This is a genomic window from Comamonas sp. (assembly GCF_036666375.1).
Classification (GTDB): Bacteria; Pseudomonadota; Gammaproteobacteria; order Burkholderiales; family Burkholderiaceae_C; genus Comamonas.
The window spans coordinates 1-40,481 of sequence record NZ_JAVWWA010000026.1; the positions used below are offsets into that span (position 1 = coordinate 1).

34 protein-coding genes and 2 pseudogenes are annotated in these 40,481 nt (G+C 64.8%); 16 read left to right on the forward strand and 20 right to left on the reverse strand.

From position 1 onward, the window contains the following. Positions 1–158: 158 nt before the first annotated feature. A complete protein-coding gene (locus RR928_RS08815; RefSeq protein WP_332538088.1) occupies positions 159–800 on the reverse strand; it encodes a TetR/AcrR family transcriptional regulator in 642 nt (213 codons plus the stop codon). A gap of 92 nt (positions 801–892) precedes the next feature. Between RR928_RS08815 and RR928_RS08820 the strand changes: the two genes are divergently transcribed. The 3 genes from RR928_RS08820 to RR928_RS08830 all read left to right on the forward strand — a co-directional run bounded on the left by RR928_RS08820 (position 893) and on the right by RR928_RS08830 (position 2,646). Next, entirely contained in the window at positions 893–1,051 is a 159-nt protein-coding gene (locus tag RR928_RS08820; protein ID WP_332538087.1) for a hypothetical protein, read from the forward strand. Then, positions 1,048–1,560 (forward strand): methyltransferase family protein, encoded by a 513-nt coding sequence (locus RR928_RS08825; RefSeq protein WP_332538086.1) that lies wholly within the window; start codon positions 1,048–1,050, stop codon positions 1,558–1,560. The genes RR928_RS08820 and RR928_RS08825 overlap by 4 nt, the downstream gene beginning before the upstream one ends. A gap of 192 nt (positions 1,561–1,752) precedes the next feature. Then, complete coding sequence (locus RR928_RS08830) at positions 1,753–2,646, forward strand: NAD(P)/FAD-dependent oxidoreductase (protein ID WP_332538085.1); 894 nt, start codon at positions 1,753–1,755, stop codon at positions 2,644–2,646. A gap of 148 nt (positions 2,647–2,794) precedes the next feature. Here RR928_RS08830 and RR928_RS08835 read toward each other — a convergent pair whose 3' ends face one another. Continuing rightward, positions 2,795–3,754 carry a LysR substrate-binding domain-containing protein gene (locus tag RR928_RS08835; protein WP_332682215.1) on the reverse strand — a complete coding sequence of 320 codons (960 nt, stop codon included), beginning with the start codon at positions 3,752–3,754 and terminating at the stop codon, positions 2,795–2,797. Between the two features lie 104 nt (positions 3,755–3,858). Between RR928_RS08835 and RR928_RS08840 the strand changes: the two genes are divergently transcribed. The 4 genes from RR928_RS08840 to RR928_RS08855 are packed head-to-tail and all read left to right on the forward strand — an operon-like array spanning position 3,859 to position 8,045. Then, positions 3,859–4,638 (forward strand): enoyl-CoA hydratase/isomerase family protein, encoded by a 780-nt coding sequence (locus RR928_RS08840; protein ID WP_332538082.1) that lies wholly within the window; start codon positions 3,859–3,861, stop codon positions 4,636–4,638. Next, entirely contained in the window at positions 4,638–5,912 is a 1,275-nt protein-coding gene (locus RR928_RS08845) for a CaiB/BaiF CoA transferase family protein (RefSeq protein ID WP_332538081.1), read from the forward strand. The genes RR928_RS08840 and RR928_RS08845 overlap by 1 nt, the downstream gene beginning before the upstream one ends. Then, the gene (locus tag RR928_RS08850; RefSeq protein ID WP_332538080.1) at positions 5,909–6,892 is read left to right on the forward strand and encodes a Bug family tripartite tricarboxylate transporter substrate binding protein; all 984 of its coding nucleotides are present in this window, start codon (positions 5,909–5,911) and stop codon (positions 6,890–6,892) included. The genes RR928_RS08845 and RR928_RS08850 overlap by 4 nt, the downstream gene beginning before the upstream one ends. 1 nt (position 6,893) lies before the next feature. Then, on the forward strand, positions 6,894–8,045 hold the full coding sequence (locus RR928_RS08855; RefSeq protein ID WP_332538079.1) for an alpha-hydroxy acid oxidase: 1,152 nt from the start codon (positions 6,894–6,896) through the stop codon (positions 8,043–8,045). A 62-nt stretch (positions 8,046–8,107) separates the two neighbouring features. On the opposite strand, the gene tnpB is transcribed toward RR928_RS08855, so the two are convergent. The 3 genes and pseudogenes from tnpB to RR928_RS08870 all read right to left on the reverse strand — a co-directional run. Next, on the reverse strand, positions 8,108–8,395 hold the full coding sequence (gene tnpB, locus RR928_RS08860; RefSeq protein ID WP_332538078.1) for an IS66 family insertion sequence element accessory protein TnpB: 288 nt from the start codon (positions 8,393–8,395) through the stop codon (positions 8,108–8,110). After that, positions 8,392–8,784 (reverse strand): transposase, encoded by a 393-nt coding sequence (locus RR928_RS08865; RefSeq protein ID WP_332538077.1) that lies wholly within the window; start codon positions 8,782–8,784, stop codon positions 8,392–8,394. Before RR928_RS08865 ends, tnpB begins: the two co-directional genes overlap by 4 nt. A gap of 78 nt (positions 8,785–8,862) precedes the next feature. After that, positions 8,863–9,478, reverse strand: a pseudogene (locus RR928_RS08870) (IS5 family transposase); the annotation flags it as partial. Between the two features lie 446 nt (positions 9,479–9,924). Between RR928_RS08870 and RR928_RS08875 the strand changes: the two are divergent. Continuing rightward, positions 9,925–14,799: an Ig-like domain-containing protein gene (locus tag RR928_RS08875; RefSeq protein ID WP_332538076.1), complete on the forward strand. Its 4,875-nt coding sequence runs from the start codon at positions 9,925–9,927 to the stop codon at positions 14,797–14,799. A 296-nt stretch (positions 14,800–15,095) separates the two neighbouring features. Here RR928_RS08875 and RR928_RS08880 read toward each other — a convergent pair whose 3' ends face one another. Both RR928_RS08880 and RR928_RS08885 read right to left on the reverse strand, forming a co-directional pair. Continuing rightward, complete coding sequence (locus tag RR928_RS08880) at positions 15,096–16,736, reverse strand: TIGR03032 family protein (RefSeq protein ID WP_332538075.1); 1,641 nt, start codon at positions 16,734–16,736, stop codon at positions 15,096–15,098. 361 nt (positions 16,737–17,097) lie between these two features. Beyond that, a pseudogene (locus RR928_RS08885) lies at positions 17,098–17,919 on the reverse strand (putative oxygenase MesX); the annotation flags it as partial. Positions 17,920–18,168: 249 nt separating this feature from the next. On the opposite strand from RR928_RS08885, the gene RR928_RS08890 reads away from it, so the two are divergent. From RR928_RS08890 to RR928_RS08910, 5 genes are all read left to right on the forward strand, one after another. Then, entirely contained in the window at positions 18,169–19,038 is an 870-nt protein-coding gene (locus RR928_RS08890) for a LysR family transcriptional regulator (protein WP_332682242.1), read from the forward strand. Positions 19,039–19,649: 611 nt separating this feature from the next. Continuing rightward, entirely contained in the window at positions 19,650–20,672 is a 1,023-nt protein-coding gene (locus RR928_RS08895) for an AraC family transcriptional regulator (RefSeq protein ID WP_332540302.1), read from the forward strand. 140 nt (positions 20,673–20,812) lie between these two features. Continuing rightward, positions 20,813–22,153 carry an MFS transporter gene (locus RR928_RS08900; protein ID WP_332540301.1) on the forward strand — a complete coding sequence of 447 codons (1,341 nt, stop codon included), beginning with the start codon at positions 20,813–20,815 and terminating at the stop codon, positions 22,151–22,153. 189 nt (positions 22,154–22,342) lie between these two features. Beyond that, on the forward strand, positions 22,343–23,116 hold the full coding sequence (locus RR928_RS08905) for a nitroreductase (protein ID WP_332538427.1): 774 nt from the start codon (positions 22,343–22,345) through the stop codon (positions 23,114–23,116). A gap of 2 nt (positions 23,117–23,118) precedes the next feature. Next, on the forward strand, positions 23,119–24,768 hold the full coding sequence (locus tag RR928_RS08910) for an AMP-binding protein (protein ID WP_332682219.1): 1,650 nt from the start codon (positions 23,119–23,121) through the stop codon (positions 24,766–24,768). A gap of 269 nt (positions 24,769–25,037) precedes the next feature. On the opposite strand, the gene RR928_RS08915 is transcribed toward RR928_RS08910, so the two are convergent. Then, complete coding sequence (locus RR928_RS08915; RefSeq protein WP_332538430.1) at positions 25,038–25,718, reverse strand: helix-turn-helix transcriptional regulator; 681 nt, start codon at positions 25,716–25,718, stop codon at positions 25,038–25,040. A 115-nt stretch (positions 25,719–25,833) separates the two neighbouring features. Here RR928_RS08915 and RR928_RS08920 point away from each other — a divergent pair, with 115 nt between their 5' ends. Continuing rightward, the gene (locus tag RR928_RS08920) at positions 25,834–26,259 is read left to right on the forward strand and encodes a VOC family protein (RefSeq protein WP_332682221.1); all 426 of its coding nucleotides are present in this window, start codon (positions 25,834–25,836) and stop codon (positions 26,257–26,259) included. 208 nt (positions 26,260–26,467) lie between these two features. On the opposite strand, the gene RR928_RS08925 is transcribed toward RR928_RS08920, so the two are convergent. From RR928_RS08925 to RR928_RS08970, 10 genes are all read right to left on the reverse strand, one after another. Continuing rightward, positions 26,468–28,090 carry a tannase/feruloyl esterase family alpha/beta hydrolase gene (locus RR928_RS08925; protein WP_332538433.1) on the reverse strand — a complete coding sequence of 541 codons (1,623 nt, stop codon included), beginning with the start codon at positions 28,088–28,090 and terminating at the stop codon, positions 26,468–26,470. Between the two features lie 358 nt (positions 28,091–28,448). Then, positions 28,449–29,096: a bifunctional 4-hydroxy-2-oxoglutarate aldolase/2-dehydro-3-deoxy-phosphogluconate aldolase gene (gene eda / locus RR928_RS08930; RefSeq protein ID WP_332682223.1), complete on the reverse strand. Its 648-nt coding sequence runs from the start codon at positions 29,094–29,096 to the stop codon at positions 28,449–28,451. Positions 29,097–29,099: 3 nt separating this feature from the next. Continuing rightward, positions 29,100–30,059 (reverse strand): sugar kinase, encoded by a 960-nt coding sequence (locus RR928_RS08935; RefSeq protein ID WP_332549292.1) that lies wholly within the window; start codon positions 30,057–30,059, stop codon positions 29,100–29,102. Next, positions 30,059–31,597, reverse strand: coding sequence for a UxaA family hydrolase (locus RR928_RS08940; RefSeq protein WP_332538438.1), 1,539 nt, complete (start codon positions 31,595–31,597; stop codon positions 30,059–30,061). The genes RR928_RS08935 and RR928_RS08940 overlap by 1 nt, the downstream gene beginning before the upstream one ends. Before the next feature lie 47 nt (positions 31,598–31,644). Then, positions 31,645–32,790, reverse strand: a complete 1,146-nt coding sequence (locus tag RR928_RS08945; protein WP_332682226.1) for a mannitol dehydrogenase family protein — start codon at positions 32,788–32,790, stop codon at positions 31,645–31,647. 5 nt (positions 32,791–32,795) lie between these two features. Next, positions 32,796–33,806 (reverse strand): zinc-binding alcohol dehydrogenase family protein, encoded by a 1,011-nt coding sequence (locus tag RR928_RS08950; protein WP_332538440.1) that lies wholly within the window; start codon positions 33,804–33,806, stop codon positions 32,796–32,798. Between the two features lie 60 nt (positions 33,807–33,866). Next, complete coding sequence (locus tag RR928_RS08955; protein ID WP_332538441.1) at positions 33,867–34,634, reverse strand: transporter substrate-binding domain-containing protein; 768 nt, start codon at positions 34,632–34,634, stop codon at positions 33,867–33,869. 35 nt (positions 34,635–34,669) lie between these two features. Then, entirely contained in the window at positions 34,670–35,398 is a 729-nt protein-coding gene (locus tag RR928_RS08960) for an amino acid ABC transporter ATP-binding protein (protein ID WP_332549296.1), read from the reverse strand. After that, positions 35,382–36,032, reverse strand: a complete 651-nt coding sequence (locus tag RR928_RS08965; protein WP_332538444.1) for an amino acid ABC transporter permease — start codon at positions 36,030–36,032, stop codon at positions 35,382–35,384. The genes RR928_RS08960 and RR928_RS08965 overlap by 17 nt, the downstream gene beginning before the upstream one ends. A gap of 13 nt (positions 36,033–36,045) precedes the next feature. Beyond that, positions 36,046–36,729, reverse strand: a complete 684-nt coding sequence (locus tag RR928_RS08970) for an amino acid ABC transporter permease (protein ID WP_332549297.1) — start codon at positions 36,727–36,729, stop codon at positions 36,046–36,048. Between the two features lie 184 nt (positions 36,730–36,913). Here RR928_RS08970 and RR928_RS08975 point away from each other — a divergent pair, with 184 nt between their 5' ends. Further along, entirely contained in the window at positions 36,914–37,609 is a 696-nt protein-coding gene (locus tag RR928_RS08975; RefSeq protein WP_332538446.1) for a FadR/GntR family transcriptional regulator, read from the forward strand. Positions 37,610–37,707: 98 nt separating this feature from the next. On the opposite strand, the gene RR928_RS08980 is transcribed toward RR928_RS08975, so the two are convergent. Beyond that, positions 37,708–38,586, reverse strand: coding sequence for a universal stress protein (locus RR928_RS08980; RefSeq protein ID WP_332682230.1), 879 nt, complete (start codon positions 38,584–38,586; stop codon positions 37,708–37,710). A 4-nt stretch (positions 38,587–38,590) separates the two neighbouring features. Beyond that, the gene (locus RR928_RS08985) at positions 38,591–39,574 is read right to left on the reverse strand and encodes a bile acid:sodium symporter family protein (protein WP_332682244.1); all 984 of its coding nucleotides are present in this window, start codon (positions 39,572–39,574) and stop codon (positions 38,591–38,593) included. 73 nt (positions 39,575–39,647) lie between these two features. Here RR928_RS08985 and RR928_RS08990 point away from each other — a divergent pair, with 73 nt between their 5' ends. Then, positions 39,648–40,472, forward strand: coding sequence for an AraC family transcriptional regulator (locus tag RR928_RS08990; protein ID WP_332538448.1), 825 nt, complete (start codon positions 39,648–39,650; stop codon positions 40,470–40,472). Positions 40,473–40,481: the final 9 nt, after the last annotated feature.

Here is a 40,481-nt window from a genome sequence, read left to right on the forward strand (position 1 = left end):
CCTGACGGTGGAAATTCCCAAGTACACGGTCAATCACGCCAAGGAAAACCACTGAGCGGGAGTGAGCCAGCGGGCGCTGGGCGTGCGGGTTGCCGCTTTGCCATGCGGGCGCGCCATGAAAAACCCGCGGCGGTTGCCGCGGGTTTTAGCGTGGGGAGCTAGGCGCCGTACGCCGCCATGAAGACCCTCACGGCCTCGCGCAGCAGAGCCTTGTTTTCCCGGGCATCCGGCAGTTCGAGCTTGAGCAGCCCGCGGATATGGCCGGACCCCATGAACATCGACAGGAACAGGTCGGCCGCCTGCAGCGGATTGCCCACCTTCAGCGTGCCCGCCGCGTGTGCCAGGCGCAGGTACGCCGCGAGTTCGCGGTTCACGCGCTCCGGGCCTTCCTGGTAGAGGCCCAGGCAGACTTCCGGCTGTGCACCCGCGACGCCGTACACAGAGCGCAAGGCGCCCAGGGCGTCCTCCCCGCGCGAGAGGGCAAGAAACCGGGCGCCGATCGCCGCCAGCGCCTGCTCAGGCTGGTGCGGGTCCAGCGCTCCTGCGTCCGCGACTCCAGCCATCACCATCGCCGTCCTGTCGCGCACCACGGCATGGAACAGCCCTTCCTTGGAGCCGAAGTTGCTGTACACGGTCATCTTGGAAACACCCGCGTCCGCAGCGATGGCGTCCACGCTGGCGCGCTCCAGACCGTGCGCGTTGAAGTGCTTTTGTGCCGCCTCCAGGATTCGCCTGCCGCGCGCGGGATCGCGTGGTCGTCCGCGTTGCGGCTTGGGATCGGGAACGGAGGGGCGGGCCATTGATTTATTTAATGTACTTGACAGTTCACTATATCGCACGCACATTAATGTACTCGTGAGTATAGTAAATGACGCCAACTCCAGGAGTCGCCATGACGCAACCGACGAAGGACTGCATTTCTCCGCAGGTGACTGCGCGAGACGCAAGGAGCGCGACCGGCTCCGGCGCGCCGACGGCCCAGCCCAAGCAACGCGATGGCATGGTGGGCGGCGCCATTTCTTTGGCCCTGCGCTTTGGGCGGCTGTCATGAGCACGCTTGAACTCAAGGTTCCGCCCCCCGTTGTGGCGCTCGTGCTGGCGCTGTTCATGTGGCTGACGCCAGCCGTCGCGGGCCTGGTGCAGATGCCCCAGCCGGCCCGGGTGATGCTCGCCGTTGTTTTGCTGCTCGTCGGCCAAGGCATCAGCATCGCCGGTATCGTCGCGCTCAGGCGCGCCAAGACCACCATGCACCCGATGAAGGCCAGCCTGGTGTCCTCACTGGTCGTGGATGGCGTGTACCGGTTGACGCGCAACCCCATGTATGTGGGGCTGCTGCTGACCCTGATGGCGTGGGCCGTGTCGCTGGCGAATCCGTTCGCGGCACCGTGGCTTGTGGTGTACGTGCTCTACATCACCCGCTTCCAGATCATTCCAGAAGAACGTCTGCTGGCCTCTTTATTTGGGGCCGAGTACGCGGCTTACCAAGCCCGCGTCAGTCGATGGTGGGCCAGCCCCTTGCCTGTGCGCTTGCGGCCTCAACGGTCCAACGGGCAGCGCTGAGAGGCCCGAGCATGACAAGGAAACCGCATGGCACAGCACAACATTCTTCAGATCGCCGGTGGGAGCGGCTCCAGCGGCGAGCGCCGGGATGCCCTCCAGTCCTGCCATTTCAACGGTCAGTGATGACCGGCCGCGCGGCGTATATCACCACGGCGCGCAATCCCTCACATCCACCACAAGGAGTCCATCATCATGGATGACGTCATCATCATCGGCGGCAGCTTTGCCGGCCTGGCCGCGGCGCTGCAACTCGGCCGCGCGCGCCGAAAGGTCAGCGTTCTCGATACCGGCCTGCCGCGCAATCGCTTTGCCGGCCACTCGCATGGCCTGCTGGGACACGACCACAAGCCGCCGCTGGACATCCTGGCCGAGGCGCGGCGGCAGCTCACGCGCTATCCTTCGGTCAGGCTTATCACTTCGCGCGCCGAGAGCGTTTCCGGCGTGATCGATGATTTCCAGGTCCTCACGGCCGATGGCGAGACTCTCAGGGCGCGGCGCCTGATCCTCAGCTATGGCGTCGTCGACCGGATGCCCGAAGTTCCCGGCTTTGCCGAAAGCTGGGGCTCGGCCATCGTGCCCTGTCCCTACTGCGACGGCTTTGAAGTTGCCGGCCGGCATTGGGGCCTCATCTGGTCCGGCCCGGCGTCGCACAACTATGTCCGGCTGTACCACGACTGGACCGATACGCTGACGGTCTTCGCCAACGGGCACGACATCCCAGCCGCGATCCGGGCCGATCTGGCGCGCCGCAAGATACCTGTCATCGATGGCCGGATCACGGAAATTGCCCGTCACGGCGAACATAGCGCCAGCGTCAAGCTCGATGCCGGCCCCGATATCGCCGTCGACATCCTGTTCGCGCATCCACGCAACCAGCCGTCGTCGGGCCTGCATGGCTCACTGGGGCTGGCGACCGTCGATACGCCGCTGGGCATCGCCATCAAGGTCGACGAGCGCCGCGAAACCAGCACGCCCGGCATCTACGCCGCCGGCGACCTCGCCAACCCCGGCATGCCCTCGGTCACCATGGCAACAGCGCACGGCGCGACGGCGGGAATCTCCGCCCAGCAGTCGATGCTGGTTTGAGACGGCAACGGGAGTTCGAGCGCCGCCTTTGAACGGGCTACACGGGAGCTCTTATGGGTTGCAGCTGGAAGACGGATCGGCGAGGCCGAACAGTGGGTGCAGACCCGCCTGCGCGATCCGGCCTGCACGCCCATCGATCAGCCTTCCATCAGCCGCTCGCACCATCGCGCGGCCCGAGCCAGCAGCCTTTCCACAGGCCGTCTTCGACGGCGCTGTGCATCAGTTGTTCGACGACGCCGTGTACATACTCGGTGGCCAGCGTCAGCTCAAACAGCCGCGATGTGCTGAGGTAGACCGTTCGGATGAGCCTTTCGCCTTCGAGCTCCACCGCATCGAGTTCACCTCGGCGCAGATTCTCATCCATGGCGCATGACGGCAGCACCGCGTAGCCCAGCCCGGCGCGCACCGCGTCGATCAGCAACGCGGGCGCGTTGATCTCCGCCACGACCTGGGGCTTCAATCCCTGGCGCGCCCATTCCCGCTCGATCAGCTCGCGTATGCCGTTGGGGCGGCTGAGCAGGAGCAGGGGAAGGGCGGCCACGTCGGCCAGCGTGCTCGAGCAGCGTCCGGCCAACTGGCCGCGTGCGCCGACCAGCATCAAAGGTTCCGACACCAAGGGCTTCATGCGCAGCCCGGCATCCACGCTGGCATCGAACAGCACGGCCAGATCGAGTTTCCCCTGGGCCAGCATCGACGCCAGCACCGAACTCGGTCCTTCTATCACTTCCAGCCGCACGGACTTGAAATGCGTCCGGACATGCTGCAGCAGCTTGAGTCCGAGCACGGAGGTCACTGTCCATGGCAGGCCAATGGCCACCCGTCCCGCGGGGCCGAGATCTGCCTGGTGGGCAATCAACTGGGTGGCCTCGACCTGCTTGAGTATCAACTGGGCCTGCTTGTAGACCGCCAGCCCGGCCTCCGTCGGCGTCACGCCGCGTACGCTGCGCATCAACAGCTTCTTGCCCAGTTCCTCTTCCAGCCGATTGATCTGCAGGCTCAGCGCCGGCTGGGCCACATGCAGCGACTGCGAGGCGCGGGTCATGCTGCCGATCTCGACGATGCGGGTGAAATACTTCAGTTGTCGCAATTCCAAAGGGGGCGTCTCCAAGGGTTTTCACGGCATACCGTCCATGTATGACGCAAGCTTGCATCGGTATTTTTCATATCCGCGCCAGGCGTTCAGACTTCCGATGAAACAACGGAGACCTAAACGTGAGCGCAAACATCATTGTGGAGCGCGCTGGCCATGTCGCCACCGTCACCATCAACAATCCCGGCAAGCGCAATGCCATGGACCGCTCGATGTGGATCGCACTTGGCGATGCCGTGCTGGAGCTGTCGCAGCAAGCCGACCTGCGCTGCCTTGTATTGCGCGGCGCCGGCACCGAGGCCTTCGCCAGCGGTGCGGATATCGACGAGTTTGCATCCATACGCGCGTCCAAAGAGCAGGGAATCGCCTTTGGCAAGCACGGGCACCGCGCGATGCACGCCGTGCGGGACTGTCCGGTGCCCACCGTGGCGGCGATTCGCGGCGTCTGCGTCGGGGGCGGCCTGGAGCTCGCGGCGGGTTGCGATTTTCGCATCAGCAGCGACGACGGCCGCTTTGGCGTGCCGATTGCCCGGCTCGGGGCGGTGCTGGCCTATCCGGAGCTCGAGGGCCTGGTGCGTCTGGCCGGACCCCAGGTGGCGCTGGAATTGCTGCTCGAAGGGCGCATCCTCGGCGCCGCCGAGGCCTACGCCAAGGGCCTAGTCAACCGCGTCATCCCGGTCGCGGAATACGAGGACGAACTCGCCAAGACCATAGCCCGCATCGTCGCCGGCGCGCCCCTGTCCGCGCGCTGGCACAAGAAGTTCGTGGCCCGGCTGCGCGATGCCCGGCCACTGACCGAAGCCGAGGAGCACGAAGGCTACGCCTGCTACGACACCGAGGATTTCGTCGAGGGCTACCGCAGCTTTCTCGCCAAGCAAGCGCCTCAATTCAAAGGAAAATGATGAACCAGCCATCTCCCAATAATCGACGCAAGGGGCCCCTGGCCGGATTGCGTGTGGTCGAGCTCGCGCATGTCATGGCCGGCCCGGTCGGCGGCCTGCTGCTGGCGGACATGGGCGCCGATGTCGTCAAAGTCGAAAAGCTCCCCGGCGGCGACGACACCCGCCGCACCGTGCCGCCGCAGATCAATGGGGAAGCGGCATCGTTCATGATCCTGAATCGCAACAAGCGCGGGGTCGCGGTGGACTTGAAGACTCCCGAGGGCCGTGACTTCGTCAAGCGCCTCATCGACCAGGCCGACATCGTGCTCGAGAACTACCGGCCCGGCACCATGGAGAAGATGGGCCTGGCGTTCGACAGCTTGCGCCAGAGCAACCCGGGTCTGGTCTATTGCAAGATCACCGGCTTCGGGCTGACAGGGCCTTATGCGCAGCGCGCCGGCTACGACCTCATTTCGCAAGGCATGTCGGGCCTGATGGGGCTGACCGGCGAAGGCCCGGGTCGTCCGCCGGTGAAGGTCGGCGTGCCCGTGGGCGATGTCACTGCGGGCATTCTGGCGGCGACCGGAATCCTCTCCGCCTACATCGAGCGCCTGCGCACCGGCGAAGGCCAATACGTCGACACCTCCTTGCTCGAAGCCTCGCTGGTGCATACCTATTGGCCTGCCGCGCTGGCGTTCGCCACCGGCGAATCAGCCGGCCCCATGGGCTCGGCCCACCCGGTGGCAGCGCCTTATCAGGCCTTTCCCACCCAGGACGGTTGGCTCAATATCGGCGCCATGAGCCAGAGCCTGTGGGTGGGCACCTGCAACGCGCTGGGACTGGCGCAGATGGCCCATGACCCGCGCTTTGCCACCAACGCCGCGCGCATGGCCCACCGCGATGCCATGGTCGACGCCATATCGGGCGCGACGCTCACCCGCAGCACGCAGGAGTGGGTCGAGATCTTCGAGCAGGCGGGCGTGCCTGCCGGCCCGGTCAAGAACATGAAGCAGGTGCTTGACGATCCGCAGACGCGCGCGCGCGACATGGTGATTCGGGTGGAGCATCCCGTGGCCGGGGAGATCGACGCCCTGGGCCTGCCCATCAAGTTCTCGAACGGCAACGGCGTGACCCGCCGCGGCGCGCCGCTGTACGGTCAGCATACCGCCGAAGTGATGCGGGAACTGGGCTATAGGCCCACGGAAATTGCGCGTCTGAACGCCGCCGGCGTGGTGCATGTACCCGCCGCCGAAGAACCTTGCCCCTCCATAACTACCGCCGAGACAACCCCATGAAATCCAGCCTGCCCCCTGTCCGCCGCAGCGTGCTTGTCGCGTGCCTAGCCGCATCTCTGGGCGCCATCGCCTTGCCTGCCCGGGCCGAATGGCCGGAAAAGCCGATTCGCATCGTCGTGCCTTCTTCGCCCGGCGGCAGCGCGGATGTGGTGGCAAGGCTGCTGGGCGACAGACTCACGCGCAGCTGGGGCCAGCCGGTGATCGTCGAGAACAAGGGCGGGGGCGGCGGCAACATCGCCACGGAAAATGTCGCGCGCTCGGCCCCCGACGGCTACACGTTCCTGCTCACGGGAAACAATCACACCGTGAACGTGTCGCTGTTTGCCAGGCCGCCGTACAAGCTGGAGGACTTCGCTCCGGTCATTGAAGTCACGCGCGGCCCTTCGGTCTTCGTGGCGGCCAACACCGCCCCCTTCAAGGATCTGGCCGAGATGATACGCCAGGCCAAGGCCGCTCCCGGCAACCTGGCCTATGGCAGTCCGGGCATGGGCCTGCCCAGCCATATCGCGTTCGAGCTGTTTCAGCGCGAATCGGGCACCCGCTTCGCCCACGCGCCCTACAAGGGCTCGGGGCCGTCCCTGGCCGACGCGGTCGGGGGACAGATTCCGGTGGTCGCATCCACGTTGGCGGCGGCCATGCCGCTGATCAAGGCCGGCAAGCTCAGGCCGCTGGCGGTGACCTCGGCCGAACGCTGGCCCAGCCTGCCCGACGTTCCCACCGTGGCCGAAGTCACTCGCTCGGCATACAGCCATCTCACCTGGCTGGGCATCTTCGCGCCCAAGGCCACGCCGCCGGCCCACATTGCCAAGATGAACGCCGCGATCAACAAGATCCTGCAGGACGCCGAATTCAAGTCCAGCCTGGAGACGCTGGGCACGAATCCGGTGGGCGGCCCGCCTGCAAGCTTCCAGGCAATGATAGACGCCGAATTCCTGACATCGCGCGCCCTGGTGCACAGCGCCAAGCTGCAGGCCAATTGACATGGCCATGTACCGCACGCTGGCCCGCGCCGCCAGCATCGACGACCTGCGCACACTGGCACAGCGCCGCTTGCCGCGCATGGTCTTTGACTACATCGACGGCGCCGCCGGGGAGGAGTCGACCGCGCGGCGCAACCGCAGCGGTTTCCAGCGTTTCCAGCTGCGCCCCGAGATCCTGATCGACCTGTCCAAGCGCAGCCTGGCCACCTCGGTGCTCGGCCAGCCGCTGGCCATGCCGTTGGTGATAGGCCCGACGGGCATGAATGGCGCCTACTGGCCGCAGGGCGACCTTTGCCTGGCGCGCGCAGCCAAGGCCGCGAACATACCCTTTGTCATGAGCACCGCGGCCACCGTCAAGCTGGCGACGCTGGTCGAAGCCGCGGGACCGCTGCGCTGGTTCCAGCTCTATATGCTGCGCGACCGCGGCCTGGCTCAGGCGCTGCTCGAGCGCGTCCATGCCGCGGGCTTCGAAGTGCTGCAGTTGACGGTGGACACCGCGGTCACGGGCCGGCGCAACCGCGATGTGCGCAACGGCTTCACGCTGCCGTTTCGCTGGTCCGCCCGCAAGCTGATCGACACGGCGCGCCGTCCCTCCTGGGCCCTGCAGATGCTGCGCAGCGGATCACCGACGCTGCAGTTGTTCGCGGAAGTCGTCGGGCCGATACAGCCCGGCAGCACCATCACCGAGGTCGTCCAGCGCCAGATCAGTGACGCCTTCACCTGGCGCGATCTCGACTGGCTGCGTGCATGCTGGCCAGGAAAACTGGTGCTCAAGGGGGTGTCGCAAGCCGCGCATGTCCACCAGGCGCTTGCGGCCGGCGTCGATGGCGTCGTGGTGTCCAACCATGGCGGGCGCCAGCTGGACGGGGCCGGGTCCACCATCGAACAGCTGCCGCGCATCGCCGAAGCCGCGGACGGGCGCATGGCGGTGCTGATCGACAGCGGATTTCGCCATGGGGCCGACATTGCCAAGGCCATTGCGCTGGGCGCCGATGCCGTGCAGTTGGGGCGCCCCACGCTGTACGGCCTGGCGGCGGCAGGCGAAGCCGGCGTGCGCCATGCCCTGCATATCCTGGCGGCTGAGCTCGAGGTCGCCATGGCGTTGAGCGGTGCCAGCAATGTAGGGCAACTGCGCGGACGCGTTGACTGCTGACCTGCCCGCGGCGGGTGCGGCAGGCGCATGGGCGGATGGGTGCAGGCACCGAGCCCGCCCCGCTACTGGGAGTTGAGATGTTGGCAACGGCCTCGGAAGCCGCTGTATTTACAGACGTGTTGCGCCTGGGTCAGCGCCAGCGGCGCCGCCGTATCGATCTCGCGAGGCCACACGCCAAAGCCGTCGTGCACCAGCATCTTGATGCGCGTGGCCCGGACGTTGGCAAACAAACAGCCGTGATGGGCGTGAGCGCAGCCGAGCGCATGCCCCACATGGGCGAGCAGGCGCTCCGTGCCCGAGCGCATGTCCACCGGCGCCGCACACAGCCAGAGGGCGTCAATGCGGATCATCGCAAGACCTCGCGCAGCCGCGCTGCGCAGTCCGCTGCGGCGCTGACGGGCCACGTCACGCTGGCGCCCAACGTTCCATATTTGAACTCAAGCGCGATCGTCTCCGACGTGGGGCTGGGAGGACTCGCTGGCGGGGCAGGCGCCGGTAACATTGCCGATGCGACGGTCAACTCGATGAAGCGGGGCGGTGCTTCGGCAATGCCCAACGAAGGCACACCTAGAGCCTTCGGAGCGCCACGGCCGCGGCGCCACTGATGCACCAGGTTGTCGTTCAACTTGAATGCCAGGGCCACTGCCGCAATCGACGCTCCGGGCTCGGCGCATGCTACCAGGACGTCGGCCTTGAACGCTGCGCTGTGACGGCGCCGTTGCTTCGGTTTGACTTGCATTTTTCTGTCCGGCTAACTTAGGGGGACAGCAGGGTCTATTCCTTAGCCTGCGGCTTCAAGTTGGTTCAACCGGTCGCTTACGCTGTTGGCTTCAATCACGTCACTCATATTGCCTGAGGTGCCGCTCACTCTGTGCACCAGGACCGAGTCGGCATCGACTGCGATGTGGGCCTTCATGCCAAAGAACCACTGGTTGGCTTTCTAGCTTTGCTTCATCTCGGGGTCGCGTTCGCCAGATGCATTCTAGGTCGAGCTGGGAGCTGTAAATCAGCGTTGCATCCACTGTTGTGCCGGCGCGCAGCTGGAGGCCCTTGGCACCCAATAACTCGGTGACCAGCGCGAGGATCTGCGGGGCCAGCTTGAGTTACTCCAGCAGCCGACGGCAACCAAGAATCGTCGTTTCGTCGGGCCCTGCCGTATTCCCATGGAGCCCTGCAAACTGCCGGAACAGCGGCATGTCGTGCAGCGCCTCTTCCATCGGCGGATTGCTCAGCTTGCACCATTGCTGCATAAAGTGCGCGCGCAGCATGGTTTCCATGGCAAATAGTGGCCGCCAGCGCCGGCTTTCAGGCGCGTAGGGCGTGATCAGGGCAACCAATGCAGCCCACGCAACCACGCGTTCCAACGCGTCAAGCAATTCACGCTTGCGTCTGCGTTTCGTCGTCAAGTTCAGACCCAGGTCGGCTTGACTCATTGCGCGATTCTCTCAGCGTATCGGTCACATGAAGCACATTGCAGGCCGAGTCGTGCAGAGTTTCCCTGGCGCTGTGCGAAGTCAACGACCGTCTGCCCTTGTGCAGCCCAGCAGCCCAGCAGCCCAGCAGCCCAGCAGCCCCGCCGACCGCATCTGAGCCGATTCGCCGGGCGACCAGTTGTTTGAGCAGCGCATCGCCCGCAGCGATGCTGTGCGCAAGAGCGTTACTGTCATTTCGTTCGACACCCCTACGCCGTGGCCGGCATTCTGGACATTCTTGCTGGTATCCCGCCCTGTGCGCGCCCTGGCCCAGCACTAAACCCAGAGTGCTGCAACCGTATCTCGCTGCCTGAAACGATTGACGCTACTATTAACGTTTGTTACCCGTTTGTGCATCGTTCTCAATGCACTGACATTCGTACCCTGACCTACTGGAGCGCGTCGCCATGGCAGATACCACCGCCCCCCGTGGCGCCCTGTTGCCCACCCCCGTCTTCACCACACCGGTGCCCAACCCCTATGGTCTGACCAACGGCAGCAACTATGCCAACGCCAGTTTTGTCGACATTGATGGTGATGGCGACTTGGACGCGTTTATCGGTGCAACCGCTGGTGAAATACGCTTTTACCGCAACACCGGCAGCTCTAGCAGTCCCGCTTTTTCCGCTCCTGAAGTCAATCCCTTTGGCCTGCTAGACAGTGGTTCATTTTCCAGCCCCAACTTTGTGGACATTGATGGCGATGGAGATCTAGATGCGCTGATTGGCTACCGCGACGGCATCACCAGGCTTCAACTGAACACGGGCACATCCAGCATCCCCGCCTTCGACCCGACTGCCGCTGCCAATCCTTTTGGCCTCGCTGATGTAGGCAATTCAGCCATGCCCAGTTTTGTGGATATTGATGCTGACGGTGACCTGGACGCCTTCATTGGCAACGGTGATGGCAACACGCTGGTTTTTCTGAACATCGGTACAGCTGGCACGGCTGCTTTTTCCGCACCGCTCACAAATCCCTACGGATTGGACGACGTAGGCGATTACGCCAATGTCAATCTGACTGACATTGACGCCGATGGTGACCTGGATGTGTTTATTGGCGAGTTTCTGGGTAACACCTATTTTTTCCAGAATACCGGCACGGCCAGCAGTCCAGCTTTTGGCGCGCGTGTGACCAATCCCTTTGGCTTGACCGATGTGGGAGAATCGTCAAGCGCCAATTTTGTGGACATTGATCGTGATGGCGATCTGGATGCCCTGCTGGGCAATCGCTATGGCAACACCCAAGTGTATATCAACAGTGCTAACCCGGTGGCACCAGTCACATCCGCCACGGCCAATGGCACTTACGGCGTGGGCACAGTCATCGCTGTGACGGTCGAGTTCAACGAAAACGTGCTGGTCAACACAGTTGGCGGCACACCCACGCTGCTGTTGGAGACTGGCACCACCGACCGCAATGCCGTCTACGTCTCTGGCACTGGGACCAAGGCCCTGACCTTCAACTACACCGTTCAGGCAGGTGACAGCAGCGCCGACCTGACCCAGCAAAGCGCCAGTGCGCTGGTGCTGAATGGCGGCACCATCAAAGACGCGGCTGGCAATGACGCCATCCTCACCCTGGCAGAACCCTCAGCCTCTGGCTCGCTGGGTGCCACCACCGACATCGTCATCGATACCGCTGCGCCGACCAATACAGTGGCTACCGCCGCCTTCTCGGCAGACACTGGGACGTCCGATACCGACTTCATCACCAATGCTCCGGCGCAGACCATCAGCGGCACGCTGGGGTCTAATCTGGCCGCGGGTGAGAACGTTTACGTATCGCTCAATAACGGCAGTTCCTGGACGCTTGCTGTTACATCAACCGGTGCAAACACCTGGTCTCTGGCCGGTAGGACTCTGACTGGCAGCGATACGCTTGTGGTTCGAGTGACCGATGAGGCCGGTAACAATGGAACCGCCTACATGCGAGCCTATGTGCTCGATACCACCGACCCCACTACTTCGATCGCCAGTGTTAGCTTCTCAGTTGATAGCGGCGCCTCGTCCAGTGACTTTATTACCAAGACTGCGGCGCAAACCGTCAGCGGAACCTTGTCGGCCAGTTTGGTCGCTGGAGAATCTGTGCTGGTTTCTCTCGACAACGGCGGCAGTTGGAACACAGCCTCTGCCACCGTCGGCCAGAGCACTTGGTCGCTGGCTGGCCTCACACTCAGCGTCAGCGACACCCTGCTGGTCAAAGTGGCTGACGCCGCTGGTAACGATGGCTCCGTGTTGAGCCAGGTATATACCTTTGATACATTGGAGCCTGTAGCCCCTTCAGCCCCGGACATGACGGCGGGTAGCGACACGGGTGTGTCCTCATCTGACAACATCACATCCCATACCGCCCCCACCCTTACCGGTGTGGCCGAAGCCGACAGCAGCGTCACCCTGTATGACACGGATGGCGCAACAGTGCTGGGTATCACGACTGCCGATGGCTCAGGCAACTGGTCCATCACCAGCACCACCCTGGCAGAGGGCTCGCACACTCTGACCGCCAAGGCCACTGACGTGGCGGGCAATGTCAGTGTGGCCTCCGCAGGCCTGAGCCTGACCATCGACAACACGGCCCCGACTCTCGCCATTACGAGCGATGTGCCGACGCTTAAAGCCGCAGAGACAGCGACCATCACCTTCACGTTCAGCGAAGACCCCGGCGCTTCGTTCACCTGGAATGGTAGTGTTGGCGATGTGGTGGTCACAGGAGGCACACTTGGCGCCATTGGTGGTTCCGGTCTTACCCGCACAGCCACCTTCACGCCCACGACTGACACCAACAACGGCACCGCCACCGTGACGGTGGCTGCGGGCAGCTTCGCGGATTCCGCGGGCAATAACGGCGCTGCGGCCACCCTGACCCCCTCGATCACCTTCGACACACAGGCACCGGCAGTGCCGTCTGCACCGGACATGGTCGCTAGCAGCGACTCGGGCGCCTCTGACGCGGACAACAACACCTCGCAGGCCATGCCCACTTTCAACGGCACGGCCGAAGTGGGCAGCACTGTCACCCTTTACGACACTGATGGCATTGCAGTGCTGGGCACAGATACCGCCGATGGCTCAGGCAACTGGTCCATCACCAGCACCACCCTGGCAGAGGGCTCGCACACTCTGACCGCCAAGGCCACTGACGTGGCGGGCAACATCAGCGCTGCCTCAGCCTCCCTGGGCCTGACCATTGACACCACGGTCCCGACCTTCGCCAGCGCCACAGTCAACGGCACTCAACTGGTTCTGACTTACACAGAAGCCGGCACCCTGGATGCGGTCAACGTGCCTGCTGCCGGAGACTTCCAAGTTGAAGTCGGCGGTACCCCGCGTACAGTCACAGGTGTGGCAATCAACGCGGCAGCCAAGACCGTGACCCTGACGCTGAGCGCGGCCGTCAGTGGAGGCCAAGTGGTCACCGTTGCGTACATGGACCCATCTGTTGGCAACGACGTCGACGCCATCCAGGACGCTGCAGGCAACGACGTAGAGAGCTTTGGCGCCACGGCGGCGACCAACCTCACACTTACGCCGCCCCCACCAGCCCCACCAGCCCCACCGCCTGCGCCCCCACCAGCCCCCGCCCCTATGGTCGACGGCGTGCCCGTGGTCACCAGCCGCGGTGAAGGCGGCACCACCATTGTCACCATTCCCGTGGTACTGCGCACGCGAATAGACGATCCGGACACCCCCAACAGTGATCTGGCCGACATCCCGCTGGTGACAGCTCCCGACGGACGCCCCATCGTGCAGGTCAGTGTTCCCGTAGGCGTGGGCCTGCAGGCCCAAGGCCTGCCCAAACCTGTCAGCGGCGAGGCAGCCCTGGCGGAGCTGGGCCTGCGGATCGAGCGCATCGCAGGAGATGATGCAGAGCTGACCAACAGCGGCCAAGTCTTCCATGCCAGCATGGACCCCAACGAACCTCTCGTTGTACAGGTCATCACCGCCACACCTGGCGCGGGCTTCAACCCGGACACGCCGTTTGTGATCAGCGGAAGCACGAACCCGGCAGACGGTAAACAAGCCGTCATTCTGGATGCCCGGGCCCTGCCCAGCGGCACCCTGGTTCAGATCGACAGCGTGGACTTTGTCGCCGTCGTGGGCGCTGTGCGCATCATTGGAGGTGCGGGCCAGAACATTGCTGCGGGCGACGGTGCGGACCAATGGATCGTGCTGGGCGCAGACGATGATGTCATCCACGGCGGCGGCGGCCACGACGTTGTAGCCGGCAAGGGCGGTAACGACCGCCTCTTTGGCGACGACGGCCATGACGCCATCGTAGGAGGCACAGGAGACGACCACCTGGAGGGCGGCGCAGGCAACGACGTTCTGCAAGGCGGCGTCAGCGACTCAGGCACCTGGACGGCTTCACGGGGCGCCGACGGATTGCTGCACATCGACTACAGCGCGACCTATGGACTGCTCACCGACGTGCAACGGGCCACCATCTCAGGCACGTGGAGCGGCGAAGTTCAGGACGCACGCACAACGCTGGCCTATCAGGACGCAAGCGTGCTGGAGGTCATCAGCCTGCTGCACCAGGGCCTGGTGGGATCGCTTCCCACACTGCACACAATGAACGATCTGTCTGCACTGGGCTGGAGCCGAGCCCAGGCGTTCGAAGCCGCCTGGAGTTGGTATGAGAGCAGCCTGCCAGCAGGGGCTAGTACGCGAGACAAGGTGGCCAGCCTGTTCAGCCAGACCTGGGGTCCAGCACAAGCCAGCGAGGAGAACGTCCAGATCGGCTTGGCCTATCTAGCCCAGGGGGGCACCTGGGCCGCAGGGCTGGAGTATCTGGTCACCCACGCCAACGTGCGCGATCTGATTACCAACGAAGGCAGGTTGAACCTCACGCAGGCGAGCGCATTGGGGGAGCTAGGCTGGGGGGCAGACAGTGGCAACGATACCTTGCTGGGCGGGACAGGCAACGACGTGCTGATTGGGGGCAACGGCAACGACATCCTGGACGGAGGGGACGGCGCCGACATGGCGGTCTTCTTTGGATCGGTGCAGCAAATGGGCCTAAAGCTCAGAGCCAGTACGGCCAGCGATGCCGCGCCAGGCCAGCAAGAGCTGGTGTTGCGTCACAACCTCTCGGGAGAGGAGGACATCCTCAGGAGCGTGGAGCTGCTGCAGATTGGTGGGCAAGCGTACCGGCTGGAGCTGCAGGGGCTGAAGCCAGAACAAGGGCCGGGGCAGGAGGATGGCTATCAGGCGTTGGCAGGGTATGTGCGGGTGATGGATGCCCAGGAGCTGGTGCTGATGGGGCTGCCCAGCTTCTGACCGGGAACGTGAGCAAGGCCTTGGCGAGCGCCGGAGCATTGGGGCAAGTGGGCGGGCGTGGCATTGCAGCCGGAGCGCCTTTGCGTCCCACTTCATGGTCAACACCAGAACATCGGCTGCCAAGGCTGCAGCGTCCCGGGGACGAAACCGGGTGAGCAATTCAAGGAACTACACCGGGTAGAGCAGCCAGCGCAGCGCAGAGTTCATGCGGCCATCAGATGTTGTCGTCAAAGGTGCCCAGGCTGGCCACCTGGACTATGGTGAGCCGAGTGTCAGGTATGGCCGCAAGGCGCACATCATGGCGCAAGAATTTTCGAGGCGATTGGGTCTTGCGCAGCCAGGGTTTGTACGCCCTGCTGCGCCAGAAAACGCTTGAGTTCCCGCACCATGCGTTTGGCGATGCCCTGGCGTCGCAGGGGCGGCGCTACCATCAACGACACCAGCGCCGCTCCACCATCTGCTTGCCGTTCGGCAATGGCCAGGCCCACCATGGTGCCATCGGCCATGGCCGAGACGGCCAGCAGTTCGCCAGCCAACTTTGCCAGTGCCGCTGCGCCAGGTGCCAAACTGGGGAAGGTCATCGCTGCATAAGGGGCCAGAGTGTGCGGCGTTAGTTGAAACACTTGCTGGTAGCGAATCGGCAAAGCGTTTTTTACGGCGGTATTTGTACCGGGCGTGGCTTGTTCTGCCAGCGCTAACGGCAAGCCAAACACTGGTGGCGGGTTGGCTTGGTGCGGATTGCCGCTGGGCGCTTTCGGGCGGATCGTGGTGAGCTGGGAGTGGCCGGGCAGTTTGACCAGGCAATGGATGTCTTCTTTTTGCAGGCCCAGCGCACGCGGCTGTTGTGCACCCGGCAATACCACCACATCAAACAATTCGTCAATTGGCTCGGGTAAATCCAGGCTGTGAACGATCTGGCCGGTGGCTAAATCAATCACTCGCAGGCCGCAGCAACCTCCTGGCAGCCCCAGGTCTTGGAGCTTTTGCTCAAGCGGTAAACCGGTAAATTGCGGTGAGCGCAGTTTTGACAAACCCACTACGGCATAGCCTGGTTCGCCATCCACAGCACCACCCACGAAAGCCAATCCGCGCGCAAAGCCGGGCATAAAGCAAAACGGCGTGAATTGGTCGCCCGCTTGTTTGCTGCTGTCAAGCCAGCCCAGCTCACCGGTACCTGAATTGAGCAGCCACAACTTGCCCTGGTGCCAGCGCGGCGAATGTGGCATCGCCAAGCCGCTGGCTACCACCGTGTTGGAAGGGACGTGCAACACCACGCCGCCGCCTGATCGAGCCTCACGCCAGCCCGCTGGCGTGTCCAGCGTACCGCAGGCCGTTACCCATGTGGGAGCCCCGCCGCGCAGCGCGACCCCGTTCAAATGGCAGCGGTCGTCAGCCGACAATTTGGAGACGAAAGATGGCTTCCAGGTGGGCACAAAGCTGCTGCCTTGCCCCAAGGTGGCCAAGCAACTGAAGGCGGTGTTTACGAACAGCGGTTGCGCCGTTCCTTCTGCGTGAGGCAGCAAAACAATCTCATGCGCATTGACCTCTCCCGTGGTGTAGCAAACGGCTGGTACATACAGGCGGTCGCCGCCCTCATGGCGTTGACCGGGCTCCAGTAGATTGTCAAAACGCCATATCTGGCTGCGCCCGGCCATCCACAGGCTGTGGCCTTGCGCGCCGTCTTCCACATACAGGCCCATCGGCCGGTCAAACAAGCGCTCGTGCAGCTTGAGCTTTCCAGTATCAGAGCGGCCCATAAAAATCAGCCGGTTGGCGCGGTAGGTTGAAAACGCCAAAGCGACGTCATGCGTTTTAAGCCAAGCGGCAAACGCGTATGGGTCACTGACGGATGCGGTTGGAGTCGAATTAGGCATGGTTTCGGTGGCCGATGGGTTGGTGGACGACGTGGGTTCAAGAGCAACGATGTGCGGCTCCAAAAATCTTCAAGACTGCTGATACACATGGCGGTGTAAAACAACAGCGAACGCGTTCCTGCGTTCGCAAAAGCTGGCGCATTTGCGTGAGTTTAAGTGGCACAGGCCAAGCTTCCAAGGCAGTTGCTCCACACCAAATGGAAGGCCTCAATGACTGACGTCTCGCCCATATCCGGCCATTTCTAAAACTGGAGCTGGACTACTTTCCAGTTGTTGATCTGACCACTTTATGGCGAACGCGCTTGGGGTCAGGTGGTCAGGCCATCTTTGCCAATGTGTTCCATCGGCTGGCGACGGAATGGAACGACTATCGCGCCGAGGTGAACAACTATCTGGTCGACGACTACCGTGTTGCCGCCTTAGGCACATTGCCGGCCGCGGCGTTGGCGTTGTAGATCTCGGGCCGATATATCTTCTGATAGCTCTCCATGGTGCTGATGGTAGTTATCAGCTCGAGAGGCGTGTAATCGTTGAGCAGGTCGCCATCAAAATAGAAAGCCAGCGGCGCCACGCCGTTGGGCGGCAGGAAAAAGCGCACCTGCAGCCCCATCCTTTCAAGGTAGCGGTCGGTCGAGGAGCTTTCATTTTGCAGCTACTCGACTCCCAGTACCGGGTGCTGGTTTGCGCTGCGCCTGTAGATCTTGCTGGTCGAGGCGCTGATGCAGATGACGGGGCGGCTTGTGAAAGCGCTGCTGGTAGGTGTGCGAATGGGAAAACTGCTTGAACAGCTTTCCATGCAGCGCGCCGAAATCCTCGGGCGTGCCGAATTCAGCTCGATTGGCGTTGTATTCGGGAAGCAGTATGCTGCGATCGTAATCGCGCAGGTAGGAGGAGAAGTTGTTTCCCGCGATCCCTTCGATGCGTTGCTCGGTCTTCCTGTCGAGAATGCTTGGCTGGAGTATCTCGATCAGCGGAAAGGCCGCATGTCTTTCGCCGAAAGACTCAACTCCACCGAGATGATCTCGAGTGCAACGCAACAGCGATCGCGGCTTGGATTGTCCCAATGCGCGAGGTCGTTGAAGCGGTTGTCTATCATCTTCAGCGTGTGGCGCAGATTCTGTTGCCGGCTTTTTCCGCGTGCCAGGTTGGCAAAGTTGGTGGTGATGCGCGTGCTGTCCGATGGCTGGTAGTTTTCATCGAAACAAAGGCTCTTGAGGCTGAAGCGGAATTCCGCGTGCCTGGCGATAGGCTCACTGGATCTTCTTGCGGTGAAAGACAAATAGGGTGGGCGGGGCGTTGCAGGCCGCCGGAATCTGCTGCCAAGCACAGGGGACTTGTCATTTTTTCTTTCCTATCGATGGATGCATACGGTGGTCGGACTGCGGCGACGGCAGCAGGCAAACAGTAGGGTGAGATGCTATGCATTGGGATCAATGAGGTAAAATGGTCTTATTTCATGAATCGATGAATGTGAATCATCTGAACGCTTGAGCGCATCCACCTATCCATCGTTCAGCAGGTCGAGAAGCAAGGGTCGCTGACGGCGGCCGCGGGCGTGGTGCATCTGACCCAGTCGGCGCTGAGCCACAGCATGAAGAAGCTCGAGCAGCAGCTGGGCACCGACGTCTGGCTGCGCGAGGGCCGAAGCCTGCGCCTGACGCAGGCCGGACAGTACCTGCTGGCGGTGGCCAACCGGGTGCTGCCGCAGCTGGACCTGGCCGAGCAGCGTCTGGGCCAATTTGCACAGTGCGAGCGCGGTGCGCTGCGCATAGGCATGGAGTGCCACCCCTGCTACCAGTGGCTGCTGAAGATCGTCGCGCCCTATCTGTCCGCCTGGCCCGACGTCGAGGTGGACGTCAAGCAGAAGTTCCAGTTTGGCGGCATAGGCGCGCTGTTCGGCTACGAGATCGACCTGCTGGTCACGCCCGATCCGCTGTTCAAGCCGGGGCTGAGGTTCGAGCCGGTGTATGACTACGAGCAGGTGCTGGTCGTGGCCAAGGGCCATGCGCTGGCTTCTGCGGCCTATGTCAAGCCGCAGCAACTGAGCCAGGAAGTGCTCATCAGCTATCCTGTGGACATCGAGCGCCTGGACATCTACAACCAGTTCCTGCTGCCAGCCGGTGTCACGCCCAGACGCCACAAAGCCATAGAAACCACCGACATCATGCTGCAGATGGTGGCCAGCGGCCGCGGCGTGGCCGCGCTGCCGCGCTGGCTGGTCGAGGAATACGCGGCCAAGATGGACGTGGTGCCGGTGCGCCTGGGCGCGCGCGGCATCGCCAAGCAGATCTTCCTGGGAGTACGCGAGGCGGACACCGCCATCGACTATTTGCGGGCCTTCATCGAACTGGCGCGCAAGGCCTGAGCATGGCCGGGCTGCGCGGATTTCCAGGCGTTGACGGACCAGGGCAACAGGCTGATCGCATGCCGCAATCAGCCATCCCTGCGGCAGTGGCTTGCTCGGCAATCGCGCCGCCCAAGCCTTGCGCATCTGATTTCTTGCTGGTTCGACATTTCAATCCCGGGCAGGGTCACAGCGCCAAGGTGCGGATGATGTCGCAAAGGGTCTACGGCAGCCGGATCTGGCACACCTGAGCTTCACGCCGCCCGGGTTCACCAGTCTCAGCGTACGCTTGATCCCGGGCAGCGTATGTTCGCCGTCCTAAGACCAGCGTCGGCACCGGCTGCACGGCGGACATTGAACACTGCCCAGGATGGACGGATGGGCACAGGCCCTGGCACCGATCTGGCCACGCGCACGTTGGCGCTGCGCCAACTGCTTGTGGACCCGGCCTGGGCCATGGGATGGGGGCCGGTTCCACGGCTGGCGGCTATGCTGCTGACTGTGCATAGCGGCACATACCTGTCATGGCTTGTCTATGCCGGGCATGCAAGAGTGTGTTGACTCAATGCGACCAGCGGGGGACTGATCCAGCACACGGAGGTCGTGAAGTGTTGAAGAAACGGAGCGACTGAATGAAATCTGCCGGAGTCAGAGGCACGGTGTCCATCGAGCTGGTGCATGAGGCCTTGAACGCGGCCAACGTCAGAAACCTGGAGGTCGCCCGGGTGCTTGAGGCCGCCAAGCTCGATCGCGACCTGCTGCGCTCCGCGAAGGCGCGCATTTCAGCGCAGTCCTATTCCGATATGTGGGTGGCACTGGCCGATCTGATGGACGATGAGTTCTTCGGGCTGGACAGCCATGGGCTGCGCCGCGGCAGCTACGCGCTCATGACGCGCGCGGCCGTGAGTGCGCACAATCTCGAGCATGCGATCCGCAGGATAGTGCGCTTCCTGCGTTCCACGCTGGACGACTTCCGCGGCGAGCTGGTGCTGGAGGACAACGAGGCGCGCATCTATCTGCATGACGGCGGCGTCATGCGCCGGCTGTTCGGCTACGGCACCTGGTTCATTCTGGTGCATGGCCTGGCCTGCTGGCTGGTGCACAGGCGCATCGAGCTGACCAGCATGCAGTTTCGCAATCCGCCGCCGGCAGACGACAGCCACTACCGCACGCGCTTTTGTGACAACCTGGTCTTCAACGGCGACACCACGTTCATTGCCTTCCCGGCCGACCTGCTGGGCCTGGCGATTGTGGAAACGCCGGAAACGGTGGAGCGCTTTTTGCGCGCGGCCCCGGCGAATCTGTTGGTCCAGTACCGCAATGACGCCAGCAGCACGGCGCAGATCCGCAAGCGGCTGCGCAGCCAGACTCCGGAAGAATGGCCCGACCTCGAGGCGCTGGCGCAGGCGCTGTGCATTTCCGCCACCACGCTGCAGCGCCGCCTGCAGCTGGAGGGAAGCAATTACCAGCGCCTCAAGGACGATTTGCGGCGCGACATCGCCATCGACCTGCTGTCCGCGACGCCACTGACGGTGGCGGAAGTCGCTGCGAGAACCGGTTTCCAGGAGCCCAGCGCCTTCCACCGCGCCTTCAAGAAATGGACCGGAGTGAGCCCGGGCGCCTATCGCAGCAGCAGCCATGACGACCGGCGCTAGCGTGCGCCGCGCGCGCTGAGACCTCCTGCCCATCGACCCCACACCGGTCGAGGCGTGCGGGCATGGTTTCGCCGGCCCGTTGAACCTAATCTCCGTCGTAGCCGCAAGCAATGCGGCATTCACAACGACAGGAGACAAACATGCAACAGGTAGATGTACATGCCTTGGCCGGGCAATCGCGCTTCAACGGCTTCCACGGTCTGGTGCTTTTCTGGTGCGTCCTGATCTTGATCATCGACGGCTATGACCTGGCGGTGGTCGGCGCCGCGCTGCCCTCGATCATGAAAGACATGGGCATTGATGCCACCAGCGCCGGCGTGATGGCCGGCTCGGCGCTGTTCGGCACCATGCTGGGCGCAATCTTTCTCGGCTCCCTCGCGGACCGCATCGGCCGCCCGCGCATGACGGCGGTGTGCGTCGCGCTGTTCAGCCTGTTCACGGCGGGCGCGGGCCTGACCAACGACCCCATCAGCTTCAGCGTCATGCGTTTCATCGCCGGCCTGGGCATTGGCGGCGTGCTGCCCATCATGACCGCGCAAATGGGCGAGTTCGCTCCCGCCAAGCTGCGCACCCGGCTGGTCACGATGGTGTTTGCCGGCTACTCGGTGGGCGGCATCCTGGTGGCGCTGACCGCCAAGCAGCTGATCGAGAGCCACGGCTGGCAATCGGTCTTCTATGTCGCCGGCCTGCCGGTGCTGCTGATTCCGTTCATTCTCAAGACCATGCCGGAGTCGCTTTCCAACCTGGTCAAGCGCGGTGACCAGCAGGAGCTCGCTCGCCTGGCGCGCAAGATCGCTCCCGAGCGCAATCTGCGCGCCGACACGGTCTTTGTCGGCTCGCCCGCCGACAAGGTCCGCAGCGCCCCCGTGCGCAGCCTGTTCGAGGAAGGACGCGGCTTCAGCACCGTCATGATCTGGATGGCGTTCATGACCGGCCTGTTCATGGTCTACGCGCTCAATTCCTGGCTGACCAAGCTGATGGCCATGGCCGGCTACAGCCTGGGTTCGGCGTTGAACTTCGTCATTGTCTTCAATGTGGGGGCCATTGTCGGGGCGATCGGCGGCGGGCTGCTCAGCGACAAGTTCAACATCAAGCATGTGCTGGTGAGTTTCTATGTGGTCGGCGCCATCTCCTTGACCGCATTGGCCTTCACCAAGTCCACCGAACTGCTGTTCCTGATGGTGTTCATTGTCGGTGCCTCCACGCTGGGCACCCAGCTGCTGGCCTATGCCTATGCGGGTGACTTCTACCCGCCCGCCAACCGGGCCACCGGCGTGGGCTTCGCCTCCGGCGTGGGCCGCATCGGCGCCATCGTTGCGCCCGTGCTGATTGGCTGGCTGGTGTCGCTGGACCTGCCCATGGAGCAGAACTTCATGGCCATTGCCGTGGCCGGTGTTATCGGCGCAGTGGCGGTGATGCTGGTCAACCAGTCGCGTGCGGATTCGACGCGCGTCAAGCAAGGTGGAGCGCTGGCGAACTGACGCGCCCTGCCGCTGCCCGCCGGCCCCGCCAGGGTTGGGACCTGCGGGCATAGACGAATGGCCTGACTGTTCCTACAGTGGGATTCAGACGAGGCCCCGGTACAAGCCGCGGCTTGTGGGCCAGGGGCGGTGAAACTGTGATTGTTGACATGCGCGGCGGCGCGGCTGCCGCGCCGATATGGGATTGCCATGAGTGCGAAACTTCTTGTCCTTGAGGACCCCGCGGTCATAGACCGCAATGCCGCCAGCCCGGTGAATGCCGAGGCCTTGCGGGATGCGGTGGATTGGGCCATCACCTCGCGCCGCAGCGTGCGGGCGTTCCTGCCCACGCCGGTGGCGCGCGAAGACGTGGAGGCGATACTGACCACGGCCAGCTACAGCGCCTCCGGCATGAACATGCAGCCGTGGCAGGTGCATGTGGTGACCGGTGCGGCCAAGGCGCATCTTTCGGCCGAACTCGCCAAGCTGGACGACGATCCCGCCCAGGCCGGCGCGCTGGTCGAGCCCTACGACTACTATCCGCGCGAATGGTTTTCCCCCTATCTCGAGCGCCGGCGCAAGGTCGGCTGGGACCTGTACGGCCTGCTGGGAATCGCCAAGGGCGACAAGCAGCGCATGCATGCCCAGCACGGCAGGAACTACCGCTTCTTCGACGCTCCGGTAGGCCTGTTCTTCACCGTCAGCCGGGAGCTGCAGGAAGGCAGCCTGCTGGATTACGGCATGTTCCTGCAAAGCGTGATGGTGGCGGCGCGCAGCCGCAACCTGCACACTTGCCCCCAGGCCGCCTTCCTCAAATTCCACCGCAAGATCGGCTCCCTGCTGGGAATTCCGGTCGGGCAGATGCTGGTGTGCGGCATGAGCCTGGGATATGCGGACGACTCCCGGGTGGAAAACTCGCTCACCACGCTGCGTGAGCCGGTGTCCGCGTTCACCACTTTCCACGACAAGCAGCCGGAGACATAAAAATGAGTGCAGATTCGTATTCCAAAGGATTGGAGCGTTGCGACGCCAACCACCTGCCCTTGACGCCGCTGGGTTTTCTGGACCGCGCCGCCCTGGTACAGCCCCATCGCCTGGCCGTGATCCATGGCAGCCACACCCAGACCTGGAAGCAGACGCGCGAGCGCTGCTACCGCCTGGCCTCGGCCCTGGTGTCCCGCGGCATCCGGGTCGGCGACACGGTGTCGGTGCTGGCGCCCAACACCCCGGCCATGCTGGAGGCGCATTTCGGCGTGCCCCTGTCGGGCGCGGTGCTCACCGCCATCAACCACCGCCTCGATGCCGAAGGCATTGCCTTCATCCTGCGCCACGGGGAATGCAAGCTGCTGCTGGTCGACCGCGAGTATGCGGCGGTGGCGGGCGCGGCGCTGGCCATGCTGGACAATCCGCCGGCGGTCATCGACATCAACGACCATCTGGCGCCCGAAGGCCAGGCCATCGGGCAGACGGACTACGAGAGCCTTCTGGCCGAGGGCGACCCCGCCTTCCCGGGCGTCTGGCCCGAGGACGAATGGCAGCCGATCGCGCTGAACTACACCTCGGGCACGACCGGCGACCCCAAAGGGGTGGTCGCCAGCCATCGCGGCACCTACCTGATGAGCCAGCTGCAGATCACCAACTGGGCCATGCCGCGCGCGCCGCGTTATCTGTGGACGCTGCCCATGTTCCATGCCAACGGCTGGTGCTTCACCTGGGGCATCACGGCCGCCGCCGGCACCCATGTCTGCCTGCGCCGGGTGTCGGCCGACAACGTGCTCGACGCCATAGACCAGCACCAGGTGGACCATCTGTGCGCCGCGCCGATTGTGATGGCCATGCTGGCGGACACGCGCAGCCGCAAGCTCGAGCGCCCGGTGCGCGTGCTGACGGCGGGTTCGCCGCCGCCCCTGGCGGTGCTGGAGTCGGTGCTGGCCATGGGCTTTGATGTGGAACATGTTTTCGGCATCACGGAGGTCTCGGGCACGCCCGTGAGCTGCGTGTGGCAGGACGGCTGGAGCGAGCTGCCGGGCGATGTACAGGGCAAACTGCGTGTGTGCCAGGGCGCGCGCGCCGCGATGTTCGAAGGGCTGATGGTCGGCGATGCCCAGACGCTGGCGCCCGTGCCCCAGGACGGAAAGACGACGGGCAAACTGATGCTGCGCGGCAACACGGTGATGATGGGCTACTTCAAGAACGAAGCGGCCACCCGCAAGGCCCTGGCCGATGGCTGGTTCCGCACCGGCGATGTGGCGGTGATGCATGACAACGGCTATATCCAGATCACCGACCGTTCCAAGGACGTGATCATCTCCGGCGGCGAGAACATTTCCTCCGTCGAGGTGGAGGATGTGGTCCATGCGCATCCCGCGGTGCTGCATGCGGCGGTGGTCGCCCAGCCCGACGAGAAATGGGGGGAGGTGCCCTGCGTCTTCATCGAGCTGCGCCAGGGCGTGGCTGCGCCCTCCGAGGAAGAGATCATTGCGTTTTGCCGCCAGCGCCTGGCGCATTTCAAGTGCCCGCGCCGCGTGATCTTCAACGAGCTGCCCAAGACCGCGACCGGCAAGATCCAGAAGTTCCGGCTGCGCCAGGAGGCGGGCAGCCGCGAAGCCATCACCCGCCTGGCGGCCCCGGCCTGAGCCCGGTGCAGCGCCGGCAGGCGCTGGCGGTGGGCCGGGGGCCGGCCCACCGACGGGCCTGTGGCGGCCCAACTGCTGGCAGGCCGGCGCCGGCGCGGCGTCCTTGCGCGGGTGTGCGACGCCAGCCTGCGTGCCGCTGCTTCCATTGAGCCTCTTTCTGTGCGCTCGCAGCAAGCCGGCCCCCATCGGGTCCATGTGCCCGGGCAGTCCTGCTGCCGCGGTGTTGGCAGTGATGCCGCGGCCTGCCAGTTCCCCGGCAACCTACAACGTCACTTTTTCAGCTGGCCCAGATACTCGCGCAGCAACGCCACGCGCCGCGGACGAAAACTGCTTCGGGTGTTCTCGACGGCGGTGATGCGCGCGGCGGCAAATTTGCGAAAGCCCTGGCGCAGGCAGCACCAGGCCAGCACGACCAGCATATGGTCCAGATAGACGATGGCCAGCGGCCAGATGGTGCGCTGCGTTTCCTGGCCCTGCAGATCCGTGTAATCGATCAACAAAGCTTCTTCACGCCAGCAAGCCTCGCGCAAGAATGGCATGTGCGGCAGGCACGGATAGCGGTCGTTCAAACGATGGACTTGCGATACCGCGTGCAGCAACTGCTGCTGGCTTGCTGAAGGCAAGGTGGCGGCGACTTTGGCCAGAGCGTCGGCGGCGGCCTGGGCCAGGGCAGGATCACCCATATGGCTTACCTCGGTCAAGCCAAGCACGAGTGCTTCGAGCTCCAGCCGGTTGAATACCTGCGGCGGCAGCGTTCCGTCCTCGATCAGGCAGTAGCCATAGCCACGCTCGCCGCCGATTTCGGCACCGGCCGCGCGCAGGCTGCCGACATCTCGGTAGATGGATCGCACCGATACGCCCGTTTCCTGCGCCAGCCGCTGGGCGGTGACGGGAGCGGGGAGGGTGCGCAATGCCTGTAGCAGGCGAAACAGACGGTCGGGTCGGGGCATTTTCAACTGACAGTAATTGACAGGAGGGGTGGCTAGAGTACCACCTGGCACATCGCTGCAACCCGTTTCGATCTGCCAGCCAAAGTCCATCCTGCTTCCAACGCGAGAAAACGCCATGTCCGTCATTGCCACCGCCCACCTCAACTTCCAGGGCCAGGCCCGCCAGGCCCTGAATTTCTACCAATCGGTGTTTGGAGGCCAGGCCATGCTGGTCACCTACCAGCAAGCCGCAAGCGCCCGCCATCCAGCCGACGCGCATCACATCGCCTATGGCCAAGTGGAGTCGGACAATGGTTTCAGGATCATGGCCTATGACGTTGCCGTGGGCACCCCGTGGCAGCCAGGCGTGAACGCCTACTTCGTCTCGCTGCGCGGCGAGACCGCTGCGGAGATTGCAGATCTCTGGAACCAACTCTCGGCAGGCGCGACCATCGTGCATGCGCTGGCCCCCGCGCATTGGTCGCCCCTGTACGGCATGCTCAAGGACCGGTTTGGCGTGGTCTGGGTGCTGGATGTACGCGTTGCCTACGCTGCCGCCTGAGGTTAGTCCGGCCTTGTGAGCTGGTTTCAATGCGCCATGACAAATTATGGGTAGGCATGGGCGCCAATATTTCCACGCCCCAGCCTAATCCAATGAGTGCCACAAATGCCAGCTTGTGCTCGCCAGTCCGCGCCTGGGCTGCTCAAGCAGCACAAGGGGGGGCGTGCCCATGATGCGTGTGCCGGCCGTTGAGCGCCGCAAGCAAGCGTTACTTGTTATCCGCTTGCGTGCACACGAAGCTCGCCGCAGCGTTGGGGTCCCCGCCCACATAGTGCGGATATTGCGGGTAGCGGCAAAGCGGGCGGTTCTTTGCCACCTGGCCTGGGGGCAGATAGCGCGTCGACGCGGTGATCGCGGTGCTTCTTGGAGGCGTGCCTTTTTCCAGCCACTCGAATACCGGCCCGACCAGGTCGACACTGTCGGCGCCATTGCCGAGGGCGCAGTGGCCCACTCCCGGCGCGGTGTAGTACTCCAGGAATTCGTCGGTCGCGGCCTGGCCGCCCATCTTCTCGACCACCTTGCCGTAGTACTCCGTGGCGTTGTTCGCCGTGATCAGCCAATCCGACTGGCCCGTCCAGAGAATCATCTTGTCCCCGCGCTGCTTGAATTGCGTCAGATCGGGATCGGTGGCGTCGAGAATGCGCACCAGCTCGTCTATCCTCGCCGTATGCTCTTCGGGCTTCAGTTGCAACGGGTCTATCGATGGGTCCCGTGCGACCATGTACTTCAGATAGCCCTCCATCAGTCCCTTTGACGACGCGCCGCCCCAGTCGCTCCCGGTGAAGAAAGAACCCTCTTCGCCGCCGACTGGAAAGCCCGGCCAGGTGTAGCGTCCACCGGCGATGCTGGTCGGCGCATAGAAAGCGCGTGCCGACTCGACCTGTACCGGCGTCAGGCAGCTGTCGCTTTCCGCTCCGGTGCATTGCAACTCTACCGGGTCAAACTGGCAGGCATCGGGTCTGCCGATGATGCGGTCCGCGAGCCCATCCATGGCATCGCATTTGGCATAGGCGGCGTTGGAGATGGTCTTTATCTTGGCGGCGCTCAACGCTGCTCCCGGCCGGGACAGCTGCTTGTGGATCTTCTGGTACCAGAGAAACTGCGGGTTGTACGCGTTTGCCGGCGCACGCGCGACAATTCCGTCGAACAGCTCGGGATGGCGCTGCGCCTGCATCAGTGCGCGCCGACCACCGCCGGAGCAGCCTTCGAACACCGCCTTGCTCGCATCCACGGTCGCGCCATAGCGCGTCTTCAATATAAGCCGTGCCGACGCGAGCACACGCGGCACGGACTCGGTGGCGTAGTCGGCAAACATCACTTCATCAAGCGCCCAAGACGCAGCCGCAAACGGGCTCGCGCCTCCACTGTCATGGCCGTGGTTCGACACGATGGTGACATAGCCGTTCTTCACCAGGTTGGGGCTGACGTTGGGGTCCGTGGAAGGGTCGGTGATCACGCCATCGAAGCCGCCGCCGCCGGTGAAGACGATGCGTTGATTCCATTGCGTGGGCAATCGCATGTTGAATGTGAGCGCCTTGGGCAGTTGGCCGACGACCAGGCAGTTCTCGGGTATAGACGCCGTTGCCAGCGAAAACGTGGCGTCGGAGATGGTTGCTTCACCATACTTCTGGCCTTTGAGTGCCTGGCACTGTTGTTCGGCCGTGAGATCTGCATTGCCTGCATTGCCGCCGCTGCCTCCGCATGCAGCAAGCAGCAGGCACATGGCAAGTGCACTGGCCGAAAGCATCGCAGGTCTTGCGCGCGCGCTGCCGGAGTCACTGCCGTGCGCGCGGGAACGCTGCGAAGGTGTCAAGGTCGTGTGTGAATCCACGTTGTCTCCTTTGTCATGCATGAAAACGGACAAGCTCATCTGGCTGTCCGGCCAAACGGCGAATGTGGCCGTTATGGCATGCACTTTATGGAGAGCGAACGCGCGGGTCGATGCCCGATCGCTTCTATGTGTCCGAGGCCATTGGGCATTTGGGCAGGTGGTGCGCGTGCTGCGCCGGCATTCGCGAGACTGTCGATGCAGGCTGCCACCGTCATGCAGGCCATCAAACACTTCAGCCGGAGCAAACCGCAGCAATGCCGATGCTTTTTTATCGTGCGCGCCAGCCATGGATCCCCATCGGCCATGCCGATAGGGATTGCGCTGCGCTTGTACAGCGGGTCCTCTGGCCGCTTGGGTTCTAACGCCTCAACTCACACGCAGCGCGCGCCAGCGACGTGATGGCATCCCAATCGCCGCGCGCCAAGGCATCCGCCGGCACCAGCCACGATCCGCCCACGCAGGCGACATTGGGCAGTGCCAGGAATTCGTGGGCGTTTCCGGCATGAATGCCGCCCGTGGGGCAGAAGACTACGTCGCCGAACGGACCTTGCCAGGCCTTGAGCATGGCAAGGCCTCCCGCCTGGACCGCGGGGAAGAACTTCAGCGCCTTGAAGCCTTCTTCCTGCGCGAGCATGATTTCGCTGCCGGTGGCCACGCCGGGCAGCAGCGGCAGATCCAGCTCGCGGCATTGGCGCCCCAGGGCGGGGGTGAATCCTGGGCTGACCGCAAAGCGCGCGCCGGCGTGACGGGCGGCGACGGCGTCGGCGGCGCTGCGCACGGTTCCGGCACCGACCACGGCGTCGGGCACTTCCCTGGCGATGGCTTCTATGCAGGCCAGCGCCTGGCTAGTGCGCAAGGTGACTTCCAGCATGCGAATTCCGCCGGCGATCAGGGCGCGCGCCAGTGGCACGGCCTGCCGCACGTCGTTCAGCACGATCACGGGAATCACGGGCGCGTCGCGCATCACGGCGTCGGCGCTGAGTGGCGGGGTAGAAATGTTCGTCATCGGTCAGGCAGTCAAAGCAAGGTGGAGTTGCGCCCGGGTCGGCAGCCCGTCGGAGTCGCCGGGAAAGCCGACCACCCGCGCGCCAATGGCATTGCCGCGCGCGGCCGCGGCCGCCAAGTCCAGGCCTTCGAGCAGGCCGCTGACCACGCCGACGGCAAAGCCGTCGCCCGCGCCCACGGTGTCGACCACGCGCTCGACCGCAACGCCGGGGGCGATGCCGCTGGCGCCGTCCTTTTGCCGGTAGAAAGCGCCCTCGGGACCGAGTTTGACCACGACCTGGCGCGCGCCGCGCTCCAGGTAGAAGTCGGCAATCGCTTCGGGCGTGGTGTGACCCGTGAGCTGCGTGCCTTCGGACAGGCCGGGCAGGACGATGTCGGCCAGCGCCGCCAGGGCGTTGATGGTTTGCGCCATGGCTTGGGCGCTTGGCCACAGGCGGGGCCGCAGATTCGGGTCGAAAGAAATGCTGGCACCGGCCGCACGGGCCTGGCGCGCCAGATGCAAGACCAGCTCCAGCGCGCTGGGCGAGAGCGCGGGCGTGATGCCGGTCAGGTGCAGGTGGCGCGCGGGAAAGACGCCTTCGGGGGCGTCGGCCAGGCCCAGGGCGCTGGCCGCCGAGCCTTTGCGGAAGTATTCGATCTGTGGATCGCTGCCGTCGGCCGCCCGGGTCTTGAGCATGAAGCCGGTGGGCCGGCTGGCGTCGACGCGCGCCAGGCCGCGGTCTATGCCTTCGCGCGCCAGTTCGTTGGACAGGAAGCGCCCGAAGGAGTCATCGCCCAGGCGGGTGATGTAGCCGGTGCGCAGGCCCAGGCGCGCCAGGCCGGTGGCCACGTTCAGCTCGGCGCCGGCCGCAGCGCGGCGAAAGTCATGCACGGCGTGCAGCTCGCCGGGCTCGGCGGCCATGAACAGCGCCATGGGCTCGCCCACGGTGAGCACGTCCAGGAGTTTGTCGTTGGGGCTTGCCATCACATCACCGCTCCAAGTTGCCAGGGTAGAAATTCATTGTCGCCCAGACCGTTTTCCTCGCTCTTGCTGGCCTGGCCCGAGGCGGTGGCGATCATCAGCCGCAGCAGGGCTGCCCCGGCTTGCTCTATGGTCTGCCGGCCATCGACAATGCCGCCGCAGTCGAAGTCCATGTCCAGGCGCATGCGCTCGAACATCGGCGTGTTGGTTGCCAGCTTGAGCGAGGGCGTGGGCTTGCAGCCGTAGGTCGAGCCGCGCCCGGTGGTAAAGCAGATCAGGTTGGCGCCGCCCGCCACCTGGCCGGTGGCCGAGACCGGGTCGTAGCCCGGGGTGTCCATGAACACCAGGCCGTGCGCGCGCACCGGCTCGGCGTACTCCAGCACCTCCATCAGTCCGCTGCTGCCGGCCTTGGCGACCGCGCCCAGGGATTTCTCCAGTATGGTGGTGATGCCGCCGGCCTTGTTGCCGGGCGAGGGGTTGTTGTTGAGATCGCCGCCGTGCAGGGCCGCGTAGTCTTCCCACCACGACAGCCGCTTGAGCAGCTTGTCGGCCACGGCAGGCGTGGCCGCGCGGTGGGTCAGCAGGTGTTCGGCGCCGTAGATCTCGGGTGTCTCGGACAGGATGGCGGTGCCGCCGTGCCGGACCAGCAGGTCCACGGCCGCGCCCAAGGCCGGGTTGGCGGTGATGCCCGAGTAGCCGTCCGAGCCGCCGCATTGCAGGCCCACGGCCAGGTGCGACAGCGGCACCGTCTGGCGCCGCGCCTGGTTGGCCTGTTGCAGCATCTCGCCTATCAGCTGCTTGCCGTGGGCAATGGCCTCGCGCGTGCCGCCCTCGTCCTGGATGGTCAGCGCGGCAAACATGCCGGGCGCACGCGCCTGCAGCGTCTCGACCAGCGGGGCGATCTGGTTGACTTCGCAGCCCAGGCCTATCACCAGCACGCCGGCGAAATTGGGGTGGTTGGCATAGCCGCGCAGCGTGCGCTGCAGCAGCTCCAGCCCCTCGCCGTTGCCGCCCATGCCGCAGCCGCTGCCATGGGTGATGGCGACCACGCCGTCGACATGGGGGAAGGCGGCCAGGGCTTCGCCCTTGAACGCCTCGGCAATGTGCCGGCAGACCGTGGCCGAGCAATTGACGCTGGAGATCACGCCCAGGTAGTTGCGCGTGGCCACGCGCCCGTCGTCGCGCACATAGCCTTCGAAGCTCAGCGGCGTTTCCGCCGGCGCCGTGGGCCGGTAGCCGGCGCCGGCGGCATGCGCGTGGCTGGACTCGGCCATGCCCACGTTGTGCACGTGCACATGCTGGCCGGCGGCGATGTCGGCAGTGGCAACGCCTATGCCCTGGCCGTACTTGAGCACTGCCGCGCCGCGCGCAATGGCCGCCAGGGCCAGCTTGTGGCCCGAGGCAATGGGTTCGGTCACGGTGATGGCGCGGCCATTCAGTAGCACGGTGCTGCCGGGTGCCAGGTCCTGGCGCGCCACGGCGACATTGTCGGCCGCGGCCAGCTGTATGGCCTGGGGCGGGGAGGAATTTTCGGGCTTCATCGTCGGGGCTGTGGAGGGCGGATCAGGTCAAACAAGGTGAAACACGGTCAGTAGGAAGAGGCCAGCGCCGCCTTCAGGCCGGGCTGGGCCAGCTGCGGGGCGCGTTCTGCCGCCAGCGCCACGATGGGGCCCAGGCGGCGCTGCTTCTTTTGCGCATGGTTTTGCGCGATGTCGGCGATGCGGTGGTCAAGAAAGGGGTTGGAAAAGCGCTCGCGCACATCCACCAGATAGGCCTGGGCCTGCTCGCGCGCCGCGGGTCCGAGGGTGTCGAACACCGGCAGGATCTCATGGGCCCACAGGTCTTCCAGGCCGGCACGCAGCTCGGCGTCGGCCATGGCCGCGCCCACCGTCAGGCCCGCGGGCAGACCTTGGCTCAGCCAGCGCTCGGCCAGCCAGGTGTGGCCGGCGTTGAGCAGGAACAGCTTGAGGCGCTCGTAGAAGTCCAGGTCGTCGGTGAGCACGATCGAGGGATGGGTGCAGGGCATGACCAGCCGCGCCTGGCGCTCCACCACCCATACCGCGTAGGGCTCGGCCACCGCGCCCACGGGCTCTATGGCCTCGGACACAATGCGGTCGACCAGCGAGTTGGCCCAGACGCAGTGCTGCGTCAGCCAGTCCGTGAAATCCTGTGGCATCCGCCAGTCGCGCGCCAGGCCGGCGACCACGTCGCGCAGCACTTCGCCGTTGCGCTCTATCAGCTCGCAGGGCAGCAGCGTCAGCGCTGCCTGGGGCGCGCGCTGCCAGCGGCCGTGCAGCAGCACCAGCAGCTTGGCCGGAAAACTGTGCGGTGCCGCGCTGGCGGCAAGCAGCGCAGCCGGGCCGTCGCGTTCGTCCAGCAGATAGCCCTTGTCGGCGGTGTTGGAGACAATGACCTGCACCTCGCCGGCCACCGCAGCGCGCAGCGCGGGCCACTGGGCGCCGGCCTGCCAGGCTTCGCGCACGGCGGTGCACATGACGGTGCGGTCTATGCGCTCGCCGCCCGCGAGGCCGCGGATGCGCACCGGATAGCCGCCGCCGGCGGCCAGCGCTGCAATGCGCGCCGCGCCGTCGGCGCGGTCTGTGGTCTGCACCACCGTGATGCCGCCGAGCGCCTCACCGGCACCGGCAACGCCGGCCAGGGCCTCGTGCACGAACAGGTCCACATGGGCCTGCAGAAAGCGGCTGGTGCCGAACTGGAGAATCGCCTGCGCCATGTTCTTCAGACCTCGACAATGGCCTTGACCACGCCGCGCGCCGGGTCGAGCAGCTGGGCGAAGTCGCTCGGCACGTCGGCCAGCGCCATGCGGTGGGTGTTGAGTGCGGCCGTGGGCACCAGGCCGTCGCGCATGGCGGCAATCACGGTCTCGAAATCCTCGGTGGTGGCGTTGCGGCTGCCCACCAGCGTGGTCTCGCGCTTGTGGAACTCGGGGTCGGAGAAGCTGATGGTGTCGCGCACCACCGAGATCAGCACATAGGTGCCGCCATGGGCGACAAAGCCGAAGCCGCGCTCTATGGCCTTGGCGTTGCCGGTGGCGTCAAACACCACGTCGAAGAATTCGCCGTCGGTCACGGCGGCCAGCTGGTCGCTGTCGCCTTCGCCCAGCGTGACGGCATGGGTCACGCCCAGCTCGCGCTGGCAGAAATCGACGCGGTCCTGGCGGCCGTCAATGGCGGTGACGGTGGCGCCGCGCGCCTTGGCGAAGATCATCGCCGCCATGCCTATGGGGCCGGCGCCGACCACCAGCACGCGCTGGCCGGGCTTCACGTCGCCGCGGCGCACGCCGTGCGCGCCGATCGCCAGGAACTCGACCATGGCGGCCTGGTCCAGCGTCACGCCCTCGACCTTGTGCACAAAGGCTTCGGGCAGCGACAGGTACTCGGTGAAGGCGCCGTCGCGGTGCACGCCCAGCACCTGGATGTTGACGCAGCAGTTGGTCTTGCCCTGCCGGCAGGCCACGCAGGTGCCGCACGACAGATAGGGCATGACGTAGCAGACATCGCCCACCTGCAGCCGGCCGCCGGGCACAGCCTCTTCGATCACGCCCGACAGCTCGTGGCCCATGACCCGGGGATACTGCAAAAAGGGCTGGTTGCCGGTGAAGATGTGCAGGTCGGTGCCGCACACCCCCACGCGCTTGACGCGCAGCAGCACTTCGCCTTCGCCGCGAAGGGGGCGCTCACGTTGCTCGGCGCGCAGATTGCCAGGGGTTTCACAGATGACGGTCAGCATGGTGGTTCCAGGGGGCTTGGGAGTGGGGCCGGCGAGCCGGCGGGGATGCGCAGGCTGGCTTCAGGAGCCGTGGTACTTCTTGTAGATGGCGACCAGCTTGCCGTTGGCGGTGTTCTTGGTGACCCAGTCGTTGATCCAGGCCTTGAGCTCGGGCTCGTTCTTGCGCAGGCCTATGCCCAGCGGCACGGTGGACATGGTGAACTTGGTGACCATGTCCTTTTGCGGGGCCTTCTGCAGCACGGTGCTGACGATGGCCGGCGAGGTGGCGATGATGCTGGCCTGGCCGCTGACGGCGGCGGTGACCAGGGTGGCGTCGTCGTCGAAGCGCACGATCTGTGCATCCTTGGCGCCGGTCGTCACCACCTTGTCGTTGTTCGAGCCGCGGGTGGTGGCCACGCGCTTGCCTTTGAGGTCGTCAAAGCCATTGATGGCCAGGTCCTTGGGGCCGGCCACCACGGCCAGGATCTGGGCGTAGGGCGTGGAGAAGTCAATCACCTTCTCGCGCTCGGGCGTCACCGACAGCGAGGCCACAACGATGTCGGCCTTGCCGGTCTGCAGGAAGGGAATGCGGTTGGGGCTGGTGGTCTGCACGATCTCCAGCGCCACGCCCAGGTCCTGGGCCAGCATCTGGGCGGTCTCCACGTCGGAGCCCACGGGCTTCATGGCTTCGTTGACGAAGCCGTAGGGCGGCGATCCCGTGTCCAGCGCGATGCGGATCTTCTTGGCTTCGCGTATGTCCTTGAGCAGGTCGGCGCGGGCAGCGCCCGTGCCCAGCAGCAGGACGGCGGCGGCGGCCACGGTGGCGAATCTCAGCGTCGTTTTTTTCATGGTTGTCTCCTTTGTGGTGGAACGGGGGGCGGGAATCAGAGGCCGTTGCCGACGAAGTCGCGCAGCTCGGTGGTTTCGGGGTTGTCGAGGATGGAGGCCGGGCCGTGCTCCCAGACACGGCCCTTGTGCATGAAGATCACCTCGTGCGCGACCTTGCGTGCAAAGGCCATCTCATGGGTGACCAGAATCATGGTCATGCCGTCGGCGGCGAGTTTCTCCATCACGCGCAGCACCTCGCCGGTGAGCTGGGGGTCGAGCGCGGAGGTGACTTCGTCAAACAGCATCAGCTGGGGCTGCATGGCCAGCGAGCGCGCAATCGCCACGCGCTGCTGCTGGCCGCCCGAGAGCTGCGATGGATAGTTGCCGGCCTTTTCGGCCAGGCCCACCTGGGCCAGCACCTGTTGGGCGCGCTCGCGCGCCTCGGCTTTCTTGACCTTTTGCACCAGCCGCGGCGCGAGCATGATGTTTTCCTCCACCGTGAGGTGGGGAAACAGGTTGTAGCTCTGGAACACGATGCCCACGTCGCGGCGCAGCTGGTGCAGGTCCAGGCCGGGCGCGGTCACCTCGTGGCCGCAGACGCGGATATGGCCCTGGTCCACGGTTTCCAGCCGGTCTATGCAGCGCAGCGCGGTGCTCTTGCCCGAGCCGCTCTGGCCGATGATGGCCACCACCGAGCCTTTCTTGACGGTGAAGGACACGTCCTCCAGCACCCGCGTGCTGCCGAAGCACTTGGAGATGTTTTTGACCTCAACGATTTGCGACATGGAAGCTCCTCTCCAGGCGGCGGCTCAGCACCGACAGCGGATAACACAGGGCGAAGTACAGGGCCGCGACGATCATGAAGATGACGAAGGGCTCGAAAGTGGAGTTGTTGATGATCTGGCCCGCGCGGGCCAGTTCGACGAAGCCGATGGCCGAGGCCAGCGAAGTGTTCTTCACGATCTGCACCATGAAGCCCACGGTGGGCGGCGTGGCGATCTTGATGGCCTGCGGCAGCAGCACGTGCAGCACGCGCTGGTGCCAGCGCAGCGCCAGGCATTCGGCGGCTTCGGACTGGGTGCGCGGCACCGAGGCCAGGCAGCCGCGCCAGATCTCGCCCAGATAGGCCGACACATAGACCGACAGCGCGATGCCGGCCGCGGCCAGCGGCGCGATATTGAAGCCCAGCGACGGCAGGCCGAAATACACCAGCGGCAGCAGCACCAGCAGCGGCGTGCCCTGGATCAGCTTGACGTACAGCGAGACCAGTAGGCGCGACCAGCGCGGCCCGTAGGAGGCGCCCAGCGCCACCAGAAAGCCCAGGGCGCCGCCGCCGGCAAAGGCGATCAGCGACAGCCCGACGGTCCACAGCAGGCCGTCGAACAGAAATTGCATATGTGCGGCGTTGAGGAATCCCATGGCGCTGCTCCGTTCAAAGCGGTGTGCCGAGGCGGCGCAGGCGGGGGAAGGCGACCATCGCCACCAGCCAGAACACGGCGCGCATCACCAGCGACATCAGCAGATAGGCGCCGGCCACCAGCACATAGGTCTCGACCGAGCGGAAGGTGTCGGACTGGATGCGGTTGGCCACAGCCGTCAGCTCTTCGGCGGAAATCTGCGAGCAGATCGAGGAAGCCAGCATCAGCAGCACATGCTGGCTGGTGAGCGCCGGGAACACGCGCTCGATGGCCGGCGGCAGCACCACGTGGCGCAGCGTCTGCCAGCGGCTCAGGCCCAGGGTCTCGGCGGCTTCCAGCTGGGCCTTGGGGATAGACTCCACGCCGGCGCGCACGATCTCGCTGGTGTAGGCGCCCACGTTGACCACCAGGGCCACGGTGGCCGCGGTGAACGCGCCCACCTGCAGGCCCAGCGAGGACAGCCCGAAATACACGATGAAGACCTGGACCAGCAGCGGCGTGTTGCGTATCACCTCGATGTAGACGGTGGCGACCCGCGCCAGCCACAGGCTGCGTCCGGTGCTGGCCAGCGCGCAGAACACGCCCAGCAGGAAGCCGAAGAAGGTGGAGGCCAGGGACAGGGAGAGGGTGGTCCAGGCGCCGGCCAGCAGGTCAGGCCAATAGGCCAGCGGGGCGCTGAAGTCGAAGTCGTATTTCAAGGTGGGAATCCGTGCTCGGTCGCAACCGCTTGTCTGTTATTGGAATCTGGTCAGGCCAATTTAACCTATGCAAGATTTTGGCCTTACCGTATTTACCCTGAGCCGCGCGCAATTGGTAAGGCCGATACTCGGTGGCAGGCCTGTTGCCTGCTACCCTGCACCCGTACTCACTCTTGATCTCCGAATGGACGAATCCTTCAAGCCGACCGACGCCTCGCGGCGCCTCTACCAGTTGATTGCCGACAAGGTGCGCCTGCTGATACAGCAGGGCGACTTCAAGGAGGGTCAGCGTCTGCCGCCCGAGCGCGAGCTGGCGCAGCAGCTGGGCGTATCCCGGCCTTCCTTGCGCGAGGCGCTGATCGCGCTGGAGATCGAAGGCCAGGTGGAGATCCGCATGGGATCGGGGGTCTACGTATGCCAGCGCGGCATGTGGCGCAACCGTCTGCCTTCGTTCATGGGCGAGAGCCCTGTCGAGGTGATGCATGCGCGCGCCGCCTTCGAGGGCGCGGTGATCGTGCAAGCCTGCGTGCATGCCACGCCGCAGGGCCTGGCACGGGTGCAGGACAGCGTGGAGAGCATGCGCGCCGACATCGCCGCCGGCCGCGACGTGCTGGACCACGACCGCGAATTCCATGTGCGCATCGCCGAGATGACGGGCAATTCGGTGATGGTCGGCCTGGTCGGGACGCTGTTCGACATGCGCCGCGAACCGCTGGCAAACCATATGCGAACGCTGCTCGAGGGCGAGCCGGTATGGAATGCCGCCTTGCACGAGCATGAGCAGATCCTGCGCTGCCTGCAGTCGCGCGATCCGCTGGCGGCGGAGGCGGCAATACGCTCCCACATTCGCGCGGCGGCCGAGCGCTGGGTCACGCCCTGACAGCGTGTGGCCAGGCCTGCGAGGCCATGATTGCACACAAAACTGTCAGGCCAATTTCTGAAAGCTAAAAAACTGGCCTGACCAAATCGCTCGTCTTGTCAGGCCATTTCTGCCAATCGACCGCTTGGCTCAGCGCGATCCAAGGGGACGACCAGGATGTCAGCGTCACACCAGGCCATGATTCGCTTCGCCACGCCGCAACACAGCGCATCCGGCAGCGCAGAATAGCGCCGCTTGCCAACGACCACCAGGCCGGCTTTTGCATGGGACTGTTGTACCGCCGCGTGCCGCGCCGGCTCGCCTTCGCAAAAGACGGTCTGCACGCGCTTCTGGCACTTCAAGGCGGCACTGGCAATCTCCAGCAATTGCTCCTGCGCCTCCAGCTTTCTGCGTGCCAGATAGGCCTTCATGATGCGCTGGGGTACTTCCGCGTTGCGCAGCGGATTGGGGTGCAAGGGACGTATCGCGTGGAAGATCTGCAGCGCGCTCTGGTCGTCCAGCTGGCCGGCGATCGTCACCAGGTCGCGGGCGGTGGGCGTCAGGTCCACCGCGACCAGCACGCGCTGGTAACGCGCTTGCGCGACTGCCGCGCTCTTGATGACCAGCACGGGGCTGGCGCAAAGACGCAAAAGCTGGTCCGCAAGAGAGCCGCGCCACAGCGAGCGCAGCCGCACGCGCCGCTCATACGGCAACACGATGAGGCATTGATGCCCCGCTTCGCGGGCAATCTGGGCCACGCTTGCGGCACGCTCTTCGAGCATTTCAACACGCACATCGAAGCGGTCGGCGGCCTGCCTTGCAAGTGCGGCCAAGTCCAGGGGCTGCGCCGCCGGCGAGCCCGCGCACAGCGCGCTGGCGTCGATCAACTTGAGCCCGACGCCATGCCTGGCTGCGATCACGGCCGCGCGCGCGACCACGGCGGCGGAGGTCGGCGACATATCCACCGCCGCAAGAATGCCCTGAAGCTGCATGCCCATGACCTCATGCCTCCACGGGAGCGGCGCCGACCCGTCGGGCATAGCGCTGCGCGAGCAGCGCGCAGACCATCAGCTGGATCTGATGGAAAAGCATCAGCGGCAGGATGACGGCCCCCACAGCGCCGCCCGAAAAGAGGATCTGCGCCATGGGAACGCCCGTGGCCATGCTTTTCTTCGAGCCGGCAAAGAGGATGGTGATCCGGTCCTCGATGGAAAAACCAAAACGCTTCGCCAGCGCCTGGGTCAGCCACAGCACCAGGGCCAGCAATGCGCAGCAGACCACGCCGAGCAGCGCGAGCTTTTGCAGGGGCACGGAATGCCACAGCCCGAAGACCGTGGCCTCGCTGAAGGCCGTGTACACCACCAGCAGGATCGAGCCCTGGTCGACGAACCTGAGCCAGCCGCGGCGCCTTTCGACCCAGCCGGCGATCCAGCGCCGCGCCATCTGTCCCAGCACGAACGGTGCGAGCAGTTGCAGAACGATCTTGAGCACGGCCTGCAGCCCGACAGCGGCGCCTTCGACGCCCACCAGCAGATAGACCAGCAGCGGCGTCAGGAAGATGCCCAGCAGGCTGGATGCGGCCGCACTGCAGATCGCGGCAGGCACGTTCCCGCGCGCCAGCGAGGTGAAGGCAATGGCCGACTGCACGGTCGCGGGCAGCGCGCAGAGGTACAGCAGGCCCACGTAGAGTTCCCGGCCCACCAGCGGCGAGACGATGGGCTTGAGGGCCAGGCCGATGAGCGGAAACATCACGAAGGTGCAGAAGAAGACCAGTGCATGCAGTCGCCAGTGGCTTGCGCCGCTGCGTACGTTCTGCGGCGACAGCCGCGCTCCGTGAAGAAAGAACAGCAAGCCTATGGCCAGCGACGTGAGGGTTTCAAAAAACACCGCCCCGTATCCCTCGCAGGGAAGCACCGTTGCCGCGAGCATCACGGCCAGCAAGGCCAGGGTGAAGTTGTCAAAAAGCGTTCTGAGTATTCTCATGATCCGACCCCCATTCAAGATGAGGCTGGAATGTAGCGCCGCGTAGAATTACCGGCTAACGCTGAAAGACCAACAAGTGTCGACCAAAGGACAAACCGCGGCGCTTTCCTCGGCTGAATTGGCGCACCTGACGGTGCTGTCGCGGCCTGTCCATGGCCATGCCGAATCGCTGCCCAACACCGTGCTCGCCTTCCGGCATAGGCACCCCTGGATTCAATTCGCCTATGCGGTGGAGGGCGTGCTCGAAGTCCGCACCGACGCCGGCCGCTTTGTCGCGCCGCCGCAGCGCGGCGTATGGATTCCAGCCGGAGTCATGCACCGCGTGCTGTGTGCCGAGCGCACCTGCGTGCGCAGTCTGTATATCGCCGACAGCGAGAACCTTGCATTGCCCAGCCGCTGCCGTGTTCTGGAGGTCAGCCCGCTGCTGCGCGAGCTCATTCGCACTTTCAGCACCCTGCCGGTCGAATACGCGCCGGGCAGCGCGGATGAACGTCTGGCCACGGTTCTGCTGGACCAGCTTGCCAGCGCCCGCGAGGAGGACCTCATCCTGCCCATGCCTGCGGACCCGCAGCTGCGCCAGCTCTGCCGCAGCGTGCAGGCCAGGCCCAGCCAGAGAATCCATCTGGACGTATGGAGCAAGCGCTTCGGCGTTTCAGAGAAGACGCTCAGCCGCCGCTTTCTGCGCGAGACCGGCCTGACCTACCGCGTCTGGGACATGCGCATGCGATTGCTCAGCGCGCTGCCGGGCCTGGAGCGCGGCGAGCGCGTGACGGACGTCGCCTTGGCCTGCGGATATGACTCGCTGTCTGCGTTCATTGCCGCATTCAGCAAGCTGTTTCATGCCACGCCGGGGGAGTTTTTCCACCGCGTGGCACCGGATGGCGACTCCCGAGACGGGTGAACCGCCTGG

Bases quoted from the DNA above. Each gene is read 5' to 3' on its own strand.
- RR928_RS08815 (WP_332538088.1), bottom strand. From the start codon at position 800: ATGGCCCGCCCCTCCGTTCCCGATCCCAAGCCGCAACGCGGACGACCA.
- RR928_RS08820 (WP_332538087.1), top strand. From the start codon at position 893: ATGACGCAACCGACGAAGGACTGCATTTCTCCGCAGGTGACTGCGCGA.
- RR928_RS08825 (WP_332538086.1), top strand. From the start codon at position 1,048: ATGAGCACGCTTGAACTCAAGGTTCCGCCCCCCGTTGTGGCGCTCGTG.
- RR928_RS08830 (WP_332538085.1), top strand. From the start codon at position 1,753: ATGGATGACGTCATCATCATCGGCGGCAGCTTTGCCGGCCTGGCCGCG.
- RR928_RS08845 (WP_332538081.1), top strand. From the start codon at position 4,638: ATGAACCAGCCATCTCCCAATAATCGACGCAAGGGGCCCCTGGCCGGA.
- RR928_RS08850 (WP_332538080.1), top strand. From the start codon at position 5,909: ATGAAATCCAGCCTGCCCCCTGTCCGCCGCAGCGTGCTTGTCGCGTGC.
- RR928_RS08855 (WP_332538079.1), top strand. From the start codon at position 6,894: ATGGCCATGTACCGCACGCTGGCCCGCGCCGCCAGCATCGACGACCTG.
- tnpB (WP_332538078.1), bottom strand. From the start codon at position 8,395: ATGATCCGCATTGACGCCCTCTGGCTGTGTGCGGCGCCGGTGGACATG.
- RR928_RS08865 (WP_332538077.1), bottom strand. From the start codon at position 8,784: ATGCAAGTCAAACCGAAGCAACGGCGCCGTCACAGCGCAGCGTTCAAG.
- RR928_RS08875 (WP_332538076.1), top strand. From the start codon at position 9,925: ATGGCAGATACCACCGCCCCCCGTGGCGCCCTGTTGCCCACCCCCGTC.
- RR928_RS08895 (WP_332540302.1), top strand. From the start codon at position 19,650: ATGAAATCTGCCGGAGTCAGAGGCACGGTGTCCATCGAGCTGGTGCAT.
- RR928_RS08900 (WP_332540301.1), top strand. From the start codon at position 20,813: ATGCAACAGGTAGATGTACATGCCTTGGCCGGGCAATCGCGCTTCAAC.
- RR928_RS08905 (WP_332538427.1), top strand. From the start codon at position 22,343: ATGAGTGCGAAACTTCTTGTCCTTGAGGACCCCGCGGTCATAGACCGC.
- RR928_RS08910 (WP_332682219.1), top strand. From the start codon at position 23,119: ATGAGTGCAGATTCGTATTCCAAAGGATTGGAGCGTTGCGACGCCAAC.
- RR928_RS08915 (WP_332538430.1), bottom strand. From the start codon at position 25,718: ATGCCCCGACCCGACCGTCTGTTTCGCCTGCTACAGGCATTGCGCACC.
- RR928_RS08920 (WP_332682221.1), top strand. From the start codon at position 25,834: ATGTCCGTCATTGCCACCGCCCACCTCAACTTCCAGGGCCAGGCCCGC.
- eda (WP_332682223.1), bottom strand. From the start codon at position 29,096: ATGACGAACATTTCTACCCCGCCACTCAGCGCCGACGCCGTGATGCGC.
- RR928_RS08935 (WP_332549292.1), bottom strand. From the start codon at position 30,059: ATGGCAAGCCCCAACGACAAACTCCTGGACGTGCTCACCGTGGGCGAG.
- RR928_RS08940 (WP_332538438.1), bottom strand. From the start codon at position 31,597: ATGAAGCCCGAAAATTCCTCCCCGCCCCAGGCCATACAGCTGGCCGCG.
- RR928_RS08945 (WP_332682226.1), bottom strand. From the start codon at position 32,790: ATGGCGCAGGCGATTCTCCAGTTCGGCACCAGCCGCTTTCTGCAGGCC.
- RR928_RS08950 (WP_332538440.1), bottom strand. From the start codon at position 33,806: ATGCTGACCGTCATCTGTGAAACCCCTGGCAATCTGCGCGCCGAGCAA.
- RR928_RS08955 (WP_332538441.1), bottom strand. From the start codon at position 34,634: ATGAAAAAAACGACGCTGAGATTCGCCACCGTGGCCGCCGCCGCCGTC.
- RR928_RS08960 (WP_332549296.1), bottom strand. From the start codon at position 35,398: ATGTCGCAAATCGTTGAGGTCAAAAACATCTCCAAGTGCTTCGGCAGC.
- RR928_RS08965 (WP_332538444.1), bottom strand. From the start codon at position 36,032: ATGGGATTCCTCAACGCCGCACATATGCAATTTCTGTTCGACGGCCTG.
- RR928_RS08975 (WP_332538446.1), top strand. From the start codon at position 36,914: ATGGACGAATCCTTCAAGCCGACCGACGCCTCGCGGCGCCTCTACCAG.
- RR928_RS08980 (WP_332682230.1), bottom strand. From the start codon at position 38,586: ATGGGCATGCAGCTTCAGGGCATTCTTGCGGCGGTGGATATGTCGCCG.